The organism is Paenirhodobacter ferrireducens (genome assembly GCF_004022265.1).
GTDB classification, from domain to species: domain Bacteria; phylum Pseudomonadota; class Alphaproteobacteria; order Rhodobacterales; family Rhodobacteraceae; genus Rhodobacter; species Rhodobacter ferrireducens.
Genome location: NZ_SAVB01000009.1, coordinates 1 through 56,178, shown reverse-complemented (window position 1 = coordinate 56,178; position 56,178 = coordinate 1). Strand labels below are relative to the sequence as shown.

Below are 56,178 nucleotides of genomic sequence, written 5' to 3'. Positions count from 1 at the left end.
CGGCGCTGAGCTTGCCGTCGCCGTTCGCATCGAGCGCGGCGGCCGCGGCCTTGCGGCCCGACTGGATCTCGTCGAGGCTGATCTTGCCATCACCATTCGCGTCGAACTGCGTCAGGTCGATGCGCGGCCAGGCCCCGCCCAGCGGCGCGTCATCGGCCATCATCGGCCCGCCCTGCCCGATCGGACCATAGCCCTGCCCCATCATCGGGCCCTGACCGGGGCCGCCATTGCCCATCATCGGGCCATTGCCGTTACCCGGCCCCATCGGCCCCTGCCCGACCGGGCCGGTGCCGTCCTGCACCCGGGCCTGCGGCACGGGCGATTGCTGCGCCATGACCGGCACCGCGGCACCAAGCGCCACACCGGCGAGAAGCCCGGCCAGGATCGTCGTCTTGAACATCGGTTTCATCTCTCTCTCCTGCTTTCGCACGCGACCCTCTCTCCCGGCCGCCGATATCAGACAAACGCCACAGCCCCGCGGTTCCGTCGCTGCTCGCGCATCCGTGACCACGCCCGCCCCGACGGGGCACCGACATTCGCGCTTCCCCGGCCGCCGCTTTCAGCCGATAACGGAGAAAATGCGGAGGGGAGGACGCGCGATGGAGACCTTTGTCGAGGGAGACGACCGGCCGCTCGGCCGTGCGATCGCGCGGGGGCTGCTGTGCCGCTGCCCGGCCTGCGGGCAGGGGCGGCTGCTGTCGGGATACCTGACGGTGCGCCCCGCCTGCCCCGCCTGCGGCGAGGATTTCACCGCACAGCGCGCCGATGACGGGCCGGCCTATCTGACGATCCTGATCGTCGGGCATCTGATGGCGCCGATGATCCTTTGGGTCTTCATCGCCTTCCGGCCACAGCCGCTGGTGATGATCGCGATCTTCGCCAGCGGCTGCGTGGCTCTGTCGCTCGCGCTTTTGCCGCGGATGAAGGGGATGATGGTCGCGATCCAGTGGTCGCGGCGGATGCACGGGTTCGGAGAGGGAGAGTTGCGCCATGACTGAGGCGGCACCGCACCAGACGATCGACAAGAGCGCGATGCGCGATGCGGCAACGGTGCTCGTCGTGCGCCGCGACGCACCGGGCGGTCCCGCGGTGCTGATGGGGATGCGCGGCGCCGGGGCGGCCTTCATGCCGTCGAAATACGTCTTCCCGGGCGGCGCGCTCGACCGCGGCGATGCCTCCATCCCGCTGGCCCGGCCGTTGCCCGAGACCTCGGCACGCCGGCTGGCGCTGAATGCCCCGGCGGACATCGGCCCGGCCCTCGCCGTCGCCGCGATCCGCGAGCTGTGGGAGGAAACTGGCCTCGTCCTCGGCACGCCGGGGCGCTGGAGCGGCGATGTGCCCGCCGACTGGCAGGGCTTTGCCGAGACCGGACACCTGCCCTCGGCCGCCGCGCTGAGCTTCGTCTTCCGCGCGATCACCCCGCCCGGCAGGCCGCGCCGCTTCGACGCGCGCTTCTTCCTCGTCGATGCGGCGCAGATCGCCTCGGACCCCGACGATTTCTCGCGCGCCTGCGACGAGCTGAGCCATCTGCACTGGGTGCCGATGGCCGAGGCGCGGCAGCTGAACCTGCCCTTCATCACCGAGGTCGTTCTGGCCGAGGTGCAGGCGCATCTGACCGAGACCGCGGGCGGTCGGGCGCCGCTTGCGGTGCCGTTCTTCGACAACCGCGGGCCGCGCTCGGTCTTTGCCCGGCTCGACTAGCGGCCCGTCAGCACCAGAAGCAGCAGCGAGCCGATGACGAGGGCGATCCCCGCGCCCTCGCGCGCGCTCAGCCGCTCGCGGAAGACCAGCGCCGAGACGAGCAGGGTGAAGACGATCTCGACCTGACCGAAGGCGCGGACATAGGCGGCGTTTTGCAACGCGAAGGCGGTGAACCAGCCGGCCGAGCCCGCCACCCCCGTCACCCCGACCCAGATCGTGCGGTGCCAGGCACCGACCACGCGGCCCAGCTCTCCGGGTTCGCGCAGCCGCAGATAGAGCGCCATGCCAAGCGCCTGCACCGTGGTGACACAGGCGAGCGTGACGACGGCGCGGGCAAAGGCCCCCGCCGGCATCAGCTCGAGCGTCGCGCCGCGGTAGAAGATCGAGCTGAGCCCGAACAGCCCGCCCGCGAGGATGCCATAGACCGTGGCGCGCGGCGAGAACCCGCCCTTCGGCGCCCGCGACAGCAGCAGCACGCCGCCAAGGCCGATGGCGATGGCAAGCCAGCCCGGCGCGCTCACCCCCTCACCGAGGATCAGCGCCGAGAACAGCGCGACCTGCACCGTCTCGGTCTTGGTGAAGGCGACGCCGACGGCGAAGTTGCGCAGCTGGAACAGTGCCACGGTCAGGAAGGTGCCCGCCACCTGCGCCGCACCGCCAAGCGCGACGAAGGCGGCGAAACGGCCGCCCGGCAGTGGCACCGGCCCGGTCAGCGCGAGCGTCAGCGCCGCCGCGGTGACCGCGATCGGCGCCCCGAAAAGAAAGCGCGAGAAAGTCGCGCCGCCGGTCGACAGCCCGCCCCCCGCCAGCCGCTTTTGCAGCATGAAACGCGCCGTCTGCACCGCCGCCGCGGCAAGCGTCACCCAGATCCAGAGCATCAGCGGCCGATCCGCCGGGTGTCGTAGCTGTTGAAGTCGAGAACCTCATGCGCCGCGGTCATCAGATCGCCCCGCCCCGGCATCTCGCGCACCAGCACCTGGCCGAAGTGACCGGACGGCGTGCCCAGCACCGCGATGCGGTAATCCTGATCGACCCAGAGCACCCAGACCGGCTCCTTGCCGAAGGCCTCGGTCGGGGTGAAACGGGCGCCGGGCCCGGTCATCGCCAGCCGCCCCTCGAGCTGGCGCGGCTTCGTGCCCGAGCAGTCGACACCCGACAGCACATAGCCGGTGCCGGTCCAGGCCCAGTTCTGCTTCGCCCCGGCACAGCCGGCAACGCCGCTTTGCGCGACATGCCAGGTGCCGCCGAACCGCGCCGGATCGAAGATCACGGCGGAAGAGATCCAGCCCTTCGGATCGCGCAGCGACACGGGTTCGGGGGCAGGTTTCGCCGCACAGGCGGCAAGGGCCAGCATCGCGGCCCAGATCAGTTGACGCATTCGGTCACACGCATTCCCACGGAGGTGATAATCTCGTTGCAGCCGGTGAGAGGGATCACCGGCGCGCAGGTCTGGGAGCGTGCAAGGCACGCCCCCTGGCAGTCAGAGGCAGTGCGGCAGGCCTTGCCGTTGTCGCGGGTGCGGGTCGCGCAGAGCTGCGCATCGCCACGGGTGATCCAGTCGCCGCCGCGCTTGACGCAGGCCGCCCGTTCCAGCGCGACCTTGGCTTCGCCCACCGGCGGCAGCGGCGCCGCGGCGCGCTCGCCCCCGGGTTTGCAGGCAGCAAGCAGCGCCAGCGCCAGCGCCGCCAGTTCAGAACGGCATCGGATGCGCATGATGCACCCTTTCGATTGCCGTCAGCACCTCGGCCGGCAGCACCATCCCCGCCGCATCAAGCGACTTGTCGAGCTGTTCGACCGAGGTCGCGCCGAGGATCGGCACCACCGGGAAGGGCCGGCCCATCACCCAGGCGATCGCCATCGTCACCGGGTCAAGCCCCGCCTCGCGCGCGATGTCGACGTAGAGATCGGCAATGTCGAAGGCGCGCGCGTTCGAGCGCCCGCCGAGCTCGCGCACGATCGACCGGCGCGAGCCCGCCGGCACGGCGCCACCCGAGTATTTGCCGCTCAGCATCCCGACCGCGAGCGGCGAATAGGCGAGCAGCGTCACCGCCTCGTGCACGCCGACCTCGGCCATGTCGAGATCGTAAAGCCGGCACATCAGCGAATATTCGTTCTGGATCGTGGCGACGCGCGGCCCGTGGCCCTCGCCCGCCAGCCGCAGCCATTCGGTGGTGCCCCAGGCGCTTTCGTTCGACAGGCCGAAATGGCGGATCTTGCCTTCCGTCACCAGCGCCTGAAGCGTTTCGAGACAGGCGATCATGTCGGCCTCGATCACCGCCTTCGAGGGCTGTTTCGCGGCGTTGAAGCCCCAGTTCTGGCGGAAGTGATAGCTGCCGCGGTTCGGCCAGTGGAACTGGTAGACGTCGATGTAATCGGTGTGCAGGCGGCGCAGGCTGCCCTCGATCGCGGTGCGGATCGAGGCGGGGGTGATCGGGTCGCCGTCGCGCACCGCCTTCAGCCCGATGCCCGAGACCTTGCTTGCCAGCACAACCTCGTCACGCCGGCCGGTCTTCGCGAACCAGCTGCCGATGATTTCCTCGGTGCGGCCGACGGTCTCGGCGCTGACCGGGTTGACCGGATACATCTCGGCGGTGTCGATGAAGGTCACGCCACGGTCGAGCGCGCGGTCGATCTGGGCGTGGCCCTCGGCCTCGGTGTTCTGCGTGCCCCAGGTCATCGAGCCCAGGCAGATTTCCGACACCATCACCCCGGTGCGGCCCAGTTCCAGCTTGCGCATCTTGTTCTCCTGCTTGCCCTCGTTCGCGGGCGCGACCGTGCCACACTGCGCCTGCAGAGGAAAGGGCCTCACAAAAGCGTGGCCGGGATCAGTCCGCGCAGCGCGTTGCCAAGGAACAGCCCCTCGCTCAGGTCGTCGGGGCGCAGCGTCGCCTCGCGCGCCCGGCCCTCGGCCAGCAGCTCGGCGCGCAGCACACCGGGCAGACAGCCCGCGGCCAAGGGCGGGGTCAACAGCACCTCGCCGCGCGCGACAAAGAGATTGGTGATCGTGCCCTCGGCCAGCTCGCCGCGCTCGTTGAGGAAGATCAACTCGTCCACCCCCTCGGGCAACGCGGCGCGCGCTGTGTCATAAAGCGCCCGCTCGGTCGTCTTCAGCCGCAGCCAGGGCGAGGCGCTGTCGACCCGCGCCGGCGCAATCGCCACGCGCCAGAGCGGTTTCGCGGCCGGCAGGGGCGCCTGCGTCAGCTCCGCCCGACCGTCGAGCCCGACCGTCAGCCGCAGCCGCAGGGCCGCGGGCCCGGTCACGGCATCGAGCAGCGCCTCGGCCTCACCCGGCAGCCGCGCAATGCCAAGCGCCGCACAGCCGGCATCGAGCCGCGCCAGATGGCGGGCACGGCGCGCGGCGCCGGTCGCGGGCTCCCAGCGGAGCGTCTCGATCAGCCTCAGCCCGGCAGGGGCGCGTTCACGAAGGCCGCCTTGCACAGCGCTTCCTCCCATTCCTCGGGGCCGCGGCTGTCATGCACCACACCGCCGCCGACATTCAGCACCGCCTGCCCATCCCGCACCATCACGGTGCGGATCGCCACGTTGAACTCCATCGCCCCCGAGGGCGCGATCCAGCCGATCGCCCCGCAATAGGCGCCGCGCGGGCCGGTCTCGAGTTCGCGGATGATCTCCATCGCCCGGATCTTCGGCGCCCCGGTCACCGACCCGCATGGGAAGAGTGCCACGCAAATCCTTGCGAAATCGAGGTTTTCGACCAGATCCGCGGTGACGGTCGAGGTCATCTGATGCACCGTCGCATAGCTCTCGATCTCGAAGAGCCGCGGCACCTTCACCGTGCCGGGATGCGCGATCCGGCTCAGGTCGTTGCGCAGCAGATCGACGATCATCAGGTTCTCGGCCCGGTTCTTCTCCGAGCCGCGCAGCCATTCCGCCGCCGCCCGGTCGGCCTCGGGCGTCGGCCCGCGCGCCACCGTGCCCTTCATCGGCCGCACCTCTGCCCGGCCCTGCGCATCGACGGCGAAGAAGAGCTCGGGCGAGCGCGAGAGCAGCGCGAAATCTTCCGCCTCGACCAGACAGCCATGGCCCACCGGCTGCGAGGCCTGCAGCCGGGCATAGAGCGCGCGCGGATCGGTGGCGCAGGGCGCGTGCAGCGGGAAGGTCAGGTTGATCTGATAGACGTCGCCCGCCGAGATATACGCCTGCACCCGTTCGAAGGCCGCGGCATAGGCCTCGGGGGCAATCGCGGGGGCGAAGGCCGGCACCTCGACCGCGGGCTCGACCGCCGGACGCGGGCGCCCGGGCGCGTCATAGGCGCCGACGAGCAGCAGCGGCAAGGGGCGGCGTTCGGGCAGCAGGGGGGCGAGCCGCCCGGTCAGGCAATAGCCCAGCTCATAGCTGAACACGCCCGCCAGCCACAGCCCGTCCGCCCGCGCCCGCTCGATCGCCTCGAAGGCCGCGGCAAGCTCCTCGGGCGTCTCGGCCCGGATCACCCGGTGCGGCGCGGCAAAGCGCGCGCCAGCCCCGCCCGGCCCCCGATCGAATTCGAAACTCAGTTCCCCGGCCACCGGCCCCTCACGCGCTTGGTCGCGCGAGATATGCGGGGGCCGGCGCGCAAGTGCAACGCCTCAACCGACGGAAAAGTGCCATTCCCCGTCACCGAGCGCCGGGCTCGCGTGATCGAGCGCCAGCGGCGAGCGCGAGAAGACGATCGGCGTGCGCAGACCGGCGATGCCCTCGGGCGCGATCTGCATGGCCCGCGCCGTCACCTGCGGCTCGGCCAGCGCCTCGGAGACGTCGTTGATCGGCCCGCCGGGCACGCCCGCCGCCTCCATCGCCGCGATCAGCTCGGCCTTCGGGCGCAGCGCGGTGCGCGCGGCGATGCGGGCGCAGATCTCGTCACGGTGCACGACGCGGGCCGGGTTGGTGGCGAAGTCGGGATCGTCGCATTCGCTCATCCCCAGAATGCCGCACAACGCGCGGAACTGCCGGTCGTTGCCGCAGGCGATGATGAAATGCCCGTCTGCCGAGGGGAAGACCGAATAGGGCACGATCGAGGGGTGGGCATTGCCCAGCCGGTGCGGCACCACGCCGCCGAGCAGGTAATTCATCGCCTGGTTCGCCAGCACGCCGACGCCGACATCGAGCAGCGACAGATCGACATGCTGGCCCTTGCCCGAGCGCTCCCGCTCGGCCAGCGCCGCCTGCACGCCGATCACGCCATAGAGCCCGGTGAAGATGTCGATCCAGGCGACGCCCACCTTCTGCGGCTCGCCGCCCTTCGCGCCGGTCAGGTCCATGATCCCGCACATGCCCTGCACGAGGAAGTCATAGCCCGGCTGTTTTGCCCGCGGCCCGGTCTGGCCGAAGCCGGTGACCGAGGCATAGACGAGGCGCGGGTTCAGCGCCGCGCAGCTGTCGTAATCGAGGCCGAATTTCGCCAGCCCACCGACCTTGAAGTTCTCGAGCAGAACATCAGCTTCGGCGATCAAGCCCTTGACCTTCTTCAGGTCTTCCGGGTTCGAGAAGTCGCAGGTGACCGAACGCTTGCCGCGGTTCGCGGCGTGGTAATAGGCCGCCACCGTCTCGGTCGTGCCATCGGGGCGCGGGCGCTCGACGAAGGGCGGTCCCCAGCGGCGGGTGTCGTCGCCCTCGGGCGCCTCGACCTTGATCACCTCGGCACCGAGGTCCGACAGCACCTGCCCGATCCACGGCCCGGCAAGGATCCGCGCCAGCTCCACCACCTTGAGGCCCCGCAGCGGCGCCTCTGCCCGCATCTCCATTCCGCTCTCCCGTCTCCGTCGCGATGCCGTCGCGGCACCCCGCCCCTACCTAGCGCCGCCGGGCCCGGGGTTCGACCGCTCTTTCCGCGGCATATCATGTGTAAAACGCATGGATCGCCGCGGCAACGCCCCGCCCCGCCCCCTGATCGCGACAGGACTGGACCATCGCCCGGCCAAGGCCCATTCTCGCGCGCGTAAGCCGTGGGCGGGTCAGGACACCTGCCACGGCCGGAAGAAGGACGTGGATGATGGATGATTTCGACAAGGCTCTCGACGGGTTCGAGAAGGTCAGCGCGCCGCCGATCGGCGATGCGGAGCTGACGGCGCGGCTTTCGGGGCTGCAGGCGCGGCTGCGCGCCGAGGGGGTGAAGGCCGCCTGGCTCGATGCCTCGTCCTCGCTGCGCTATTATACCGGGCTGTCGATCGGGCTGTCGGAACGCGTGCATGGCGCGCTGATCCCGGCCGAGGGCGCGCCGATCTATGTCAGCCCGCAGTTCGAGGTGCCGAAGCTCGAGACGATGCTGCGCATCGGCGGCGAGATCCTGCCCTGGGAGGAACACGAAGACCCCTGCGCGATGATCGGCGCCCGGCTGGGTCAGCTGGCCGCCCCCGGTGCGGGGCTGGCGCTCGACCCGGCGACGCCCTTCCGCTTTGCCGGCCGGCTGACCGCGGCGATGGCGGGTGCGGTGGTGCCGGCCGAGACCATGATTGCGGCACAGCGGCAGGTGAAATCGGCGGCCGAAATCGCCATCATCCAGACCGCGATGGACGCGAGCTGGCGGCTGCAGAAGACCGTGCACGACCTGCTGCGCCCGGGCCTCACCACCACCGAGCTGTGCGATTTCGTCGATGAGGCGCACCGCCGGATGGGGCTCGCGCCGCTCTTCGTCGCGGTGCAGTTCGGCGAGGCGACGGCCTATCCGCATGGCGTGCCCTATCCGCAGGTGCTGAAGGAGGGTGACATGGTTCTGGTCGACCTCGGCGGCATCCTGAACGACGGCTATCGCTCGGACATCACCCGCACCTATGTCTTCGGCACGCCCACGCCCCGCCAGCGCGCGATCTGGGACGCCGAGCGGCGCGCCCATGCCGCGGCCTTCGCGGCGGCGAAGCTCGGCACGCCCTGCGAGGCGGTCGACGCCGCCGCCCGGGCCTCGCTCGCCGCGGATGGCTATGGCCCCGATTACACCGTCCCGGGCCTGCCGCACCGCACCGGCCACGGGCTCGGCATCGACATTCACGAAGACCCGTTCATCGTGCGCGGCAACACCACGCCGCTGGTCCCGGGGATGGTGTTCTCGATCGAGCCGATGCTGTGCGTCTATGGCGAATGCGGCGTGCGGCTCGAGGACATCGTGCATATGGGCGAAGATGGCCCGCACTGGTTCTGCCCGCCGGCCATGACCCTCGACGCGCCGTTCTGAATCGGCTTTACTGACGTCGGGTTGCCCATTGCACCGGCAACGCGATATTGTGATTTTCGAACGAGCGGTCAAATTTGCGACACTGGCAGAATCCCCGCAACGCCTTGAAAAAACTGCCGGATCACAACGGCATGTCGAATCACTAGCAACAGTGAGTGAAAGGAAGCACCCATGAAACTCCTCTCCCGCAGCCTTCTGGCCGCCTCGGCGCTTGCGCTGATGTCGGCGGCCCCGGCGCTGGCGAAGACCTTCGTCTACTGCTCGGAAGCCTCGCCCGAGGGCTTCGACCCGGCGCCCTACACCGCCGGCACCACCTTCGACGCCTCGGCGCACCCGGTCTACAACGGCCTGGTCGAGTTCAAGTCCGGCACCACCGAGGTCGTGCCCGCGCTCGCCGAGAGCTGGGACGTTTCGGAAGACGGCACCGTCTACACCTTCCACCTGCGCAAGGGCGTGAAGTGGCAGTCGAACGACGTCTTCACGCCCACCCGCGAGCTGACCGCCGATGACGTCGTCTTCTCCTTCGTCCGTCAGGGCGATGCGACGAACCCGTGGCACGAATACATCCCCGGCATCACCTACGAGTATTACACCTCGATGGAGATGCCCGATCTGGTGAAATCGGTCGAGAAGGTCGATGACCTGACCGTCAAGGTCACCCTGACCCACCCCGAGGCGCCCTTCATCGCCAACCTCGCGATGCCCTTCATGCGCATCGTGTCGCAGGAATACGCCGACACCCTGGCCAAGGCCGGCACCAAGGAAGACTTCAACAACAAGCCGATCGGCACCGGCCCGTTCAAGTTCGTCGCCTATCAGAAGGACGCGGTGATCCGCTTCCAGAAGAACCCCGACTACTGGGGCGAGGCGCCGAAGATCGACGACCTCGTCTTCGCGATCACGCCCGACGCCTCGGTGCGCCTGCAGAAGCTGAAGGCGAACGAATGCCAGCTGATGCCGTTCCCGGCGCCGGCCGACCTCGCCACGATCAAGGCCGACCCGAACCTCAAGCTTGACGAGCTGCCGGGCCTGAACGTTGCCTATCTCGCCTACAACACCACCGTTGCCCCCTTCGACAAGGTCGAAGTGCGCAAGGCGCTGAACATGGCGATCAACAAGCAGGCGATCATCGACGCCGTGTTCCAGGGGGCCGGCCAGGTCGCGAAGAACCCGATCCCGCCGACCATGTGGTCGTACAACGACGCGGTGACGGATGATGCCTACGATCCGGAAGCGGCGAAGAAGATGCTCGCCGACGCCGGCGTCAAGGATCTGTCGATGAAGATCTGGGCGATGCCGGTGCAGCGTCCCTACATGCCGAACGCGCGCCGCACCGCCGAGCTGATGCAGGCGGACCTCGCCAAGGTCGGCGTCAAGGCCGAGATCGTCTCCTACGAATGGGGCGAATACCTGAAGAAGTCGATGGAAGAGGGCCGCGACGGCGCCGTCATCCTCGGCTGGACCGGCGACAACGGCGACCCGGACAACTTCCTGTCGGTGCTGCTGTCCTGCGCCGGCGCCAAGACCGGCGGCTCGAACCGCGCCTTCTGGTGCAACGAGGAGTTCTCGGATCTTCTGACCCAGGCCAAGAAGACCTCGGACGTGGCCGAGCGCACCAAGCTCTATGAGCAGGCGCAGGTCATCTTCAAGGATCAGGCGCCGTGGGACACGCTCGCGCACTCGACCCAGTTCGTGCCGATGCGCAAGAACGTGACCGGCTTCACGATGAGCCCGCTGGGCGACTTCACCTTCGAAAACGTCGACATCACCGAGTGATCCTCGGCTGACAACACAGGCGGGCGCGCAGGGGTCACACCCCTTGCGCGCCCGTCGAGGATATAATGCATGATACGCTTCCTTCTCACCAAGCTGCTGTATCTGGTCCCGACCTTCCTCGGGATCACGATCGTCGCTTTCGGTTTCGTCCGGGTGCTGCCCGGTGACCCGGTCCTGCTGATGGCCGGTGAGCGCGGGCTGAGCCCCGAACGCCACGCCGAACTTGCCCACCAGCTCGGCTTCGACAAGCCCGTCTGGGCGCAATATTTCGACTTCCTGACGCGGCTTCTGCATGGCGACCTCGGCAATTCGCTGGTGACGAAGAAGCCGGTTCTGGGCGAGTTCCTGACCCTCTTCCCCGCCACCGTCGAGCTGGGCCTCGTGGCGATCATCATCGCGACCCTCGTCGGCGTGCCGGTGGGCGTTCTGGCCGCGATCAAGCGCGGCTCCTGGTTCGACCAGGTGTCGATGACGGCCGCCCTCGTCGGCTTCTCGATGCCGATCTTCTGGTGGGGTCTGCTGCTCATCATCCTGTTCTCGGGTATCCTGCAATGGACGCCGGTCTCGGGGCGGATCTCGCTGATGTTCTTCTTCCCGCAGGTCACGGGCTTCATGCTGATCGACAGCCTGCTGTCGGGGCAGAAGGGCGCGTTCCTGTCGGCGCTCAGTCACCTGATCCTGCCCTCGGTGGTGCTGGCCACGATCCCGCTTGCGGTGATCGCGCGGCAGACCCGCTCGGCGATGCTCGAGGTGATGGGCGAGGATTACGTGCGCACCGCGAAGGCGAAGGGCATGCCCTATTCGCGTGTGGTGATGGTGCATGCGCTGCGCAACGCGATGATCCCGGTGATCACCACGATCGGGCTGCAGGTGGGCGTGCTGCTTGCCGGCGCGATCCTGACCGAGACGATCTTCTCCTGGCCCGGCATCGGCAAGTGGATGATCGATTCAATCTCACGCCGTGACTATCCGGTGGTGCAGTCGGGCCTCTTGATGATCGCCGCCATCGTGATGCTGGTGAACCTGCTCGTCGACCTGACCTATGGCCTGATCAACCCGAGGATCCGCCACAAATGACCGAGACCGCCACCAACACCCCGACCGTGAAGCTGAGCGACGCCGCGATCCGGCGCCGGATGCTTGCGGATTTCTGGTTCCACTTCAAACAGAACAAGGGCGCGGTCGCGGGGATGATCGTCTTCGTGCTGCTCGTCGTCGCCGCGGTCTTCGCCGCGGTGATCGCGCCGCATGACCCGACGCAGCAATACCGCGATGCGCTTCTGGTGCCCCCCCTGTGGCAGGAGGGCGGCCGCGCCGACTTCCTGCTCGGCACCGATGCGGTCGGCCGCGACATGCTCTCGCGGCTGATCTACGGCGCACAGTATTCGCTCTTCATCGGCATCGTCGTGGTCTCGATCGCGCTCGTCGGCGGCATCGTGATCGGCATGGTCGCGGGCTTCTTCGGCGGCTGGGTCGATACCGTCATCATGCGGGTGATGGACGTGATCCTCGCCTTCCCCTCGCTGCTGCTGGCACTGGTGCTGGTCGCGATCCTCGGGCCGGGGCTGCTGAACGCGATGATCGCCATCGCGATCGTCTATCAGCCGCATTTCGCCCGCCTCACCCGTGCCGCGGTGATGGGCGAGAAGGAACGCGAATATGTCACCGCCGCGCGCGTCGCGGGCGCCGGCAACATGCGGCTGATGTTCAAGACCATCCTGCCGAACTGCCTTGCGCCGCTGATCGTTCAGGCGACCCTGAGCTTCTCCTCGGCGGTGCTCGACGCGGCCGCCCTCGGCTTCCTCGGCATGGGCGCGCAGCCGCCCGCCTCGGAATGGGGCACGATGCTCGCCGAGGCGCGCGAGTTCATCCTGCGCGCCTGGTGGGTCGTCACCTTCCCGGGTCTCGCGATCCTGATCTCGGTGCTCGCGATCAACCTGATGGGCGACGGTCTGCGCGACGCGCTCGACCCGAAACTGAAGAAGAGCTGAGGTCCCCATGGCACTCTTGACCATCCGCAACCTCACTGTCCGCTTCGCCACCTCGACCGGCAGCTTCACCGCCGTCGACGGCATCGACGTGCGCGTCGATGCCCGCGAGGTGCTGGCGATCGTCGGCGAATCCGGCTCGGGCAAGTCGGTCTCGATGCTGGCGATGATGGGGCTCCTGCCCGACACCGCCACCGTCACCGCCGACGAGATGACCTTCGACGGCCACGACCTCTTGCACATGACCCCGGCCGAGCGCCGCCAGGTCATCGGCCGCGAGATCACGATGATCTTCCAGGAGCCGATCGCGTCGCTCAACCCCGCCTTCAGCGTCGGCTTCCAGATCGAGGAGGTGCTGCGCCTCAATCTCGGGATGAAGCGGCGCGAGGCGCATGAGCGCGCGCTCGAGCTGTTCCGTGCCGTCGGCATCCCGGAACCCGAGGTGAAGATCCACGCCTATCCGCACCAGATGTCGGGGGGCCAATGCCAGCGCGTGATGATCGCGATGGCGATCGCCACCAACCCGCGGCTCCTGATCGCCGACGAGCCGACCACCGCGCTCGACGTGACGATCCAGAAGCAGATCCTCGACCTCCTGATGAAACTGCAGGAGGATTACGGCATGGCGCTGATCCTCATCACCCATGACATGGGGGTGGTGGCGGAAACCGCCGACCGGGTCGTGGTGCAGTACAAGGGCCGGAAGATGGAGGAGGCCGACGTGCTCACCCTCTTCGAGGCGCCGCAAAGCGCCTATACCCGGGCGCTGCTCTCGGCGCTGCCCGAGAACGCCACGGGCGACCGGCTGCCCACGGTGTCGGACTTCTTCGGTGCGGAGGGCGTGCAATGACCGAGATCGTCGTCGAGGGCGTGGCCCTCACCCAGGACTACCTGATCCCGGGCGGCATGTTCGGCAAGGCCCGGACGTTGCGCGCGGTGAAGGGCGCCTCCTTCGCGGTGGAAAAGGGCAAGACCCTCGCCATCGTGGGCGAGTCGGGATCCGGCAAGTCGACGCTCGCCCGCATCATCGCGCTCATCGACCACCAGTCGGGCGGCGCGCTGAAGATCGCCGGTGAGGAGGTCGACATCGCGCGGCGCAAGCCCGATCACGCGCTGCGCTCGAAAGTGCAGATGGTGTTCCAGAACCCCTATGGCAGCCTCAACCCGCGCCAGAAGATCGGCGATGTGCTGATGGAGCCCTTGCTGCTGAACACCACGCTGCCCGCGGCCGAGCGGCGCGCCCGCGCCGAGGCGATGCTGGTCAAGGTCGGCCTCGCGCCCGAGCATTTCAATCGCTACCCGCACATGTTTTCGGGCGGGCAGCGGCAGCGCATCGCGATCGCGCGGGCGCTGATGCTGAACCCGGCGCTTCTGGTGCTCGACGAGCCGGTCTCGGCGCTCGACCTGTCGGTGCAGGCACAGGTGCTGAACCTGCTCGCCGACCTGCAGGAAGAATTCGGCCTGACCTATGTGTTCATCAGCCACGACCTCTCGGTGGTGCGCTACATCGCCGACGACGTGATGGTGATGCACAAGGGCGAGGTGGTGGAACAGGGCACGCGCGACGAGATCTTCTCGAACCCGCGCCACCCCTACACCCAGCAGCTCTTCGCCGCGACGCCGGTCACCGACATCGCCGCGATCCGCGCCCGGGTCGAGCGCCGCAAGGCGCTGCTCGCCGCACGCTGAGGGCTGCGGCCAGGGTTGAACCCCGAAGGGGGCCGGGCAGCGATGCCCGGCCCCTGCCCGTTCCGGTCCCGACCACATCGCTTGCCATCAAAATAGTTTGCAATGCAAATCATTTTGAGGCACAGGCAGCCGATGCGCATCGAGCCCGATTCCCCCCGCCTCCGCTTCGGATATCTCTTCGTCTCGCTCGGCCGCGCCTGGCGGCGCGTCGTCGACCTGCACCTGGCCGAGGCCGGGCTCAGCGACGCCACCTGGGCGCCGCTCGTCAACCTTGCCCGGCACGGCGACGACATCAGCCAGACCGAGCTGGCCGCGCGCGTGGGGCTTGACGGCTCGAGCCTCGTGCGGCTGATCGACCTGCTCGCCGAGCGCGGTTTCGTCGAGCGTCAGGTCGACCCCGCCGACCGCCGCGCCCGCCGGCTGCTGCTGACCGAGGCCGGCCGCGCCGAGGTCGAGCGTATCCTCGCCGAGCTTGGCCGGATCGAGACCGAGCTGCTCGCCGATGTCGAGGAGGCCGAGATCGGCCGGATGCTCGAGGCGATGGAACGGATCAAGGCCCGCACCGAGGCCATGCTCGACCGGGAGACCTCGAAATGACCGCCACCCTCGAACGCTATGGCTTCGATGCCGCCCGCATGGCCTTTGCCGGGCGCACCGCGGTCGCCGCCTGCATCGCCTTCGTCATCGGCTGGGCGCTCGGGCTCGAACATCCGCAATGGTCGGCGATGGCGGTCTGGGCCGCCGCGCAACCGACCCGCGGGCAGCTGCTTGAAAAGGGCTTCTTCCGCGTCGCCGGCACGATCAGCGGCACGCTCGCCGGCATCGCGCTGGTGCTGGCGATGGAGATCCACCCGGCGCTTCTGGTCCTGGGGCTTGCGCTCTGGGTCGGGCTGTGCACCGCGATCGGCAACCTGCAGCGCGGCTTTGTCGCCTATGGCACGGTGCTTGCGGGCTATACCGCGGCGATGGTGTCGCTGCTCGATGCCGCGCACCCCGATCAGGTGCTGCACCTTGGCGCGGACCGCTTCGCGACGGTGCTGACGGGTGTCGTCACCGCGATGGTGGTGGGCGCCTTCTTCGCGCCGCCGGCCGCACGCGGCGCGCTGCGCGCGCGCCTCGCCGCGCTGGTCGCCGACCTGCTCGAGGCCGCGGCGACGCCCGCAAGCGACGAGCGCGCGCCGGCCCTTCTGGCCGAGATGTCGGCGATCGAGGACGGGCTCGACCCGCATGGCGCGGGCTCGTTCCGCTCGCGGCGCGACGTGCGGGCGGTGCGGGCGGTGCTGATCGCGGCGATGGCGCTGCTCTTGTGGCGGCGCACCGCCGAAACTCTGCCCGCCGCCGTCGCGGCCGAGCTGATGCGCGCGGCGCAGTTGCTGCGCGCCGATGCCCCCGAGGCCGCGGCCGAGGCGCTGACCCGCGCCTGCGCCGGCCGACCCGACCTGGCCGAGACCCTCGCGCCCCTCGCCGCCGCCCTGCACGGCTGGCTGCGCCCCGAGACCCCGCCGACCGAGACCGCCCTGCCCGTCGTGCTGCACCGCGACTGGATCGGCGCGCGCGAGGCCGGGCTGCGCGCCTTTGGCGGGCTGTTGCTCTTCGGCGCGATCTGGCAGCTCACCGGCTGGAGCGCCGGCGCCTACATGCTGCTTGGCCTGTCGGTGATGCTGTCGCTGTTCTCGAGCTTCGAGAACCCCTCCGCTCAGATGCGCAACGTCTTCTATGGCCAGATCCTCGGCGTGATCGGCGCGCTTGCCTGCCGCTGGCTCGCCTGGCCGCTCGCCGGCAGCGAGCTGCAGATGATCCTGTCGACCCTGCCCTTCATCCTGATCGGGCCGCTCTTCGTCGGCCATCGCCGCACCGTGGGGGCAAGCTTCGACTACAACATGGTTCTGATGCTGATGCTGCAACCGCACTGGCCACTGAGCGGCAGCCTCAACGCCTCGCTGGCGGCGGGGCTTGCGGTTCTGGCCGGGCCGGTGGTGGCGATGGTGGCCTATCGCTTCGTCTATCCGACCAGCCTGCGGCGCCGGCAGGAGACGCTGATCGCGATGATGCGGCGCGACCTTGGCGATCTGGCCGCCGATCCGCAGGCGCTCGGCCACCGGCAGGTGTGGCGGGCGCGGCTCTATCACCGGGTGCTGCGGCTGGTGCGGCTATCGGGGCGCTCGGCCCGGGCAAGCGGCGAGGCGATGGAGATCGGCCTCGCGCTTCTGGGCCTCGGTCAGGCGACGATGCGCGCGCATGAGATCGGGGCCTCGGGCGTGCCCGCGGCACGGGCCGCGCGGGCGGTGCTGGCACGACTGGCACGGTTCCCGGCCGATCCCGGGCACAGCAGCGCGGCGCTGGCCCGGCTTGGCGCGCGGCTGAGCGGGGCGGATGCCGCGCTTTTCGCCGAGGCGGCGGCGCAGATCACCGCCCCCGCCGTCACCGGCCGCGCGGCCTGAGCCTCAGCCGTCGCAGCCGGGCGCGACCCAGAGCCGGATCGGCGCGCCTTCGGTGGTGCCGATCTCGCGGCAGGTGCCCTCGGCGCAAAGCGTCCAGCCGCCGAGCGTGGCGCCCGAGGCGGCGAGGAAGACCTCGCGCTGCAGCGGCAATTTCGGGAAATAGTGCCAGCCGTCGGGTTCGAGGATCGCATCGGGCGGCGCTTCCATGCCCGCCCCGGCGCTCGTCACCCGGGCCTCGACCGGGCGCAACCCGGCGCCCGTGACCTCCCAGCGTTCCCACCAGGTGGTGTGCTGGACCGAATGGGTCCAGCTCAGGGTGAAGGTGCCGACGGCAAGGGCAAGCGCCTTGCCGCCGGCGAGGATGCACAGCGTCATGCCGCAGCGGGGGCAGCCTTGCGCCCGCGCAGCCAGAGCAGCACCGCCACCAGCACCGTGATGCCGAACCCGATCTCGTCCGAGATCGGCAGCGCCACGATCAGCGACACGCCGCCGGCGAACGCGAGCGCCCGCTCGTACCAGCGCAGCGGCATGTGCAGATAGCCCACCACCGCAAGGCCCCAGAGCGCGATCGCGATCACCGTCTTCGCCACGACATAGACGACCTCGACCGGATAGCCGAGCATCTGCGCCATCGCGCCACCGTCCTGCAGCATCAGCGAGGGGGTGAAGACTGCCATGAACGGCACGATGAAGCCCGCCGCCGCCATGCGGATCGCCTGCAGTGAAATCTTCAGCCCCGAGGACTTGGCGATCGGCCCGGCGGCAAAGCAGGCCAGCGCCACGGGCGGCGTCAGGTCGGCCATGATGCCGAAGTAGAAGACGAACATGTGGCTGACGATCAGCGGCACGCCGAGTTCCAGCAGCGCCGGCCCCGCAAGCGACGAGGTGATGATGTAGTTCGGGATCGTCGGGATGCCCATGCCGAGGACCAGGCAGGTGAGCATCGTCAGCACCAGCGACAGGAACAGGTTGTTGTGCCCGATCTGGATGATCGCCCCGATGAAGGTGGAGGCGATGCCGGTCAGCGTCAGCGTGCCGATGACGATGCCGACGATGGCGCAGGCCATGCCGACGGGCAGCGCATTGCGCGCGCCCTGCGCCAGTGCGTCGCGCACGATGGCAAGCGTGTGCCGCGCGCCCTTGAACGGGATCGTCACAATGACGAGCGCCGCGATCACCGCGAAGAGCGCCTTCACCCCGAACTCGAGGAAGGAGGCACAGCCGAGGCCGAGCGCCAGCCAGAACACCACGCGGAAGGCGGTGGGCCCGATCAGCGCGGCCAGCGGCGTGCCGAGGATCAGCACGACGACCAGGCCAAGGCCCATGGTGCCCGCGAAGATCGGCGTATAGCCGGCGAACAGCAGGTAGACGAGCGCGGCAAGCGGCAGCACCAGCGGCCATTGCTCCTTCACCGCGGTCCAGGGGTTCGGCAGTTCGGCCTTCGACATGCCCTTGAGGCCCATCCGGCCGGCTTCCAGGTAGACCATCCAGAACACCACACCGAAATAGAGCATCGCCGGAATGATCGCCGCCTTGACGATATCCGCATAGGGCACGTTCAGCGTCTCGGCCATGATGAAGGCGACGGCGCCCATCACCGGCGGCATGATCTGCCCGCCCATCGAGGCCGTGGCCTCGACACCGCCGGCAAAGGCCGAGCGGAAGCCGAATTTCTTCATCAGCGGGATGGTGAACTGGCCCGAGGCCACGACGTTCGCCACGCCCGAGCCCGAGATCGTGCCCATCAGCGCCGAGGACAGCACCGCGACCTGCGCCGGGCCGCCGCGCAGATGGCCCACGAGGCCAAGCGCGAAGTCGTTGAACAGGTTCAGCATCCCCGCCCGTTCGAGGAAGGCCGCGAAGACGACGAAGATGAAGATGTAGGAGCTGCTGACATAGATCGGCGTGCCATAGATCCCTTCGGTGCCGAAGGAGAAGTTCTCGACCAGCTGGGCGAAGTCATAGCCGCGGGTCTGGAACACGCCCGGCGCATATTCGCCGAAGGCGGCATAGGCGAGGAACAGCGAGGCGATGATTGCCAGCGGCCAGCCCATCAGCTGCCGCGAGGCGATGAAGACGACGACGATCAGCACCGTGCCGGTGACAAGGTCGGCGGTCGTCAGGTAGCCGGTGCGCTGGATGATGTCGGTGTAGAAGATCCAGTTGTAGATCCCGGTCGCGAAGCCCGCGAGGCCGACGATCCAGTACCAGATCTTGCCGAGCTTCGTCTTCATCACCAGGTTCGAGATGAGGACGCAGCCCAGAAGCACGAGGAAGCCGACGTGCAGCGCCCGCAGGATCTGGCTCGGCAGGGTGCCATAGGCGGCAACGAAAAGCTGGAACAGCGAGAAGACGAAGGCGATCCAGAACGCGATCTTGCCGCTCAGCCCCTCGCCGAAGCCGGGCGGCAGCCCCTCGAGCGCCTCTTCGTGCTCGGGCTGGGCAGTGTCATGGATGGATTGGGATGCGGACATCAGGGGTCTCCGGCTGGGCAAGGGGAAAGCGGGCGCCAAAGGCGCCCGAAGGTCCGGGCGGCCGCGCCGCCCGGGGGTCCGGTCCTGCCCGGTTTACTTGATCAGACCGACTTCGCGGTAATAGCGCTCGGCACCCGGATGCAGCGGGATCGAGAGGCCGTCGACCGCGTGCTCCAGCTTGATGTTCTTCGCCGCCGAATGCGCCGCCTCGAGCTTCGGCAGGTTCTCGAACAGCAGCTTGGTCATCTGATAGGCGGTCTCGTCGCTGACGCCCGCGCGGGTGACAAGAACGTTGCCCACGGCCGCGGTCGGGATGTCCTCGGTCTGGCCCTGATAGGTGCCCGCCGGGATCACCGCCGGCACGTAGGGGGCGCCGATCTTCTCGACGACTTCCTTCGGGATCGCGACGATGGTGATGTCATGGGTCGAGGCGAGGTCCTTGATGAAGGCCACGCCGAGGCCCGAGGATTGCAGCGTCGCCTGCAGCTGGCGGTTCTTGATCAACTCGGCCGATTCCGCATAGGGCAGGTATTCGACCTTGCCGAGGTCATCATAGCTCATCCCCGCCGCCTTGAAGATCTCGCGCGCGTTGAGCTCGGTGCCCGAGGCCGGCGCGCCGACCGAGAGCGTCTTGCCCTTCAGGTCATAGATCGTCTTGATGCCCGAATCCTTCTCGGCGACGATCTGGATGTAGTTCGGATAGATCGCGGCGAGCGCGCGCAGGTCGGTCAGCGGCTTCGGGAAGCCCGCCTCGGCATTGCCTTCCCAGCCCGCCTTGACCGAGTCGCCAAGCGCGAAGGCCAGCTCCGCCTTCTTCGCGCCAAGCAGGTTCAGGTTCTCGACCGAGGCCTTGGTCGCCTGCACCTGGGTGCGCGCGCCCGAGATGTTCTCGCCGTAGATCTCCGACAGCGCCACGCCGAGCGGATAATAGACACCCGAGGTGCCGCCGGTGGCGATGTTGATGAATTCCGCCTGCGCCGCCGGCGCGATCAGCGCGGCTGCCGTCATCGCGGCGGAAAAGACCTTGGCCTTGAAACCGATCATGCGATTTCCTCCCCTTGCATTGGCTTCGATGGGCGAAAGCCTGACCGAGCCCAACCGTCGCGCAAAGAAATTTCGCGCGACTGCAACGAATTCATTACGATCCTGCAGAAACTTGATTTCACGTCACTTTTTCGGGACAGAAATGTGATCTGCGCCCCCGAAACGGGCGGATTTTCGCCAAGCCACACCCTGCGGGCGGATTTTCGCCCGGATCAATCCGCCCGCAATCCGTATTTCGCAATCTTTTCGTTCAGCGTCCGGCGCGGGATGCCCAGCATTTCCGCCGCCTCCGAAGAGCGTCCGTCATGCAGCCGCAGCGCCTCGGCGATCGCCTCCGCCTCGAAGCGCGCGACGCGTTCGGGCAGCGTGCCGGTCTCGGGGATCGGCGCGGCGACCGGCAGGCGCAGGCCCAGCACATGGCGCTCGGCCGCCGCCTTCAGCTCGGCCGCGTTGCCCGGCCAGTCCTGCCCCTCGAGAAGCCGCAGATCGGCATCAAGCAGCACCGGCACCGGCCGGCCGAAGCGCTCGGCCGCATCCTCGACGAAACGGGTGAAAAGGAGCGCGATATCCTCGCGCCGCTCGCGCAGCGGCGGCACGGCGAGGTCGATCGCCGTCAGCCGGTGGTAAAGGTCGGCGCGGAAGCGGCCGGCGGCGATCTCGGCCCCCATCTCGGCATGGGTCGCGGCGATCACCCGGATATCGACGGGGCGCGGCGCGTTCGAGCCGATGCGCTCGATCGTGCGCTCCTGCAGCACGCGCAGCAGGCGCGCCTGCAAGGCCGGGCTGAGCCGCTCGATGCCGTCGAAGAAGACGGTGCCGCCGTTCGCATGCTCGAGCTTGCCGACCCGCACCGCGGTGGTGCCGGCGACGAAGCCGCGCTCGTGGCCCAGAAGCTCGGCCTCGAAGGCCTGTTCGGGGCGCGGCGCACAATCGATCACCACGAAGGGGCGGCGGGCGCGGCGGCCGAAGTCATGCATCGCCCGCGCGATCTCCTCCTTGCCCACCCCCGGCTCGCCGCGGATCAGCAGATCGACCGGCAGATCGGCGAGCACCCGCACCGCCTCGCGGCACGCCGCCATCGCCGGCGACACGCCCGCGAGCCGCGATTCCAGCCGCACCGAGGCGATCTCGGACCAGCGCGCCGCACGCACCTCGCGCCGCATCCGGCGCAGCTCGACGGCGCGGTCGATCGCCGCCACCAGATGCTCGGCGACATAGGGTTTCTCGATGAAATCATGCGCGCCCTCGCGCATCACCTCGACCGCGACCGGCACGTCGCCATGGCCCGACAGCAGGATTACCGGCAGGTCGGGGTCAGCCGCGCGCAGGTGGCGCAGCACATCGCGCCCCTCGATCCCGGGCATGCGCAGGTCGGTCACCACGCAGTCGGTCGCCGCCGGGTCGATCGCGGCCAGCGCCTTGTGCGGGTCGGTGAAGGTGGCGACGGCAAAGCCCGAGGCCTCGAGCCAGTCGGCCGCCGCCTCGCACAGCCGCGGCTCGTCGTCGATGAAGGCGATGGTGCCGCGTGTCATGGCTGTCCTCCGTCCCGGGGCGCGAAGAGCGGCAGCTCGAGCACGGTGAGCGTGCCGCCGCCCGGCCGCGCCCGAAAGCTGAACCCCGCCCCCATGTGATCGAGGATCGTGCGCACGATGGCAAGGCCAAGGCCCAGCCCCTCGCCGGTGACGCGGGTGGTGAAGAAGGGCTCGAAGACCTTGTCGCGCAGCTCCTCGGGGATGCCGGGGCCGCGGTCGGCAAGGATCAGGGTCAGCCGCCCCCCCCCCACCTCGGCGCTCAGGGTGACGGGGGCGGTGCCCCCTGCCCCCGCCGTCGCCTCGGCCGCGTTCAGCACGAGATTGGTCAGCACCTGCTGCAACTGGCCGGGGTTGCCGGCGACGGGCGGCAGATCGGCGGGCAGATCCGCCATGACCGGGACGGCCAGTTCGCGCAGCCGCGGCGCCAGCACCTCGAGCGCGGTGTCGAGCGCCGCCGCCACGCTCACAGGCGCGGCGGGCTCGGGCCGGGTGCGGGCGCCGAAACGCTTGAGACTGCGCACCATCTCCTGCATCCGCCGCAACAGCCCGCGCGCCGAGGCGAGGCTTTTCTCGGCCTTCGCCTGCGCGCCGGCCGCCAGATGCAGCTCGGCCGCAGCAAGGGTGTTGTCGAGCGCCGAGAGCGGCTGGCTCACCTCATGCACGATGGTCGAGGACATCCGCCCGAGAACCGCCAGTTTTGCCGCATGCACAAGGCTTTCATGGGTGCGGCGCAACTCCTCCTCGGCGCGGCGGCGCTCCTCGACCTCGCGCGCGAGGTCCTCGGTGCGCTCGGCCACCCGACGCTCCAGCACATCGGCCTGCTCGAGCCGCATCCGCACGATCTGTCGGCGCTGGCGCCAGAAGAGCCCGGCGCCCGACAGCAGCGCCCCGCCAAGCGCCGTCATCGCCGCGACCAGCCATGCGGTGGCGGTCGCCGGCGCCTCGGGCGCGGCCGCCAGCACCTGCCAGCCGTCGGGCTCGAGGCCCAGCCCCGCCAGCCGCAGCCGCTCGCCCCCCGCGACAAGCCGCCCGCCCTCGACCAGCGGCGCGCTCGTCGCCACGCCGAGCCCCTCATAGCGGCGCTCGGCCACAAGCTGCGCCACCGCCGCATCGGAGAGTTGATGCAGCGGCCGATAGCGCCAGTCGCGCCGCCCGGCGAGGAAGACGATGCCCAGCCCATCGGCCAGCCCCACCGCCTCGTTCGCCCGCACCCAGGTCGCCTCGAGCGAGGTCATCTCGATCTTCACCACGGCCACCCCCAGCGGATGCGCCTCAGAGCCGATCCGCACGGACAGGAAATAGCCTGGCTTGCCGGTGGTCACGCCGACCGCGTAATAGCGCCCCTCGCCACGCGTCAGCGCCTCGCGGAAATAGGGGCGGAAGGCATAGACCTGGCCCAGAAAACTGTCGGGCGTGTTCCAGTTCGAGGTGGCGACCGTGCGCCCCGAGGTATCCAGCAGGAACAGCTCGTCGACATGCGACAGGTCGCGCACGGTCTGCAGATAGGCGTTCGCCTCGTCCGCCGCCCGCGCGTCGCCGCGATCGAGCAGCCGCAGGATGCGCGCGTCCTGCCCGACGACCGAGGGCAGATACCGATAGCGCTCGATCTCGGAGACGACGGCATAGCGCGTCACCGTCAGCCGGTCGGCCAGCTCCTGATCGAGCGCCGCCAGCGCCGTCTCGCGGGTGGCGACGAAAGCGCCGCCCGAGGCGGCCAGCGTCACCACCACCGCGGCGGCGATCAGGGCGTGCTGTGTTTCTCCGGCCGGTCTGCGGATCACGGGGCGGGCTCCTTCGCTCTGGCCCGAGCTTTGCCCGCTTGCCGCCCGGGGTGCAAGCCGGGGCCCGTCGTGCAGCGGCACAGGGCCTGCGTTCCGGCATCCGGGTGGGTCGCGCCATAAATCATAGATAATATAATCGAACGATTTTTTTTGAACATCCATTCAGGAAACAAACACGTTTTCGTTGCTGCCGTGCGCTTGCATCGCTGCACACCCCGCCTCCAATCGGAAAAATCATAGATAATTTTCAGAATGAATAGGAATACCGCGCCACGTTATCAATAATCATCGCCACAACCCCGCAAGGAGGATGCGCATGAGCCTTAAGACTCGCCCCGCCGCTGAGATCTACCACCAGCCGCTGATGGACCTTCTGTTCGAGGCGCAAACCGTGCACCGCGCCCATTTCGACCCGAACCGCGTGCAATGCTCGATGCTCGTCTCGATCAAGACCGGCGGCTGCCCCGAGGATTGCTCCTATTGTTCGCAATCGGCACGCAACGGCTCAGAACTCTCGGCCTCGAAGCTGATGGAGGTCGAGCGGGTGCTGGCCGAGGCGCGCCGGGCGAAGGCCGCGGGCGCCACGCGCTATTGCATGGGCGCCGCCTGGCGCTCGCCGAAGGAGCGCGACATGCCCGCGGTCGAGGCGATGATCCGCGGCGTCAAGGCGCTCGGGCTCGAGACCTGCATGACGCTCGGCATGCTGTCGGGCGACCAGGCGGTGCGGCTGCGCGGCGCGGGGCTCGATTACTACAACCACAACATCGACACCTCGGAACGGTTCTACCCCGAAATCATCACCACCCGCAGTTTCCGCGACCGGCTCGACACGCTCGAGGCGGTGCGGACGGCGGGGATCTCGGTGTGCTCGGGCGGCATCCTGGGGCTCGGAGAGACCGCCGCGGACCGGATCTCGATGCTCGAGACGCTCGCCAACCTGCCCGAACCGCCGCAATCGGTGCCGGTCAACATGCTGATGCCGATGGAGGGCACGCCCCTGGCCGAAGCGCCGCGGCTCGACCCGATCGAGCTGGTGCGCACCATCGCCACCGCCCGCATCCTGATGCCGCGGTCCTATGTCCGGCTGTCGGCCGGGCGCAGCGAGATGAGCGACGAGCTGCAGGCGATGTGCGTCTTCGCCGGCGCGAATTCGATCTTCGTGGGCGAGCGGCTGCTCACTGCCGGCAACCCCGGCGAGGACCGTGACGCGGCGCTTTTCGCCAAGCTCGGCCTGGCCGCCGAGACCGGCCCCGAGGTCGAGGTCGAGGCGGCGCCCGACGGCAGCTGCGGCACCGGCTGCTGCGGCGGATGCGCGGCATGAGCGCCTTTCCCCGCCACGCCGCGGCGCTGCGCGCGCTGGCCGCACGTGGCCGCGGGCGGGTGCTGGCGCCGGCGCGGGGGCTCGATTTCGCCTCGAACGACTATCTGGGCCTTGCGGGCTCTCCCCTGCTGCGCGACGCGGCCGCCGCGGCGCTGGCCCGCGGCGTGGCGATCGGCGCCGGCGGCTCGCGTCTGTTGCGCGGCAACGACCCCGAGCACGAGGCGCTCGAGGCCGAGGCCGCGGCCTTCTTCGGCGCCGAGGCGGCGCTCTTCATGGGCGGCGGTTTTCAGGCGAACCAGGCGATCTTTGCCACGCTGCCGATGCAGGGGGATCTCGTCCTCCACGATGCGCTGGTGCATGCGAGCGCGCATGAGGGGATGCGCCTTGGCCGCGCCGAGCCCCGTGCCTTCGCCCATAACGACGTGACCGATGCCGCCGACCGGATCGCCGGCTGGCGGCGCGCGGGTGGCACCGGCCGGGTCTGGATCGCGGTCGAGAGCGTCTATTCGATGGAGGGCGACCTTGCGCCGCTTGCCGATCTTGCCGCCCTCGCCCGCGCCCATGACGCGGTGCTGGTGGTCGACGAGGCGCATGCGACCGGGGTCTTCGGCCCGCATGGCGCGGGGCTTGCGCATGGGCTGACCGACGTTGCGCTTGTGACGCTGCACACCGGCGGCAAGGGGCTTGGCGCCGCGGGCGCGCTGATCTGCGCCGAGCGGGTGCTGATCGAGACGCTGGTGAACCGTGCCCGGCCCTTCATCTTTGCCACCGCCCCCGCGCCGCTGACGGCGGCGATCCTGCGCGCGGCGCTGCGCGGGCTGGTCGAACATCCCGAATTGCAGGCGGCGGCGCAGGCGCGCATTGCCCATGCGAGGGCCGAGGCCGCGCGACTGTGCGGCCTACCCCCCGCCGCCAGCCAGATCCTGCCGGTGATCGAGGGCGAGGACGGCCGCGCCCTCGCCCGCGCCGCGGCCTTGCAGGCGCGCGGCTTCGACGTCCGCGCGATCCGCCCGCCGACTGTGCCACGCGGCACCGCGCGGCTGCGCCTCTCGCTCACCGGAGCGGTGGGCCCCGCCGAGATCACCGCCCTGTTCGAAACCCTCGCCCAGCTCAGGAGCACGCCATGAGCCGCCCCGAAACCGTCGTCGTCACCGGCACCGACACCGACATCGGCAAGACCGTGTTCAGCGCGGGTCTCACCGCCGCGCTGCAGGCAAGCTATTGGAAACCCGTGCAATCGGGCCTTGAGGGCCCGACCGACAGCGACACCGTTGCACGCCTCTCGGGCCGGCCCGTGCTGCCCGAGGCCTATCGGCTGCGCCTGCCCGCCTCGCCGCATCTGTCGGCCGCGCGCGAAGGGGTTCAGATCGACCCTGTCCGCCTTGCCCTGCCCGAGGTGCCGGGACCGCTGGTGGTCGAGGGCGCGGGTGGGCTGCTGGTGCCACTGACCCGCCGCATCCTCTTCCTCGACGTCATCGCCGGCTGGGGCGTGCCGGTGATCCTCGCCGCGCGCACCGCCCTTGGCACGATCAACCACACGCTCTTGTCGCTCGAGGCACTGCGGGCGCGCGGCGTGCGCGTCGCGGGCGTGGTGTTCCTGGGCAAGGAGGTCGCCGACACCCAGTCGGTGATCTGCGAGATCGGCCGGGTCGCGACGCTCGGCCGCCTGCCGCGGCTCGACCCGCTCACGCCCACCACCCTCGCCGCGGCCTTCGCCGGGCTCGATCTCTCGCCGCTGCACGAGGTGTGGTGATGGACCCGCTGGCGATCGACCGCACCCATCTGTGGCACCCCTACACCTCGATAGCCGCGCCGCAACCCGTGCACCGGGTGCGCGAAGCCGAGGGGATCTGGCTCACCCTCGACGACGGCACGCGGATGATCGACGCGATGTCGTCATGGTGGTGCGCGGCGCATGGCCACCGCCACCCGCGGCTGGTCGCGGCGCTCGAGGCGCAGCTGCACAGCCTGCCGCATGTGATGTTCGGCGGGCTGACACATGACGCGGCGATCGGGCTGGCGGCGCGGCTGGTGGCGCTGCTGCCGCCGGGGCTCGACCGGATCTTCTGCTGCGACAGCGGCTCGGTCTCGGTCGAGGTGGCGCTGAAGATGGCGGTGCAGGCACAGCACGCGCGCGGTGCCCGTGGCCGCAGCCGCTTTGCCACGGTGCGCGGCGGCTATCACGGCGACACCTGGTCGGCGATGAGCCTGTGCGACCCGGTCACCGGCATGCACGGCCATTTCGGTGCAGCGCTGGCGGTGCAGCATTTCACCCCCGCGCCGCCCGTGGCCTTCGGCGCCGACTGGCCCGAGGACCCGGCCGAAAACGGGCTTGGCGCGGTGGCCGCGCTCTTCGAGGAAAAGGGGCCCGAGATCGCCGGCTTCATCCTCGAACCCGTGGTGCAGGGCGCGGGCGGGATGCGGTTCTACCACCCCGCCTTCCTGCGCGGGCTGCGCGCGCTGTGCGACCGGCATGGGGTGATCCTGATCTTCGACGAGATCGCCACCGGCTTTGGCCGCACCGGGCGGATGTTCGCGATGGAGCACGCCGGGGTCACGCCCGACATCCTGTGTCTGGGCAAGGCGCTGACCGGCGGCATGATGAGCCTGGCCGTCACCGTCGCGTCCACCGCACTCGCGGCCGAGATCTCGGCCGGCGATCCCGGAGTGCTGATGCACGGGCCGACCTTCATGGCGAACCCGCTCGCCTGTGCGGCGGCCTGCGCGAGCCTCGATCTGCTGGCCGAGGCCGACTGGCAGGGCGCCGTTGCGCGGATCGGGGCACAGCTGGCAGACGAGCTTGCCCCTGCCCGCGACCTGCCGGGGGTGGCCGATGTCCGCACCCTTGGCGCGATCGGGGTGATCGAGATGCGCGCGCCGCTCGACAGCGCGCGGGTGCACGGATTTTGCCGTAAGGCCGGGGTCTGGCTGCGCCCCTTCGGGCGGCTTCTCTACACCATGCCGCCCTTCGTCACCGGCCCCGAGGACGTCTCGCGCATCACCGCCGCGATGGTTGCCATCGCGCGGGAGGCGACATGAGGGCCGAGTGGCTGAGCCGCGCGGGCCGGGGCGAGCTGCTGCTGGTCCTTGGCGGATGGGCGGTCGGGGCCGAGCCGTTTCGTCACCTCGAAACCGTGGCCGACGTGCTGGTGCTGAGCGATTATCGCGCCCTCGACTGGCGCGACGCGGTGACGGCGGGTTATGACCGCGTCACCCTCGTCGCCTATTCCTTCGGCGTCGCGGCGGCGGGCGCGGTGCTCGCGCAACTGACCCGCCAGCCTGCACAACTCCACGCCGTCTGCGGCTCGCCCTTCCCCTGCGACGCGCGCCGCGGCATCGCGCCCGGGGTGCTGCGCGCCACGGCCGCGGGGCTGTCGGAGGCAAGCCTTGCCCGCTTTGCCCGCCGTGCCGGCGCACCCGTTCCCGCCCCCGACATCGCCGCGCTGCGCGACGAGCTGCGTGCCGTCGCCGCCCGCCCGCCCGCGCCGGTGCCCAGCTTCGACCGGATCACCCTTGCCCGCCGCGACCGGATCTTTGCCCCCGAGGCGCTGACGCTCGCCTGGGCGGATCAGGCCGATCGGCTGCGCTGGACAGAAACCGGGCACAACCCCTTCGCCGGCTGGCGACACTGGACGGAGGCACTGGCATGAGCGCCCTCACCCCGCGCGTCGCGCACCGCTTTGCGCGCGGCGCGGGCAGCTATCACGGTGCCGCCGTGGCACAGTGCGAGATCGCCGCCCGGCTGTTCGCCGCGCTGCGCGCCGCGGCCGGACCGAAACGGTTTTCGCGCATTCTCGAGGCCGGCTGCGGCACGGGCCATCTGAGCCGACACCTGAGCACGCTCGACCCCGAACAGCTCTGGCTCAACGACCTGAGCACGACGCCCCCCGCCCTGCCCCGCGCCGTGGCGCTGCCCGGCGACATCGCGCAGATCGCGCTGCCCGGGCGGCTCGACCTCGTCGCCTCCTCCTCGATGATCCAGTGGCTCGAGGACCCGGGCGCGGTCATCGCGCGGCTCGCCGGGGCGGTGGCGCCGGGCGGGTTCCTCGCGCTCTCGGGCTTCGGCCCCGATCATTTTCCCGAACTGCGCGCGCTCGGCAGCTGCGCGGGGGCGCCGTCGTGTCTGAGCGGCGCCGGGCTGGCAGCCCTTCTGCCCGCGGGCTGGCAGGTCGCGGGCGCGGGCGACTGGCCGATCACGCTGAAGTTCGACAGCGCGCTTGCGGTGTTGCAGCATCTGCGCGCGACCGGGGTGAATGCGCGGGCGGGGCAGATCCGCTCGCGCGGGGCGTTGCTGCGGTTCCTGCACGCCTACGAGGACCGCTTTGCCGCGACCGAGGGCGTGCCACTGACCTATGCCGCAAGCTGGCTGGTCGCCCGCCGCGCGTCTTAGCTCATCCGCGACAGGTGACGTTCCAGCACCGCGCCCGCGGCCTTCGGGTCGCGCCGCCGGATCGCCGCCATGATCGCGTGATGGTCGGGGTCGATGCGCGGCCGCCAGCGTTCCTTGTAATGCACCAGCTGATAGCGCGCGGCGAGCAGTTGCAGGTTCGCCACCTCCTCCTGCAGCCGCGGCATGCCGCAGCCGGCATAGGTCGCGCTGTGAAAGGCCCGGTTCGCCTCTTCCCAGTCGAAGATGTTCTGCGCCGCATCGCAGAGGCGCCGCGCGGCCTCGGCCTCGGCGATCTGCACCGGGCTCAGATGCGGCACCGAATGGCGCAGCGCCAGCGGCTCGAGCACACCGCGCATCGCGCGCAGCTCGCGCTGCGCGGCGGGGTCGAGCGGCGCAACGCGCACGCCGCGATTGGGCTCGCTCACCGCCAGCCCCTTGCCGATCAGCCGCAGGAAGGCCTCGCGCACCGGAACGTGGCTGGTGCCGAACTCCTCGGCGATATGGTCCTGACGCAGCCGCTCGCCGGCGATCAGCTCGCCGCGGATGATGCGGAAGATCAGCTCCTCGGCGATGCGGCCGGATGTGGGCTGGCGTGTCTCGGTCATCGGTGGTCCCGGCGCTGTGCCCCGTCGCCGGGGCTCAGGGGCATTTAGACCGGCCCGCGCCCCGATGCCAACCGCCTACCAGCGCGCAAACCCCGCGCCATGCAGCGCCGCCTCGGCCAGAAGCGCGCAGAAATGCAGGAAGAGATAGGAGAGCGACATCCGGAACAGCCGCTTCTCGGCGGCCTGGCCATCGGCCTCGGCGGCGGCCTCGGGGCGGCGGAAGACCCGCCAGGCGCCGGCGAGGAAGCGCAGGTTCAGCCCCACCGCCACGGTCAGATAGACCGGCCCGCCGATCGACGTCAGCCCGAGCGCGAGCGAGGCCGGGATCAGCAGCAGGGTATAGCCGAGGATGTGATTGCGCGTGACGCGCCGGCCATGCGTCTCGGTCAGCATCGGAATCCCGGCGCGGCCGTAGTCCGACTTGACGAAGAGCGCCAGCGCCCAGAAATGCGGCGGCGTCCACATGAAGACCAGCGCGAACATCAGGAGGCTTTCAAGCGACACGCCCCCCGTCGCCACCGCCCAGCCGATCATCGGCGGGAAGGCCCCGGCGGCGCCACCGATCACGATGTTCTGCGGCGTCGAGCGCTTCAGCCAGATCGAATAGATCACCACGTAGAAGAAGATGGTGAAGGCCAGCAGCGCCGCGGCGATGCCATTCGCCACCACCGCCAGAAGCCCGACCGACAGCACCGACAGCGCCAGCCCGATCGCCAGCGCCTCGCCCGCGGCCACCCGGCCCGCGGGGATCGGCCGGCCGGCGGTGCGCTTCATCTTGGCGTCGATGTCGGCGTCCCACCACATGTTCAGCGCGCCCGAAGCGCCGCCGCCCACCGCGATGCAGGCAATCGCCATCGCGGCGCGCAGCGGATCGAGGTGACCCGGCGCGACCAGCATGCCGACGAGCGCGGTGAACACGACAAGCGACATCACCCGCGGCTTCAGCAGCACGATGTAATCCCCCGCGCGCGGGCCCTGCTGCCCCTCGGCGCGCGCCGGATCGGCGATCTGCTGCGTCCTCATGTCCTCTTGCCCCTGCTGGTCCCGCAACGGACGGGAGTCGGAGCTTGATATGACACGGCGGCGCACCGGGGCAAGGCGCAGGGGCATCGGCGGGGCTTTGCTCACGCAAGCGTGCGCAGTTGCGCGATCCGACTCGGAGCGGCCCGGTTTTGGGCCCCAGGCGCACAAAACCCGGGCATCCCCCCGTTTCCGCCGGACGTGACCGCTCACGCCCGGTCACGAATGCGCGAGAATTTTTCTCAATATTGGGGTTTCAAGACCGTGCGACAGAATGTCGCGGCGCATAATGTCGCATCGCACCCTAGCCCGGTAGCGCAAACGCGCCCGGTCTGCCCGCCTCCCCGCCCGCAGCCGGGCCCGGACAAGCTCAAGAGGCAAGACTTGCTCAGATCACCGAAACTCCTGCTGGCGACGGCTGGCGCATTCGCGCTTTCCGGCTGTCAGTTCGACGTTCTGTCGCCCCAGGGCTGGGTCGCAGGACAAGAGCGCAACCTTCTGGTCATCGCGACGCTGCTGATGCTGATCGTGATCGTGCCGGTGCTGTTCATGGCGGTCTACTTCCCGCTGCGATATCGCGCCGACCGCCCCGACAGCACCGATTACGATCCCAGCTTCACCCATTCGAACAAGCTCGAGGTGGTGGTCTGGGGCGTGCCGATCCTGATCATCCTCGCGCTTGGCGCGGTGACCTGGATCTACACCCACCGGCTCGACCCCTATCGCGACCTCAGCGCGCTGAACGCCGGCACCCCGGTCGAGGTCGAGGCGGTCTCGCTCGACTGGAAATGGCTGTTCATCTATCCCGAGCTCGGCGTCGCCTCGGTGAACGAGCTCGCCATTCCCGCCGGCCGCCCGGTCAACTTCCGGCTCAGCTCATCGACGGTGATGAACACGCTCTCGATCCCCGCGCTTGGCGGCATGGTCTATGCCATGGCCGGGATGGAGACCCAGCTGCACCTGATCGCCGACAATCCCGGCACCTTCGCCGGCCGTTCGGCGCATTACTCGGGCCCGGGCTTCTCGCAGATGACCTTCGACACCCGCGCGATGAGCGACGAGGACTTCAATGCCTGGGTGGCCGCCGCGAAAGCGAGCCCCGAGGCGCTGACCCGCGACACCTATCTGGCGCTCGAACGGCCGACCATCGGCGAGCCGGTGCGGCATTACGGCTCGGTCGAGGACGGGCTGTTCTCCCGCATCGTCGGGCTCTGCGTCGAGGACGGCAAGGTCTGCGTCGGCGACATGATGATGCAGGACAAGATGGGCGGCGGCGGGCTGAACGGCATCGCGAACGCACCCGCCTACGACTATGACCGCGCCCGCGCGATCGACGGTTTCGGCAATCCGCTCAACCTGCCCGCACCCGAACCGAAGGCCTTCCACGAGGCCTTCCTGACCAACCCCGACCTGATCTGCGGCACCGGCCGCACGGAGGCTGCGATCCATGTCAACTGAAGTTGCAAACGCCGGCGAGGTGATCTCCCCGATCTTCGGGCGGCTGACCCTCGACTGGATTCCCTATCACGAGCCGATCCTGATCGGCACCTTCGCGGGCGTCGCGCTCGGCGGCCTCGCCGTCCTGGCGCTGATGACCTATTTCCGGCTGTGGATGCCGCTGTGGCGCGACTGGGTCACCTCGGTCGACCACAAGAAGATCGGCATCATGTACATGGTGCTCGGCTTCATCATGATGGTGCGCGGCTTTGCCGATGCGCTGATGATGCGCGCGCAGCAGGCGATGGCCGCGGGCGGCGCGACGGGCTATCTGCCGCCGCACCACTTCGACCAGGTCTTCACCGCGCATGGCGTGATCATGATCTTCTTCGTCGCCATGGCCTTCGTGACCGGGGTGATGAACTATGTGATGCCGGCGCAGATCGGCGCGCGCGACGTGGCCTTCCCGTTCCTGAACAACTTCTCGTTCTGGATGACGGTGGCGGGCGCGCTTCTCGTGAACATCTCGCTCTTCGTGGGCGAGTTCGGGCGCGTCGGCTGGCTGGCCTTCCCGCCGCTCTCGGGCGCGGCCTATTCGACCGGGCCGGGCATGGACTATTACCTGTGGTCGCTGCAGATCGCGGGCGTGGGCACGACGCTCTCCGGCATCAACCTGATCGCCACCATCCTGAAGATGCGCGCGCCGGGGATGAAGCTGATGGACATGTCGGTCTTCACCTGGACGACGCTGTGCACCAACGTGCTGATCGTCGCGGCCTTCCCGGTGCTGACCGCCTCGCTCGCGCTGCTGACCCTCGACCGCTATCTCGGCACGCATTTCTTCACCAATGACTTTGGTGGCAATGCGATGATGTACATCAACCTGATCTGGATCTGGGGCCACCCGGAAGTCTACATCCTGATCATCCCCTGCTTCGGCATCTTCTCGGAGATCGTCGCGACCTTCTCGGGCAAGCCGCTCTTCGGCTACAAGGCGATGGTCTATGCGACCGCCTGCATCATGGTGCTGAGCTTCGTCGTCTGGCTGCACCACTTCTTCACCATGGGCTCGGGCGCGAACGTCAACACCTTCTTCGGCATCACCACGATGATCATCTCGGTGCCGACGGGGGTGAAGATCTTCAACTGGCTGTTCACCATGTACAAGGGCCAGGTCCGGCTCGAAGTGCCGATGCTGTGGACGATCGGCTTCCTCGTGACCTTCACCATCGGCGGCATGACGGGCGTCCTGCTGGCGGTTCCGCCGGTCGACTTCCAGCTTCACAACACGCTGTTCCTGATCGCGCACTTCCACAACGTGATCATCGGCGGCGTGGTCTTCGCGGTCTATGCCGCGGTCAGCTACTGGTGGCCCAAGGCCTTCGGCTTCAAGCTTGACGACCGGCTCGGCAAGGCGACCTTCTGGTTCTGGTTCATCGGCTTCTGGTTCGCCTTCATGCCGCTTTATGCGCTTGGCCTGATGGGCGTGACGCGGCGGATGAACTCCTATGCCGATGCCGCCTGGCAGCCCTACTTCATCGTCGCGGCCTTCGGCGCGCTGCTGATCCTGTGCGGCATCATCTGCACCTTCGCGAACTTCGGCTACTCGATCCTGAACCGCAAGAAGCTCGCCTGCGGGAACGACCCGTGGAACGGCCGCACGCTCGAATGGGCGATGCAGTCGCCGCCCGCGCCCTACAATTTCCCGCAGGAAATCCATGTGCGCGGCCGTGACGAGTTCTGGCGGATGAAGCAGGAAGGCTTTACCTGGGCGGAAAGCTATGCGCCGATCCACATGCCGAAGAACACCGCGACCGGCTTTCTGCTGGCGGCCTTCGCCCTCGCCTTCGGCTTCGCGATGGTGTGGTACATCTGGTGGCTGGCCGGCCTTGCCTTCCTCGCGATGATCGCGATCGGCATCGGCCATACCTTCAACTACAACCGCGACTACTTCATCCCGGCGACCACGGTTACCGCGACCGAAGCGAAAGGAGCGACGGCATGACCCCGTTCGACGCCACCCGGGCCGGGGCGATCCCCGGCCTCGCCGCCGCGCAGGCCCATGACCATGACCACGGCGCCGGCCATTCCAGCCCGACCGCGATCGGGTTCTGGATCTACCTGATGAGCGACTGCATCATCTTCGGCTGCCTGTTCGCGACCTATGCGGTGCTCGGCGGCAACTATGCCGGCGGGCCCGGCCCGAAGGACCTGTTCGAGCCCGGCTTCGTCGCAGTGGAAACCGCGCTGCTGCTGATCTCCTCGGTCACCTTCGGCCTTGCGATGCTGAAGGCCGAGGCCGGCGCGCGGGGCGCCACCATGGCCTGGCTGGTGGTCACCGCGCTCTTCGGCGCGGGCTTCATCGGCATGGAAGTCTACGAGTTCCGCCACCTCGTGCATATCGGCGCGGGGCCGGACCGCTCGGCCTTCCTGTCGGCCTTCTTCGCGCTTGTCGGCACCCACGGTCTGCACGTCACCGCGGGCCTGATCTGGCTGGTCACCCTGCTCGTTCAGGTCGGCCAGCGCGGTCTGGTGCCGGCGAACATGCAGCGCCTCTCGACGCTCAGCATGTTCTGGCACTTCCTCGACCTCGTCTGGATCGGGGTCTTCTCCTTCGTCTATCTGGTGAGGCTGATCTGATGAGCGCACATACGCAACACGGCAGCCACGGCAGCATGGGCACGCTGATGACGGGCTTCGCCCTCGCCGCGCTGCTCACCATCGTTCCCTTCGCGCTGGTGATGGGAGAGGTGCAGATCAGCCGCATCACGATGATCGGCCTGATCATGGGACTCGCCGCGGTGCAGATCCTCGTGCATCTGGTGTTCTTCCTGCATGTGAACCGCTCGGCCGAGGGGGGCTGGACGCTCGCCGCCTCGATCTTCTCGGTGATCATCCTCGTCATCGTGCTCGCGGGCTCGCTCTGGGTCATGCACAACATGAACGAGAACATGATGCCGATGCCCGACATGGATCACATGATGAACCTGCAGTCGCAGCAGGGCTGAGCCCCGCCTGCGTGATGCACCCCGACGGGGCCGGTCTTCCGGCCCCGTTTGCATGAGGAGAAAGACGATGTCCCGCCCCCGCCGCCCTGCCCGCCTGATCCTGACCGCCCTTCTCGCCGCCCTCGGCATCGCCGGCTTCTCGGCGCTCGGCGTGTGGCAGATCGAGCGCCTGCACTGGAAGCTCGACCTGATCGCCCGTGTCGATGCCCGCATCCATGCCGATCCGGTGCCCGCCCCCGGCCCCGCCGACTGGCCCGGGATCAGCGCCGAAAGCGCCGAGTATCGCCGTGTGGCCCTCTCGGGCCAGTTCCTCGCCGACAAGACCGTGCTGATCTACACCCCCTCCGATTACGGCCCGGCCGACTGGGTGCTGACCCCGCTCGCGCGCGACGACGGCACGGTGGTGATGGTCAACTGCGGCGTCGTGCCCGACGACATCGCCCGCGCCGGCGGGGTCACCACGCCCGAGGGGCCGGTGACGGTGACCGGCCTGCTGCGGATCTCGGAAGATCGCGGCTGGCTGTTCTCGCGCGAGAACGATCCGGCCGCGCGCAAATGGTATCGCCGCGACATCGGCTCGATCACCGCGACGCTGGGCCTGAGCCCCGCCGCGCCCTATTTCGTCGATGCCGAGCTCGGCGATCCCGCCGCCTGGCCGCGCGGCGGGCAGACCGTGGTGGCCTTCCGCAACGCCCATCTGAGCTATGCGCTGACCTGGTTCGCGCTCGCCGCGGTGGTGGCGCTTGGCGCCGGGCTCGTCTTCCGGCACGAACTGCGCGGCCGCGGCTGAGCCCTTCCCCGTCGCGCCGCGCGCGGCTATCCTGCCCGCATGAGTGACACCCCGATCCCCGGTTACCCGCTGCGCCCGGGCCGCGTCCACGAGGTCTGCGGCCCCGGCGCCCCCGCCTTCGCCGCGATCTGCGCCGCCCCGGGCACGGGGCCGGTGCTGTGGATCCGCGAGGCCCATACCCGCGAGGCGCTGACCCCGCAGGGCCTGCTGCCCTTCCTCGATCCCGCCCGCCTGCTGATCGCCCAGACCCGCACCCCGGCCGACAGCCTTGCCGTGGCCGAAGAGGCGCTGAAGGACGGTACCGTGCCGCTGGTCGTGCTGGCCGTCACCCGCCCGCTCGATCTGCGCGAGGGGCGGCGGCTGCAGCTCGCCGCGGGCGCGGGCGGCGCCACCGGGCTGTGCCTGATCCCCGAGGGCATGGGCAGCAACGCCGCCGAGACGCGCTGGCGCGCCACGCCCCGCCTTGCGCCGCAACCGGGGCCGGACTCGACTCCGTTCCGCTGGGAAAGTATAAAGAACAAATCAGGAACAACGGGGGCCTGGGATGTTCTGTGGGAGCCGGCGACGCATCGTCTGCGTGTGGTTTCCCCGTCTCGCGAGTGACGGGGCGCTGCGCGCGCGCCCACTCGAGGGACCCTTCGCGCTGACCCTGCGCCAGGGCAACGCGGAGCGGCTGCATTGCCTGAACCGCGCGGCCGAGGCGGCGGGGCTGTTTCGCGGCATGGCACTGGCCGAGGCGCGGGTGTTCTGCGCCGCGCTGCAGACCCGCCCGGCCGATCTGCACCGCGAGGCGCAGCTGCTGGCGGCGCTGCGCCGCTGGGCCACGCGCTACAGCCCCTGGGTCGGGCTCGAGGGCGAGGACGGGCTTGCCCTCGACATCACCGGCGCGGCGCATCTCTTCGGCGGCGAGGCGGGTCTGCTTGCCGATCTGCGCGCGCGACTGTCGCGAGCGGGGTTCACCGCCTGCCTCGGCCTCGCCTCGAGCCGCGGCGCGGCCTGGGCGCTGGCCCATCACGGCGAGGGGGTGGCGCCGCCTGGCGAAGACCTTGCCGCGATCGCCGGGCTGCCGGTCGCGGCGCTGCGGCTCGCGCCCGAGACGGTGACGGCGCTGCAACGGCTTGGCCTGCGCCACGTCGGCGATCTCGCCCGCACCCCGCGCGCCCCTCTCGCCCGCCGCTTCGGTGCCGCACTGCTCGACCGGCTCGATGCCGCGACCGGCGCCGCGCCCGAGCCCCTCACCCCGGGCGCCGAACCGCCCCGCTTCGCGCTGCGCCTGACCCTGCCCGACCCGATCGGCCTTGTGGCCGACGTGCAGGCCGGCACCGCGCGGCTGCTCGCGGCGCTGTGCGCGCGGCTCGCTGCGCAACAGACCGGGGCGCGGGTGCTGCGCCTGACCCTGCGCCGCGTCGACCGCGACACGCAGGAGGTCGAGCTGCGCCTTGCCGCCGCGCTGCGCGACCCGGCGCGGATCTTGCCGCTTTTCACCCGCGGGATCGAGGCGGTGGACGCGGGCTTCGGCATCGACCAGCTGCGGCTCGAGGCGGTGCAGGTCGAACCCCTTCCTGCACAGCAGCTCGGCACGACCACCGCCCCGGGCGACCCGGCCCGGCTTGGCGATCTGCTCAGCCGGATCGGCACCCGGATCGGGCTCGAGAACATCCTGCGCCTGCTGCCAGCCGACAGCCATGTGCCCGAACGCGGCTTCCTCACCGCACCGGCCGCCTTCTCGCGCCCCGCGAGCGGCTGGAACGCCCCGCGCCCGCGCCCGCTCGTCCTGTTCCCGCCCGAACCCGTCACCGCGGCGGGCAGCACCCCGCCGCGCACCTTCCGCTGGCGCCGGATGGCGCTCAGCACCGCCCGCGCCGAGGGGCCGGAACGGCTTGCGCCGGAATGGTGGTTCGACGATCCCGCCTGGCGCAGCGGGCTGCGCGACTATTGGCGGATCGAGACGCGGCAGGGCCGCCGGCTGTGGCTGTTTCACACCCCGCAGGCGCCGGGCTGGTGGGTGCAGGGCGAATTCGCATGACCTCCCCGCCCCCGCCCGGGCTGCCCGCCTCCCGACCGGCCGACACGCCCGCGGCCACCGCCCTGCCCCCAGGCTTTCTCCTTGCCGAAAATACCTCGGGGGAGGCGCCGGCAGGCGCCGGGGGCAGCGCCCCCCCGGCCTATGCCGAGCTTTGCATCACCTCGAACTTCACCTTCCTCACCGGCGCCTCCCACCCCGAGGAGCTGGTGGTCCGCGCGGCCGAGCTCGGGCTCGGCGCGATCGCGATCACCGACCGCAACTCGGTCGCGGGCGTGGTGCGGGCCTGGACCGCGCTGAAGGTGCTGCGCGAGCAGGCACAGGCGGCGGTGCGCTCGGCGCGGCAGGTCGACCCCTCCTCGCGGCAGGAGCTGTCGCCCGCCACGCCCTGCCCTGCCACACCCCCCGTCACCCTGCCGCGGCTGATCGCCGGGGCGCGGCTCGTGCTGACCGATTGCCCGGTCGAATGGCTTGCCCTGTCGATCGACCGCGCCGGCTGGAGCGGGCTGACGCAGCTTCTGACCCTCGGCCGGCGGCGGGCACCGAAGGGCCAATGTGCGCTCGGGCTCGACGACCTTCTTGCCCGTGGCGCGGGGCTCGTGCTGATCGCGCTGCCGCCCGCCGACACGGCCGCCGCGCTTGCCCCCCTCGCCCGGGTGCAGCGCCGCTTCCCGGGGCAGGTCTTCACCGGCGCCGCGCCGCGCTATGACGGCTCCGATCAGACGTGGTTCGATGCCTGCGCGGCGCTGGCGCTCGCCGCCTCGGCGCCGATGGTGGCCGTGGGCGATGTGCTGATGCACCGCGCCGCGCGCCGCCCGCTTGCCGATGTGCTCACCTGCCTGCGCGAGGGCTGCACCATCGACACGATCGGCACCCGCGCCCTGCCCAATGCCGAGCGCCGGCTGAAGGGCGCGCCCGACATGGCGCGGCTGTTCCGTCGCCACCCCGCCGCACTGCGCCGCACGCTCGAGATCGCGGCGCGCTGCGCCTTCGATCTGGGCGAGCTCAGCTATCAATACCCCGACGAGGTCGAGAACGGCGAGCCGCCGCAGGCCCGGCTCGAGCGGCTGACCCGCGAAGGCCTGGCCCGGCGCTGCCCCGACGGCATCCCCGAGCGCTACCACGCCCTTGCCCGCAAGGAACTCGCTCTGGTCGGCGAGCTCGGCTATGCGCCCTATTTCCTCACCGTCCACGACATCGTCGCCTTCGCCCGCTCCCGCGCGATCCTGTGTCAGGGCCGCGGCTCGGCGGCGAATTCGATCATCTGCTGGGCGCTTGGCATCACCGATGTCAGCCCCGAGATGATCGGCATGGTGTTCGAACGCTTCATCTCGCGCCACCGCGGCGAGCCGCCCGACATCGACGTCGATTTCGAGCATGAGCGGCGCGAGGAGGTGATCCAGTGGATCTATGCCCGCTATGGCCGCGAGCGTGCGGGCCTGTGCGCCACCGTCATCCATTTCCGCACCCGTGCCGCGATCCGCGAGGTGGGCAAGGTGATGGGGCTTTCGGCCGATGTCACGGCGGCGCTCTCGGGCCAGATCTGGGGCAGCTCGAACGCCGGGCCCGACCCCGCCCGGCTGCGCGAGATCGGGCTGAACCCCGACGACCGGCGCCTCGCCCGCACCGTCGCGCTGATCGCCGAGATCATCGGCTTTCCGCGCCACCTGAGCCAGCATGTCGGCGGCTTCGTCATCACCCGCGACCGGCTCGACGCGCTGTGCCCGATCGAGAATGCCGCGATGGAGGGGCGCACGGTGATCGAATGGGACAAGGACGACATCGACGCACTCGGCATCCTGAAGGTCGACGTGCTCAGCCTCGGCATGCTCAGCTGCCTGCGCAAGGCCTTCGCGCTGCTCGCCGGGACCGGCGGCCCCACACTCACCCTTGCCAGCGTGCCGCAGGAGGACGGCGCCACCTACCGGATGCTGTCGCGCGCCGATGCCGTGGGGGTGTTCCAGGTCGAAAGCCGGGCACAGATGAACTTCCTGCCGCGGATGCGCCCCGCCACCTTCTACGATCTGGTGATCGAGGTGGCGATCGTCCGCCCCGGCCCGATCCAGGGTGGCATGGTCAAGCCCTATATCCGCCGCCGTCAGGGGCTCGAGGCGCCCGAACCCTTCGGCCCGGCGCTGGCCGCGGTCACCGCAAAGACCCTCGGCGTGCCGCTGTTTCAGGAACAGGCGATGCAGATCGCGGTGGTCGGCGCCGGCTATACCGCCGAGGAGGCCGACCAGCTGCGCCGCTCGCTCGCCTCATTCCGCCGCATGGGCACGATCGGCGCCCATCACGCCCGCTTCGTCGGCGGGATGGAGGCGAACGGCTATCCGCGCGAGGTGGCCGAGGCCTGTTTCGCGCAGATCGAGGGCTTTGCCGATTACGGTTTCCCCGAAAGCCACGCCGCCGCCTTCGCGATGCTGACCTATGTCTCGGCCTGGCTGAAATGCCACCACCCGGCAATCTTCGCCTGCGCACTGCTGAACAGCCAGCCGATGGGCTTTTACGCCCCCGCCCAGATCGTGCGCGACCTGCGCGAGCACGGGGTCGAGGTGCGGCCGGTCTGCGTCAACCACTCGGGCTGGGACAACAGCCTCGAGCGGCGCGGTGACGGCCGGCTGGCGCTGCGGCTCGGCTTCCGGCAGATCCGCGGCTTTCGCGCAGAAGAGGCCGAGTGGATCGTCGCCGCCCGCGGCAATGGCTATCCCGACCCCGAAAGCCTGTGGCTACGTGCCGGCACCCGCGCCCCCGCGCTCGAGCGTCTGGCCGAGGCCGACGCCTTCGCCGGCATGGGGCTCACCCGGCGCGATGCGCTCTGGGCGGTGCGGGCGATCCGGGCGCCGGCGCCGCTGCCGCTCTTTGCCGATCCGCTCGATGGCGAGGGCGGGGTCGAGCCCGCGGTCGAGCTGCCGCCGATGCATCTGGGCGAGGAGGTGGTCGAGGATTACGTCGCGCTGCGCCTGACCTTGCGCGCCCATCCGATGGAGCTGTTGCGGCCCGGGATCGCGGGTCTGATCCCGGCGGCAGATCTTGCCACCGCGCCGCCGCAGCGGGTTTCGGTGTGCGGCCTCGTCATCACCCGGCAGCGGCCCGGCACCGCCTCGGGGGTGATCTTCCTCACCCTAGAGGACGAGACCGGCACCGCGAATGTGGTGGTCTGGCGCGCGGTCTATGCCCGCTTTCGCCGCGCGGTGATCGGCGGGCGGCTGCTGCGGGTGACCGGCCGGCTCGAGCGCGAGGGGATCGTCGTGCACCTGATCGCCGAGACGATCGAGGACCTGTCGCCGCGGCTTTCCGCGCTTGGCCATCCGCTCGACACGGTGGTCGGGCTGACCCGGCCCGAGGCGGACGATGCCCCCCGCCCCGCCCGCGTGCCGCCGCGCGCCCGCCACCCGCGCGAGCAGGCGAAACGGCTGTTTCCAAGCCGCGACTTCCATTGAGCCCCGGGCCGAGTCGCGCCCCGCCCCCGTGCCGGAACTGCCGCTTTTTTGCCCGCCGGTCGGAAATTGCGTCGCGCAGACGGGCAAGGCGCCCCCGCCCGCGCCGCACTGCCGCGCGTGGCGGGTGAAATCCTTGACCCATGCCGCCCCGCTTGGCGTCATGGGACCAGAGTTGGCGACTAGGGTTCCGGCAGAGATGCGTCTGGTCCGAGAGCTGCCACCGGCGGGGGAGACATCCCCGTTCGGCGCACGGCGGGATAAAAACCCGGGAGACCTCGTCCAGCCAAGGGATTGGCGGAACGATGGTCCGTTCGTCCCTTCATGTATGCAGTTTGAACGTGAAAGGAACGACCCATGACGACCCGCCGCGCCACCCTTCTCGGCTCGCTCGCAACCCTGGCCGCCTTCGCCGTCTCGCCCGCCTTTGCCGCTCCGAAGACCGATTTCAAGGTCGCCTGGTCGATCTATGCCGGCTGGATGCCCTGGGGCTATGCCGCCGACCATGGCATCGTGAAGAAATGGGCCGACAAATACGGCCTGACGATCGAGGTCACGCAGTTCAACGACTATGTCGAGTCGATGAACCAGTACACCGCCGGCGCCTATGACGCGGTGACGCTGACCAACATGGACGGGCTCTCGATCCCGGCCGCAGGCGGCGTCGACACCACCGCGGTGGTGATCGGCGATTTCTCGAACGGCAATGACGCGGTGATCCTGAAGGGCAAGGACAGCCTTGCCGACATCAAGGGCCAGAGCGTCAACCTCGTCGAATTCTCGGTCTCGGAATACCTGCTGGTGCGCGGGCTCGAAAGCGCCGGCATGACCGAGAAGGACGTCAAGGTGGTCAACACCGCCGATCCGGACATGGTCGGCGCCTTCCAGACACCGGACGTGACCGCGATGGTCACCTGGAACCCGATGGTGTCGGAAATCGCCAAGCTGCCCGATGCCCATGTCGTCTTCGACAGCTCGAAGATCCCGGGCGAGATCATCGACATGATGGTGGCGAACACCGAAGTGCTGACGGAGAACCCCGATTTCGGCAAGGCCCTTGCCGGGATCTGGTATGACACCGTGACGCTGATGCAGGCCGACACGGCCGAGGGCGCCGCCGCGCGCGCCGCCATGGGCGCGGCCTCGGGCACCGATCAGGCCGGATTCGAGGAACAGCTTGCCGCCACGCGTCTCTTCGACAAGCCCGCCGATGGCGTCGCCTTCGTCACCTCGGCCGAGCTGCCGACCACGATGGACCATGTGCGCACCTTCCTCTTCGACAAGGGGCTTCTCGGCACCGGCGCGACCTCGGCCGATGCGATCGGCATCGAGATGCCCGGCGGCGCCGTGCTGGGCGACAGCGCGAACGTCCAGTTCCGCTACACCGACGCGTTCATGAAACTCGCCCGGGACGGCAAGCTGTAAGCGGGCCCGGCGATGCGGCTCATCAATGTCAGACCGCGACGGGGGACGGCAATCCTCCTCGCCTGCCTGCCCTTCGTGGTGCTGGCGCTTGCCTATCTGGTGGGTTCGGCGGTGCGGCTGGCGGAAAACCCGAGCGACAAGCTGCTGCCGGCGCTGTCGACGATCGTGCAGACGGTGAAGCTCTACGCCTTCACCGCCGATCGCCGCACCGGGCTCTACCTGCTGTGGTCGGACAGCGCGGCAAGCCTTGGCCGGCTGTTCGCCGGCATCGGCATCGCCACGGCGCTCGCGCTGGTGCTGGGCCTGCTGAACGGCATCCTGCCCGTGGTGCGCGCGGTGCTTGCCCCCTTCGTCGCCGTCGTCTCGATGGTGCCGCCGCTCGCGCTCCTGCCGATCCTGTTCATCGTGCTGGGTCTGGGCGAGGTGTCGAAGGTCACGCTGATCGTGATCGGCGTCGCGCCGATCCTGATCCGCGACCTCGCGCTCTCGGCGCAGGCGCTGCCGCGCGAACAGATCATCAAGGCCGAGACGCTCTCGGCCTCGACCTGGCTCATCGCGATCCGGGTGGTGCTGCCGCAGGTGCTGCCGCGGCTCATCGACAGCCTGCGGCTGCAGATCGGCCCGGCCTTCCTGTTCCTGATCGCGGCCGAGGCGATCTCGGCCGACTCGGGGCTGGGCTACCGGATCTTTCTGGTCCGCCGCTATCTCTCGATGGACGTGATCTTCCCCTATGTGGCGTGGATCACCCTGCTCGCGGTGGCGATGGACCTGGGCCTGACCGCCCTGCGCCGGCGGGTCTTCCCCTGGTCGGAGCTGGAGCGCGGCAGATGAGCGGCATCGAGATCCGGAACCTGTGGAAGGAATACGGCGATCAGGTCGTGCTGCAAAACGTCGATCTGACGATTGCGCCGCGCGCCTTCATCGCCCTCGTCGGCCCCTCGGGCTGCGGCAAGACCACCTTCCTGCGCATGCTGTTGGGGCAAGAGACGCCGACGCGCGGCACCATCACCCTTGATGGCGCACCGCTGCCGCACGAGCCCGACCCCGATCGTGGCGTGGTGTTTCAGCGCTATTCGGTCTTTCCGCACATGACGGTGCTGGGCAATGTCATGGCCGGGCCCGAGCTGCGGGCAAGCCGCTTCCTCGGCCGCACCTTCGGCGCGCGCCGCCGCGCCATCGCTGACGAAGCGCGCGCGATGCTGGCCGAGGTCGGGCTTGCCGGCAGCGAGGACAAGTATCCCGCCCAGCTTTCGGGCGGCATGCAGCAGCGCCTTGCCCTTGCGCAGGCGCTGATGATGAAGCCGAAGGTGCTGCTTCTGGACGAGCCCTTCGGCGCGCTCGATCCGGGCATCCGCTCCGACATCCACCGGCTGATGAAGCGGCTGTGGAACGAGGTGCCGATGACCGTGGTGATGGTGACGCATGACCTCAAGGAGGCCTTCACTCTCGCCACCCGGATCATCGCCTTCGAGCGCACCCGCGACCGTCCCGAGGAACGGCTGCGCTATGGCGCGACGATCACCAAAGACATCCTGATCTGGCCGCCGCGCAGTGCCGGCAAGACCACGATCTGGGACGCAGATCTCCTGCCCGGTCGGGACGACCCGACCATTCCGGGGCCCATCGCCGGGACGACCTGGCCCAAGGAGGAACCCGATGCTGACGCATATCCCCCGCTCCGCTGACGCCATCGCCGCCGACCGCGCGCGCTATGAGGAGCACCAGCGCAAGGGGCTGAACGCCGCGCCGAAGGCGCTTCCGGCACCAAGCCCCCGCCCCGCCCCCGCGCCGGCGGGCGTGATCTGGGCCGAGACCGTGCCGGGCGGGTGGTATTACACCTGCCGGCTCGCCCGCGGCCAGAGCCTGCGGCTCGAGGCGGGCGGGCTGGGCGGCTCGGTCAGCCTTGCCGCCTGGTCCGCCGCCGACAGCTCGGAACGGCAGAACCTGCCCGACACCTGCAAGCTGCAATGGACGACCGACCTGAAGAAGGGCCGCGTGGTGTTTTCCGACATGGGGCGGGTGCTGTTCTCGATCACCGAGGATTCGGCGGGCGCCAATGATGCGCTGAGCGGCGGGATGCCGGCGCGCGCGCCCTTCACCCCCGCCTTCCGCTCGACGCGCGAGAACATGATCCTCGCCACCGCCAAGCTCGGCCTCGACAAGCGCGACCTGCCCGCCCTTTTGACCTTCTTCGCGCCGGTGCGCGTCGACGGCGAGGGGCAGTTCTTCTGGAACCCGGCGCTCCTGAACGGCGACGACTGGGTCGAGCTGCGCGCCGAGCAGGACCTGCTGATCGCGCTGTCGAACACCCGCCACCCGCTTGACCCGACGACGGGTCCGGAGGTTCCCTCCGTCCGCGCGACGCGCCTTGCCGCGCGTCCGATCGCCCGGGACGACCTGTGCCGCACCGCCACCGCCGAAGCCGTCCGCGGCTTCGAGAACACCGCACGCGCCTGAGGTCCCCTCCATGGAACAGATCCACGACATCCCCGCGAACCGCCCCTGGTCGGGCCTCGTCAAACAGGGCCAGACCATCCGCATCATCGACAGCTATGGCCAGCAGGCGATCGACACCCTCCTGTACAACGCCGCCGACACCGCCGAACGCTATTCGAGTCAGGACACGATGCGGGTGCAAAACGGCGCCTATATCGAGAAGGGCACGCAGCTGATCTCGTCCGAGGGCAATGTGATGGCGACGATCATAGCCGCGACCTCGGGCCGGCACGACACCAATGCCGGCTGCTGCTCGCGCGAGAGCAACACCGTGCGCTTCGGCCACGAGACCTCGTATCTGCATGCCTGCCGCGAGAATTTCATTCTGGAATTCTCGAAATACGGGATGACCAAGCGCGACATCGTGCCGAACCTGAACTTCTTCATGAACGTGCCGATCAGCCAGAACGGCGCGATGACCATCGACGACGGCATCAGCCACCCGGGCGATTACATCGAGATGGAGGCGGCGATGGACCTGCTCGTCTTCATCTCGAACTGCCCGCAGATCAACAACCCCTGCAACGGCTTCGACCCGACGCCGATCCAGGTCGTGATCCGGGGGTAAGCCGATGTTCCAGAAGGTTCTTGTGGCGAACCGCGGCGAGATCGCGGTGCGCATCATCCGCACGCTGAAGACGATGGGGATCGCCTCGGTCGCGGTCTATTCCGACGCCGACCGCTTCGCCCCCCATGTCGCCCTTGCCGACGAGGCGGTGCGGCTTGGGCCGGCGCCGGCGGCCGAAAGCTATCTGCAGATCGAGGCCGTGGTGCAGGCCTGCCGCGACACCGGCGCCGAGGCGGTGCATCCGGGCTATGGGTTTCTGAGCGAGAACACCCGCTTTGCCGCGGCGCTGGCGGCGGCGGGGGTGGCCTTCATCGGCCCGCGGCCCGAGCAGATCGAGGCCTTCGGACTCAAGCATACCGCGCGCGAGATCGCCGCGCGGGCGGGCGTGCCGCTGCTGCCGGGCACCGGGCTTCTGCCCGATGCCGCAGCCGCCGCGACCGAGGCCGCCCGCATCGGCTATCCGGTGATGCTGAAGTCGACCGCCGGCGGCGGCGGCATCGGCATGAGCCTGTGCGCCGACGAGCCCGCGCTGCGCGCGGCCTTCGCCAGCGTCGAGCGCACCGCACAGGCCAGTTTCGGCGACGCCCGCGTCTATCTCGAACGCTTCGTCGCCGACGCCCGCCATGTCGAGGTGCAGATCTTCGGCAATGGCCACGGCCGGGCGGTGGCGCTTGGCGAGCGTGACTGCTCGCTGCAGCGGCGCAACCAGAAGGTGCTTGAAGAAACCCCCGCCCCGGGCCTGCGCCCCGAGGTCCGCGCCCGGCTGCACCGCGCCGCCGAGGAACTCTGCGCCGAGGTCGGCTATGCCTCGGCCGGCACCGTCGAGTTCATCTACGACCCGGCGCGCGAGGAATTCTATTTCCTCGAGGTCAACACCCGCCTGCAGGTCGAACACCCGGTGACCGAGGCGGTGCTGGGCATCGACCTGGTCGAGTGGATGGTGCGTCAGGCGGCGGGCGAGGACCCGATCCCGGCCACCCTGCCCGCCCCGCAAGGCGCCGCGATCGAGGCCCGGCTTTACGCCGAGATGCCGCATGCGGGCTTTCGCCCCTCGGCCGGGCGGCTGACCGAAGTGCGTTTCCCCGAAGACGCCCGTGTCGATGGCTGGATCGCCACCGGAACCGAGGTGACGCCCTTCTACGACCCGATGCTGGCGAAGATCATCGTGCATGGCGCGAGCCGCGCCGAGGCGATCGCGAAGCTCGGCGCGGCGCTCGCCGCCACCCATGTCTCGGGGATCGAGACCAACCTCGACTATCTGCGCGCGATTGCGGGATCGGATCTTTTCGCCTCGGGCAAGGTGGCGACGACGGCGCTTGCGGGCTTTGCCTTCGCCGCCGAGGGGATCGAGGTGCTGGCGCCGGGCGCACAAAGCTCGGTGCAGGAGCTGCCGGGGCGGCTCGGGCTGTGGGGCGTGGGCGTGCCGCCCTCGGGGCCGATGGACCCGCGCGCGCATCGCAATGCGAACCGCCTGCTCGGCCAGCCCCCCGACACCACGACGCTCGAGATGACGGTGGCCGGCCCGACGCTGCGCTTCCTGCGCGCCGCCCGGGTGGCGATTGCCGGGGCGCGGATGGCCCTGACCCTTGACGGCGTGGCGGTCGAGGGCCCGGTGCTCGAGGTGCCCGCTGGCGCGACGCTGGCGATCGGCCGGGTCGCGGGGCCGGGCCAGCGCGCCTATCTCGCGGTTGCGGGCGGGTTCAAGGTGCCAAAGGTGCTCGGCTCGCGCGCGACCTTCGCACTCGGCCATTTCGGCGGCCATGCGACCGGCACGCTGAAGACCGGCGACGTGCTGCATGTCGGCCGCGTGGCACAGGACGCCCCGACCGCGCCCGAGCCTGCCGAGCTGACCGAGGACTGGGAGCTGGAGCTTGTCTACGGCCCGCATGGCGCCCCCGACTTCTTCCGCGAGAGCGACATCGAGACCCTCTTCGCCACCGCCTACGAGGTGCATTTCAACTCCGACCGCACCGGCGTGCGGCTGATCGGCCCGGCGCCCGACTGGGCACGCACGGATGGTGGCGAGGCGGGGTTGCACCCCTCGAACCTGCACGACAACGCCTATGCCATCGGCGCGATCGACTTCACCGGCGACATGCCGATCATCCTCGGCCCCGACGGGCCGAGCCTTGGCGGTTTCGTCTGCCCGGGTGTGGTCAGCGCCGCCGACCGCTGGAAGCTTGGCCAGCTGAAGCCCGGCGACCGGGTGCGCTTCCGCCCCGCAGCGCGCCCCGCAGACCCGGTCGCGGGGCCGGCGATTGCCCGGCTCGGCTCGCCGCTGGTCGGTGCGCTGTCCGACGCCCCGGTGCCCGTCGCCTATCGCCGGCAGGGAGACGAGAACCTGCTCGTCGAATACGGGCCGATGAGCCTCGACATCGGGCTTCGGCTGCGGGTGCAGCTTCTGATGCAGGCGGTCGAAGCGGCTGGTCTGCCGGTGATCGACCTCACCCCCAGCATCCGCTCGCTGCAGCTGCACTACGACACAGCGAAGATCTCGCGCCCCGACCTGCTGCGCGAGCTTGCGGAGATCGAGGCGCGGCTGCCCGCGGCCGAAACGGTGAAGGTGCCGACCCGCACGGTCTGGCTGCCGCTCTCGTGGAACGACCCGCAGGCGGAACTTGCGATGCGCAAGTATCAGGAGCTGGTGCGGCCGAACGCGCCGTGGTGCCCCTCGAACATCGAGTTCATCCGCCGCATCAACGGGCTTGCGGACGAGGCCGCGGTGCAGCGCACGATCTTCGACGCGCGCTATCTGGTGATGGGGCTGGGCGATGTTTACCTGGGCGCGCCGGTGGCGACGCCGGTCGATCCGCGCCACCGGCTGGTGACGACGAAATACAACCCGGCCCGCACCTGGACACCCGAGAACGCGGTGGGCATCGGCGGCGCCTACATGTGCATCTATGGCATGGAGGGCCCGGGCGGCTATCAGCTTTTCGGCCGCACGATCCAGATGTGGAACACCTGGCGGCGCACCCCGGCCTTTGCCGACACGCCCTGGCTGCTGCGCCACTTCGATCAGGTCCGTTTCTTCCCGGTCAGCCACGCGGAACTCACCGAGGCGCGCAAGGCCTTCCCGCATGGCCGCTACGACCTGCGCATCGAGGAGGGCACCTTCGACTGGGCGGCCGAGAAGGCCGCGCAGGACAGCGCCGGCACCGCGGCCTTCAAGGCCCGCCAGCAGGCCGCCTTCGAGGCCGAGCGGGCGCGCTGGAAGGCCGAGGGGCTCGACCAGTTCGTCGCCGACGAGGGCGGCGTCTTCGAGCAGGCCGCGGTCCCCGAGGGCTGCGCCGGCGTCGAAAGCCCGGTGCCCGGCAACGTCTGGAAATACCTCGTCGCCCCCGGCACCCGCGTTGCCGCGGGCGATCCCGTCGCCATCGTCGAGTCGATGAAGATGGAGATCACCGTCCACAGCCCCGCCGCCGGCCGCCTGCGCGAGACCCGCGCCGCCCCCGGCCGCACCGTTCATGCCGGCGACGTGCTGGCCATTCTGGAGACCGACTGATGCAGCTCCCCGACATGATGACGATCGCGGCGCTTCGCGCGGCCTATGCCGCCGGCGCCACGCCCCTTGCGGTGATCGAGGAGGTGATCGCCCGGCGCGACGCGCTGACGGACCGCGCCGTCTTCATTTCCGAAACCCCGGCCGAGAGCCTGCGCGCCGAGGCGAAGCGGCTGGCCGAGCGCGGCCCTGAGGGGCTGCCGCTTTACGGCATCCCCTTCGCGGTGAAGGACAATATCGACGTCGCCGGGCTGCTGACCACGGCCGCCTGCCCGGCCTTCGGCACCTCGCCCGCGCGCGACGCGACGACCGTCGCGCGGCTGCGTGCGGCGGGCGCGATCGTGATCGGCAAGACCAACCTCGACCAGTTCGCGACCGGATTGAACGGCACCCGCTCGCCCTTCGGCGCGCCGCGCTGCGTGTTCGATGCCGACTATGTCTCGGGCGGCTCGTCCTCGGGCTCGGCGGTGGCGGTGGCCTCGGGGCTGTGTGCCTTCTCGCTCGGCTCCGACACCGCGGGTTCGGGCCGGGTGCCGGCGATGTTCAACAACCTCGTCGGGCTGAAGCCGAGCCCGGGGCTCGTCCCGAACACCGGCTGCGTGCCGGCCTGCCGCTCGGTCGATGTCATCACCGTCTTCGCCGGCACCGTCGACGAGGCGGCCGAGGTGCGCCGGCTGATCGAAGGCCTTGACCCCGCCGATCCGTTCTCGCGCGAGGCCCAGCCCGTCGCCCTGCCCGCCCGTCCGCGGATCGGCGTGCTGACCGCGGCCGAGCGCGAGTTCTATGGCAATGCCGAGGTCGCGGCCGCCTATGACGCCGCCTGCGCCCGCGCCGAGGCGCTTGGCGCGACGCTCGTCCCCTTCGACTATGCCCCCTTCCGCAAGGCGGCGGCGCTGCTTTACGACGGGCCCTGGGTCGCAGAACGTCTGGCCGCGGTCGAGGACTTCCTCGCCACCAACGCGGACGACTTCGAACCCACGGTGCGCAAGATCATCGAGGGCGCGAAGGGGCGCAGCGCGGTCGAGGCCTTCCGCGGTCGTTACCGGCTGAACGAGCTGCGCCAGCAGGTCGCGCCGACCTGGGAGGCGGTCGACATGCTGCTGCTGCCGACCTCGCCCACCCGCGCGACGGTGGCCGAGATGCTGGCCGACCCGATCCGGCGCAACAGCCAGTTCGGCCTTTACACCAACTTCGCGAACCTTCTGGGATACGCCGCGATCGCGGTGCCGGCGGGGTTCGGCGCCTCGGGCCTGCCCGTGGGGGTGCAGCTGGTGGGGCCCGCCTTCTCGGACGAGGCGCTGGTGCCTTTCGCGGGCGCGATGCACGCGGCCGCCGCCTGCGGCATGGGGCGCGACCGCACGGCGCCGGTGCCCGCGCCGGCCGAGCCGCGCCTGCCCGAGGGCTGGTGCACGCTCGCCGTCGTCGGCGCGCATCTGAGCGGTATGCCGCTGAACCGCGAGCTGACCGGCCCCGGCGGGCGCTGCCTGGGCACGGCACGCACCGCACCCGGCTATCGGCTCTATGCGCTGGCGGGCACGGTGCCGGCGAAACCGGGGATGGTCCTCGACCCGGCGTTTGCCGGCCCGGGCCTTGCGCTCGAGCTTTGGGCGCTGTCGCCCGCCGCCTTCGGCGCCTTCGTCGCCGCGATCCCGGCGCCGCTTGGTGTCGGTAAGGTCACGCTCGACGACGGCCGGCAGGTGACGGGCTTCCTGTGCGAGGGCCATGCGCTCGCGGGCGCCGAGGAGATCACCGGCTTCGGCGGCTGGCGCGCCTATTGCGCGGCGAAGGCGGGCTGAGCCCGCCCCAGCCTCTTCAGCGCGCCGCGAAGATCCGGCCGAGCGTGTTGAGCAGAATCTGCGCGGCGAGGATCGCGGTGGTGCCGGTGTGGTCGTAATCCGGCGCCACCTCGACCAGATCGATGCCGACGATCGTGCCGCGCTTGGCCAGCCCCGCGACGATGTCGAGCACCTCGTCATACTGGAAGCCGCCATGGCTTGGCGTGCCGGTGCCCGGCGCGATCGAGGGGTCGAAGCCGTCGATGTCGAGCGTCAGGTAATAGCGCCGCCCCGCCGGGATCCGCTCGAGCACCGCCTCGATGCCGAGCCGGCGCACCATCCGCACCGAGAGGATGTCCGAGCCCATCGCCTGCGCCGCCTCATAGCCCTCCTTCGCGGTCGACGAGACATTGCGGATGCCGATCTGCGTCATCCCCTCGACCCAAGGCTTCTCGGCCGCGCGGCGCATCGGGTTGCCGTGGCCGACCCGCACGCCATGCCGCTCGTCGACGAAATCGAGATGGGCGTCGATCTGCACCACATGTACCGGTGCCTCGTCGGAAAAGGCGTTGATGCAGGGGATGTTGATCGAGTGGTCGCCGCCCAGCACCACCGGCAGCGCGCCCGCGCGCAGGATCGCGCGCACGCCCGCCTCGATATTCGCGTGGCTGGCCGCGGTGTCGGTGTGGATGATGTCGGCATCCCCGATGTCGACGATGCGCACGCCATCGAGATAGGTCGTGTCATCGTCGAAATCATAGGCCCCGGCATGGCCGAAGGCGAAGAGCGTCGAGGCCTCGCGGATGCCGCGCGGGCCGAACCGGGTGCCGGCGCGCCATTGCGTGCCGCAGTCGAAGGGCGCGCCCATCACCGCCACATCGGCGTCGATCCGGTTCCAGTCCGGCTCGTAGGGCGATTTCGCGAAGGTGGAGATGCCGACGAAGGGCAGATTCAGCCGGCCGCTCTCGTAACCATGTGCCATCGGGGGTCCTTTCCGCAGGGCTTTGGGCCAAGGGATGACACGGGGCATTGCGTCAAGAAATACAGAACATATGATCTTCACATCAGAAAGGTTGATGTGAATGAAGATCGCCAACACCGATCTGCGCGCCCTTGCCGTGTTCCGCGCGGTGGTCGAGCACGAGGGTTTCGCCGGCGCGCAGATCGCGCTTGGCCTGTCGCAATCGGCGATCAGCTTTCACGTCAAGGCGCTCGAAGAGCGGCTTGGCTTCGCGCTGTGCCGGCGCGGCCGCGGCGGTTTTGCCCTGACCGAGCGCGGCGCGCTGGTCCATGCCCGCTCGGACGCGCTGTTCCTCTCGCTCGACGCCTTCGAGAGCGAGGTCGGCCGGCTGCGCGACCGGATCACCGGCACGCTGCGGATCGGGATGATCGACAACACGGTGACCGACAGCGGATTGCCATTGCCGCAGGTGATCGGCCGGATCGGCGCGCGGGCCCCCGAGGCGCGGCTCGACATCGCCATGGCCGATCCCGAGACGCTGGTGGCGCGGCTGGCCGGCGGTGCGCTCGATCTGGCGATCCTGCCCGAGACACGGCTTGCCGAGGGGCTGCGGCTGAGCCCGCTGCACGAGGAGCGCCACCTGCTCTATTGCGGCCGCGGCCATCCGCTGTTCCCGCGCGCGGCCGAGGTCACCGAGACCGCCGAGATCGCGCGCTGGCCCTTCGTCGGCCGACCTTACGCGAACCAGCGCGAGCTTGGCCCCTTCCCGGGGGCGGTGATGCCGGCCAGTGCCGCGAACATGGAGGCGCAGGCGATGTTCCTGCTTTCGGGGGGCTACATCGGCTACCTGCCCGCCCATTACGCGAAGGCCCATGTCGCGGCGGGCGACCTGCGCGTCCTTGGCACGGGCTTCCCCCTGAGCTCGCGGCTGCTGCTGGCGACGCGGGCCGGGATGCGGGCGACGCCGCTTCAGGATCTGTTCCTGCGCGAGCTGGTCGCCGCCATCGCAGCCCGGGCGGACGCGGGCTAAGCGCCACATTTCCTTCAGAAAACCATCGTTCACGTTTTGCGTGATCGTCATCCGGCACCGCTAGCTCCTGCCTCACCAATCACAGGAGACACGGATGTCCTTCAAAATCGCCCTGCTGGCGACCTGCACTGCCCTTGCCACCCCCACCCTTGCCGAAGAGGTCTTCCCGGCGACGCTTGCGGGCCATGCGTTCCTGCCGGCGCTGTCGCTCGTCGCGCCGCCCGCCGATGCGCCGCGCGATCTGTGGATCTCGGGCAAGTTCACCGGCCCCGCCCGCAACGAGGCGCCGATGAGCGTGATGGGCAATGTCGGCAAGACCTATGGCGGCCACGAGACCGGCATCGCCCTGCCCTTCATCGGCCAGCCGGTGCAGGGGATGTCGGGCTTTGCGATGACCCGCGCCGAGGATGGCAGCTGGTTCGCGCTGACCGATAACGGCTTTGGGTCCAAGGTGAACAGCCCCGACGCGATGCTGTTCTTCCACCGCATGGCGCCCGATTTCGCCACCGGCACGGTGACCCGCAAGGAAACCATCTTCCTGCACGACCCCGACCACAAGGTGCCGTTCCGCATCGCCAACGAGGGCACCGACAGCCGCTATCTGACCGGCGCCGATTTCGACCCGGAAAGCATCCAGTTCGTCGACGGCACCTTCTGGATCGGCGAAGAGTTCGGCCCCTATCTGCTGCATGTGGCGCGCGACGGCGCGATCCTCGACGTGATCCCGACGCGGCTCGACGGTGCAGTTCTGGCCGGCCCCGACACCCCCGGCGTCAAGGTTCCGGCCGAGGCGGGCAAGGATTATCAGGTGCAGCGCTCGGGCGGGTACGAGGGCATGGCGCTGCAGCCCGGCACCAACCTGCTTTGGGCGATGCTGGAAAAGCCGCTGCTGGTGGCCGGCGGCGGCACCGAGGGTGACTTCCTGCGGGTGATGACCTTCGATCCGGCGAAGAAGGACTGGACCGGTGACAGCTTCAAGTTCCGCCTCTCCGAAGGCGCGACGGCGATCGGCGATTTCAACTTCATCGACGCCACCCATGCGCTGGTGATCGAGCGCGACAACGGCGAGGGCGATGCGGCCAAGGCCTGTGCCGCGGGCGCGACCGACACCTCGGCCTGCTACCCGATCCCGGCGAAGGTGAAGAACATCGTTCTGCTCGACACCGCCTCGATCGACGCCGAGGGCTACATCCGCCGCATCGGCCATATCGACCTGCTGAACATCGCCGATCCCGAGGGCAAGGCGCTCGCCGGGATGAAGCCCGCCTCGGGGCCCTTCACCTTCCCGTTCTTCACCATCGAGGACGTGGCGCGGGTGGACGAGACTCACATCCTGGTGGCGAATGACAACAACCTGCCGTTCTCGGGCGGGCGCGAGGTCGGCACGGCGGCGAACAACGAGTTCATCCTGCTCTCGGTGCCGGAACTGCTCTCGGCGAAGTAAGCCCCGTCACACGCAACAGGCCGGCGGCCCACGGGGCGCCGGCCACCTCCCCCGCCCGATCCCCTGTCACCGCGCCCGCCGAGGTGCTAGAGCGGTGAGGACAGACGGAAGGGGAGCGGTCATGCCCACAGACGACACCATCGTGCCCCTCGGGGCGGCCTATTTCCCGGTGCCCGCGGGCAGCCCGACGCGCTCCTATGCCTTCCTGCTCGTGCCCGGCTTCACCCTTCTCGCCTTCAGCTCGGCGGTCGAGCCTCTGCGCATCGCCAACCAGCTCTCGCAGCAGCCGCTCTACCGCTGGCAGCTGATGTCTGAAAGCGGCGCGCCGGTCTCAAGCTCGTCGGGGATCTCGGTCTGCGTCGATGCCCCGATCGGACCGATGGACCGCGCCACCCGCGCCTTCGTCTGCGCCGGCAACCCGCCCTCGGCCGCGGCCGCGCCGAAGGTGGTGGGCGCGATCCAGCGCCACGCCCGCTTCGGCGGCGCCGTCGGCGGGATCTGCACCGGCGCCGTGGCACTCGCCGCAGCTGGCCTGCTCGAGGACCACGCCTTCACCCTGCACTGGGAAAACCAGCCCACCTTCCGCGAGGATTTCCCCGCGCTCTGCCCCTCGGCCAACCGCTTCGAGATCTCGGGGCCGGTGATGACCTGCGGCGGCGGGGCGGCGGCGACCGACATGATGCTGTCGCTCATTGCCGAGGACCACGGGGCAGAGTTTTCCGCGATGGTCTCCGAGATGTGCCTGCGCAAGGTGATGGTCGGCATCGAGAAGGAACAGCGCAGCTCGCTCTCGGTGCTGATCCGCTCGCGCAATCCGGGCCTGCTGAACATCGTCACGCTGATGAATGCCCATATCGAGGACCCGCTGACGCTTGACGACCTGTCGCGCGTGGCGGGCTATTCGCGGCGCCATATCGAGCGGATGTTCCTCTCCGTGCTGGGCGAGACCCCGGGCGAGTTCTATCGCGGGATTCGTCTCGACCACGGGCGAACGCTGCTGTCGACCACCGACATGGGGCTGCTCGAGGTGGCACTCGCCTGCGGCTTCGGCTCGGTCGCGCATTTCTCGAAGAGCTTCAAGACGCGTTTCGGTACCGCCCCGACAAAGTTCAACCGCACCATCCGCGCCGCGCGCAAGACACGCTGAGACGGCATCCCGAACAGGACAAGGCCCCGGGCGGGGCCGGGATGGCATCCGGTGCAAATGCAGATCAACGCCGGATGGCTCTGATGCTGTAACCGCCCCCCGACGGCATCTGTGTGCCAAGGTGGGTTTGCGAGGATCCACAAAGGAGAGCGGTCATGTCGGAGATTATCACGGTCGGGCTCGATCTGGCGAAGAATGTGTTTCAGGT

50 protein-coding genes and 1 riboswitch (1 of these 51 only partly in view) are annotated in these 56,178 nt (G+C 69.6%); of the genes, 34 read left to right on the top strand and 16 right to left on the bottom strand.

Going from position 1 to position 56,178, the window contains the following annotated elements:
• On the bottom strand, positions 1 to 409 hold the 5' portion of the coding sequence (locus EOW65_RS08635) for an EF-hand domain-containing protein (RefSeq protein ID WP_128148559.1). The gene continues 398 nt to the left of window position 1, outside the view; the window shows 409 of its 807 coding nt (coding positions 1–409); its start codon is at positions 407 to 409; its stop codon lies off the left edge, out of view.
• Between the two features lie 169 nt (positions 410 to 578).
• On the opposite strand from EOW65_RS08635, the gene EOW65_RS08630 reads away from it, so the two are divergent.
• Together EOW65_RS08630 and EOW65_RS08625 are read left to right on the top strand one after the other, a co-directional pair.
• A complete protein-coding gene (locus EOW65_RS08630) occupies positions 579 to 998 on the top strand; it encodes a DUF983 domain-containing protein (RefSeq protein WP_128148558.1) in 420 nt (139 codons plus the stop codon).
• The gene (locus EOW65_RS08625; RefSeq protein ID WP_128148557.1) at positions 991 to 1,701 is read left to right on the top strand and encodes an NUDIX hydrolase; all 711 of its coding nucleotides are present in this window, start codon (positions 991 to 993) and stop codon (positions 1,699 to 1,701) included. Before EOW65_RS08630 ends, EOW65_RS08625 begins: the two co-directional genes overlap by 8 nt.
• On the opposite strand, the gene EOW65_RS08620 is transcribed toward EOW65_RS08625, so the two are convergent.
• From EOW65_RS08620 to EOW65_RS08590, 7 genes are all read right to left on the bottom strand, one after another.
• Positions 1,698 to 2,579, bottom strand: coding sequence for a DMT family transporter (locus EOW65_RS08620; RefSeq protein ID WP_128148556.1), 882 nt, complete (start codon positions 2,577 to 2,579; stop codon positions 1,698 to 1,700). The two genes, EOW65_RS08625 and EOW65_RS08620, sit on opposite strands and share 4 nt — an antisense overlap.
• Positions 2,579 to 3,079, bottom strand: a complete 501-nt coding sequence (locus EOW65_RS08615; protein ID WP_128148555.1) for a lipocalin/fatty acid-binding family protein — start codon at positions 3,077 to 3,079, stop codon at positions 2,579 to 2,581. The genes EOW65_RS08620 and EOW65_RS08615 overlap by 1 nt, the downstream gene beginning before the upstream one ends.
• Entirely contained in the window at positions 3,067 to 3,414 is a 348-nt protein-coding gene (locus EOW65_RS08610) for a hypothetical protein (RefSeq protein WP_128148554.1), read from the bottom strand. The genes EOW65_RS08615 and EOW65_RS08610 overlap by 13 nt, the downstream gene beginning before the upstream one ends.
• Positions 3,392 to 4,438 carry an aldo/keto reductase gene (locus EOW65_RS08605; protein WP_128148553.1) on the bottom strand — a complete coding sequence of 349 codons (1,047 nt, stop codon included), beginning with the start codon at positions 4,436 to 4,438 and terminating at the stop codon, positions 3,392 to 3,394. The genes EOW65_RS08610 and EOW65_RS08605 overlap by 23 nt, the downstream gene beginning before the upstream one ends.
• 68 nt (positions 4,439 to 4,506) lie before the next feature.
• Positions 4,507 to 5,139, bottom strand: coding sequence for an aminotransferase class IV (locus EOW65_RS08600; protein ID WP_240664591.1), 633 nt, complete (start codon positions 5,137 to 5,139; stop codon positions 4,507 to 4,509).
• On the bottom strand, positions 5,100 to 6,227 hold the full coding sequence (locus tag EOW65_RS08595; protein WP_240664590.1) for an aminodeoxychorismate synthase component I: 1,128 nt from the start codon (positions 6,225 to 6,227) through the stop codon (positions 5,100 to 5,102). Before EOW65_RS08595 ends, EOW65_RS08600 begins: the two co-directional genes overlap by 40 nt.
• Positions 6,228 to 6,287: 60 nt before the next feature.
• Positions 6,288 to 7,436, bottom strand: coding sequence for a CaiB/BaiF CoA transferase family protein (locus tag EOW65_RS08590; protein WP_128148723.1), 1,149 nt, complete (start codon positions 7,434 to 7,436; stop codon positions 6,288 to 6,290).
• Positions 7,437 to 7,690: 254 nt separating this feature from the next.
• Here EOW65_RS08590 and EOW65_RS08585 point away from each other — a divergent pair, with 254 nt between their 5' ends.
• The 8 genes from EOW65_RS08585 (at position 7,691) to EOW65_RS08550 (ending at position 16,760) form a co-directional block, all read left to right on the top strand.
• Entirely contained in the window at positions 7,691 to 8,866 is a 1,176-nt protein-coding gene (locus EOW65_RS08585; RefSeq protein ID WP_128148551.1) for a M24 family metallopeptidase, read from the top strand.
• Positions 8,867 to 9,037: 171 nt separating this feature from the next.
• Entirely contained in the window at positions 9,038 to 10,642 is a 1,605-nt protein-coding gene (locus EOW65_RS08580) for an ABC transporter substrate-binding protein (RefSeq protein ID WP_128148550.1), read from the top strand.
• A 69-nt stretch (positions 10,643 to 10,711) separates the two neighbouring features.
• The gene (locus EOW65_RS08575) at positions 10,712 to 11,719 is read left to right on the top strand and encodes an ABC transporter permease subunit (protein ID WP_128148549.1); all 1,008 of its coding nucleotides are present in this window, start codon (positions 10,712 to 10,714) and stop codon (positions 11,717 to 11,719) included.
• Between the two features lie 59 nt (positions 11,720 to 11,778).
• Positions 11,779 to 12,633: an ABC transporter permease subunit gene (locus EOW65_RS08570; RefSeq protein ID WP_394342742.1), complete on the top strand. Its 855-nt coding sequence runs from the start codon at positions 11,779 to 11,781 to the stop codon at positions 12,631 to 12,633.
• 7 nt (positions 12,634 to 12,640) lie between these two features.
• Entirely contained in the window at positions 12,641 to 13,480 is an 840-nt protein-coding gene (locus EOW65_RS08565; protein ID WP_128148547.1) for an ABC transporter ATP-binding protein, read from the top strand.
• Positions 13,477 to 14,319 (top strand): dipeptide ABC transporter ATP-binding protein, encoded by an 843-nt coding sequence (locus tag EOW65_RS08560; protein WP_128148546.1) that lies wholly within the window; start codon positions 13,477 to 13,479, stop codon positions 14,317 to 14,319. The genes EOW65_RS08565 and EOW65_RS08560 overlap by 4 nt, the downstream gene beginning before the upstream one ends.
• A gap of 132 nt (positions 14,320 to 14,451) precedes the next feature.
• Positions 14,452 to 14,916: a MarR family winged helix-turn-helix transcriptional regulator gene (locus EOW65_RS08555; RefSeq protein ID WP_128148545.1), complete on the top strand. Its 465-nt coding sequence runs from the start codon at positions 14,452 to 14,454 to the stop codon at positions 14,914 to 14,916.
• On the top strand, positions 14,913 to 16,760 hold the full coding sequence (locus EOW65_RS08550) for an FUSC family protein (RefSeq protein ID WP_128148544.1): 1,848 nt from the start codon (positions 14,913 to 14,915) through the stop codon (positions 16,758 to 16,760). Before EOW65_RS08555 ends, EOW65_RS08550 begins: the two co-directional genes overlap by 4 nt.
• A 3-nt stretch (positions 16,761 to 16,763) precedes the next feature.
• On the opposite strand, the gene EOW65_RS08545 is transcribed toward EOW65_RS08550, so the two are convergent.
• The 5 genes from EOW65_RS08545 to EOW65_RS08525 form a co-directional block, all read right to left on the bottom strand.
• On the bottom strand, positions 16,764 to 17,135 hold the full coding sequence (locus tag EOW65_RS08545) for a DUF1850 domain-containing protein (RefSeq protein ID WP_128148543.1): 372 nt from the start codon (positions 17,133 to 17,135) through the stop codon (positions 16,764 to 16,766).
• Positions 17,132 to 19,234 carry a TRAP transporter permease gene (locus EOW65_RS08540; protein WP_128148542.1) on the bottom strand — a complete coding sequence of 701 codons (2,103 nt, stop codon included), beginning with the start codon at positions 19,232 to 19,234 and terminating at the stop codon, positions 17,132 to 17,134. The genes EOW65_RS08545 and EOW65_RS08540 overlap by 4 nt, the downstream gene beginning before the upstream one ends.
• Positions 19,235 to 19,327: 93 nt before the next feature.
• Positions 19,328 to 20,278: a TAXI family TRAP transporter solute-binding subunit gene (locus tag EOW65_RS08535; protein WP_128148541.1), complete on the bottom strand. Its 951-nt coding sequence runs from the start codon at positions 20,276 to 20,278 to the stop codon at positions 19,328 to 19,330.
• A 212-nt stretch (positions 20,279 to 20,490) separates the two neighbouring features.
• Positions 20,491 to 21,810 (bottom strand): sigma-54-dependent transcriptional regulator, encoded by a 1,320-nt coding sequence (locus EOW65_RS08530; protein ID WP_128148540.1) that lies wholly within the window; start codon positions 21,808 to 21,810, stop codon positions 20,491 to 20,493.
• Positions 21,807 to 23,591: an ATP-binding protein gene (locus EOW65_RS08525; RefSeq protein ID WP_240664588.1), complete on the bottom strand. Its 1,785-nt coding sequence runs from the start codon at positions 23,589 to 23,591 to the stop codon at positions 21,807 to 21,809. Before EOW65_RS08525 ends, EOW65_RS08530 begins: the two co-directional genes overlap by 4 nt.
• Positions 23,592 to 23,907: 316 nt before the next feature.
• Between EOW65_RS08525 and bioB the strand changes: the two genes are divergently transcribed.
• Genes bioB through EOW65_RS08495 form a run of 6 tightly spaced genes read left to right on the top strand, consistent with a single transcriptional unit; the run spans position 23,908 to position 29,302 of the window.
• Entirely contained in the window at positions 23,908 to 24,912 is a 1,005-nt protein-coding gene (bioB, locus tag EOW65_RS08520) for a biotin synthase BioB (RefSeq protein ID WP_128148538.1), read from the top strand.
• A complete protein-coding gene (locus EOW65_RS08515) occupies positions 24,909 to 26,039 on the top strand; it encodes an aminotransferase class I/II-fold pyridoxal phosphate-dependent enzyme (RefSeq protein WP_394342739.1) in 1,131 nt (376 codons plus the stop codon). Before bioB ends, EOW65_RS08515 begins: the two co-directional genes overlap by 4 nt.
• Complete coding sequence (gene bioD / locus EOW65_RS08510) at positions 26,036 to 26,665, top strand: dethiobiotin synthase (protein ID WP_128148536.1); 630 nt, start codon at positions 26,036 to 26,038, stop codon at positions 26,663 to 26,665. Before EOW65_RS08515 ends, bioD begins: the two co-directional genes overlap by 4 nt.
• The gene (gene bioA / locus EOW65_RS08505; protein ID WP_128148535.1) at positions 26,665 to 27,951 is read left to right on the top strand and encodes an adenosylmethionine--8-amino-7-oxononanoate transaminase; all 1,287 of its coding nucleotides are present in this window, start codon (positions 26,665 to 26,667) and stop codon (positions 27,949 to 27,951) included. The genes bioD and bioA overlap by 1 nt, the downstream gene beginning before the upstream one ends.
• Entirely contained in the window at positions 27,948 to 28,562 is a 615-nt protein-coding gene (locus EOW65_RS08500; RefSeq protein WP_128148534.1) for a pimeloyl-ACP methyl esterase BioG family protein, read from the top strand. Before bioA ends, EOW65_RS08500 begins: the two co-directional genes overlap by 4 nt.
• Positions 28,559 to 29,302: a methyltransferase domain-containing protein gene (locus EOW65_RS08495; protein WP_128148533.1), complete on the top strand. Its 744-nt coding sequence runs from the start codon at positions 28,559 to 28,561 to the stop codon at positions 29,300 to 29,302. The genes EOW65_RS08500 and EOW65_RS08495 overlap by 4 nt, the downstream gene beginning before the upstream one ends.
• Here EOW65_RS08495 and EOW65_RS08490 read toward each other — a convergent pair.
• Both EOW65_RS08490 and cyoE read right to left on the bottom strand, forming a co-directional pair.
• Positions 29,299 to 29,907, bottom strand: coding sequence for a GntR family transcriptional regulator (locus tag EOW65_RS08490; RefSeq protein WP_128148532.1), 609 nt, complete (start codon positions 29,905 to 29,907; stop codon positions 29,299 to 29,301). The two genes, EOW65_RS08495 and EOW65_RS08490, sit on opposite strands and share 4 nt — an antisense overlap.
• A gap of 75 nt (positions 29,908 to 29,982) precedes the next feature.
• Positions 29,983 to 30,930, bottom strand: coding sequence for a heme o synthase (gene cyoE / locus EOW65_RS08485; RefSeq protein WP_128148531.1), 948 nt, complete (start codon positions 30,928 to 30,930; stop codon positions 29,983 to 29,985).
• 381 nt (positions 30,931 to 31,311) lie between these two features.
• Between cyoE and cyoA the strand changes: the two genes are divergently transcribed.
• From cyoA to atzF, 15 genes are all read left to right on the top strand, one after another.
• Positions 31,312 to 32,385: a ubiquinol oxidase subunit II gene (gene cyoA / locus EOW65_RS08480; protein ID WP_240664586.1), complete on the top strand. Its 1,074-nt coding sequence runs from the start codon at positions 31,312 to 31,314 to the stop codon at positions 32,383 to 32,385.
• A complete protein-coding gene (gene cyoB, locus EOW65_RS08475; RefSeq protein ID WP_128148529.1) occupies positions 32,375 to 34,369 on the top strand; it encodes a cytochrome o ubiquinol oxidase subunit I in 1,995 nt (664 codons plus the stop codon). The genes cyoA and cyoB overlap by 11 nt, the downstream gene beginning before the upstream one ends.
• On the top strand, positions 34,366 to 35,004 hold the full coding sequence (gene cyoC / locus EOW65_RS08470; protein ID WP_113900637.1) for a cytochrome o ubiquinol oxidase subunit III: 639 nt from the start codon (positions 34,366 to 34,368) through the stop codon (positions 35,002 to 35,004). The genes cyoB and cyoC overlap by 4 nt, the downstream gene beginning before the upstream one ends.
• Positions 35,004 to 35,372 carry a cytochrome o ubiquinol oxidase subunit IV gene (gene cyoD, locus EOW65_RS08465; RefSeq protein WP_128148528.1) on the top strand — a complete coding sequence of 123 codons (369 nt, stop codon included), beginning with the start codon at positions 35,004 to 35,006 and terminating at the stop codon, positions 35,370 to 35,372. The genes cyoC and cyoD overlap by 1 nt, the downstream gene beginning before the upstream one ends.
• 67 nt (positions 35,373 to 35,439) lie before the next feature.
• Positions 35,440 to 36,162 (top strand): SURF1 family protein, encoded by a 723-nt coding sequence (locus tag EOW65_RS08460; RefSeq protein WP_128148527.1) that lies wholly within the window; start codon positions 35,440 to 35,442, stop codon positions 36,160 to 36,162.
• 39 nt (positions 36,163 to 36,201) lie between these two features.
• A complete protein-coding gene (locus tag EOW65_RS08455; RefSeq protein ID WP_128148526.1) occupies positions 36,202 to 36,765 on the top strand; it encodes a hypothetical protein in 564 nt (187 codons plus the stop codon).
• Positions 36,707 to 38,188: a Y-family DNA polymerase gene (locus tag EOW65_RS08450; protein ID WP_128148525.1), complete on the top strand. Its 1,482-nt coding sequence runs from the start codon at positions 36,707 to 36,709 to the stop codon at positions 38,186 to 38,188. Before EOW65_RS08455 ends, EOW65_RS08450 begins: the two co-directional genes overlap by 59 nt.
• Complete coding sequence (locus EOW65_RS08445; protein ID WP_128148524.1) at positions 38,185 to 41,625, top strand: error-prone DNA polymerase; 3,441 nt, start codon at positions 38,185 to 38,187, stop codon at positions 41,623 to 41,625. The genes EOW65_RS08450 and EOW65_RS08445 overlap by 4 nt, the downstream gene beginning before the upstream one ends.
• A 168-nt stretch (positions 41,626 to 41,793) precedes the next feature.
• Positions 41,794 to 41,899, top strand: a riboswitch (guanidine-I (ykkC/yxkD leader).
• A gap of 80 nt (positions 41,900 to 41,979) precedes the next feature.
• On the top strand, positions 41,980 to 43,047 hold the full coding sequence (locus EOW65_RS08440; protein ID WP_128148523.1) for a putative urea ABC transporter substrate-binding protein: 1,068 nt from the start codon (positions 41,980 to 41,982) through the stop codon (positions 43,045 to 43,047).
• 12 nt (positions 43,048 to 43,059) lie between these two features.
• Positions 43,060 to 43,878 (top strand): ABC transporter permease, encoded by an 819-nt coding sequence (locus tag EOW65_RS08435; protein WP_128148522.1) that lies wholly within the window; start codon positions 43,060 to 43,062, stop codon positions 43,876 to 43,878.
• On the top strand, positions 43,875 to 44,732 hold the full coding sequence (locus EOW65_RS08430) for an ABC transporter ATP-binding protein (protein WP_128148521.1): 858 nt from the start codon (positions 43,875 to 43,877) through the stop codon (positions 44,730 to 44,732). The genes EOW65_RS08435 and EOW65_RS08430 overlap by 4 nt, the downstream gene beginning before the upstream one ends.
• Positions 44,704 to 45,504, top strand: a complete 801-nt coding sequence (locus tag EOW65_RS08425; RefSeq protein ID WP_206364038.1) for an urea amidolyase associated protein UAAP1 — start codon at positions 44,704 to 44,706, stop codon at positions 45,502 to 45,504. Before EOW65_RS08430 ends, EOW65_RS08425 begins: the two co-directional genes overlap by 29 nt.
• Positions 45,505 to 45,514: 10 nt before the next feature.
• Positions 45,515 to 46,111 carry an urea amidolyase associated protein UAAP2 gene (locus tag EOW65_RS08420; RefSeq protein ID WP_128148520.1) on the top strand — a complete coding sequence of 199 codons (597 nt, stop codon included), beginning with the start codon at positions 45,515 to 45,517 and terminating at the stop codon, positions 46,109 to 46,111.
• Positions 46,112 to 46,115: 4 nt separating this feature from the next.
• Positions 46,116 to 49,616 (top strand): 5-oxoprolinase/urea amidolyase family protein, encoded by a 3,501-nt coding sequence (locus EOW65_RS08415; protein WP_128148519.1) that lies wholly within the window; start codon positions 46,116 to 46,118, stop codon positions 49,614 to 49,616.
• Complete coding sequence (gene atzF / locus EOW65_RS08410; RefSeq protein ID WP_128148518.1) at positions 49,616 to 51,409, top strand: allophanate hydrolase; 1,794 nt, start codon at positions 49,616 to 49,618, stop codon at positions 51,407 to 51,409. The genes EOW65_RS08415 and atzF overlap by 1 nt, the downstream gene beginning before the upstream one ends.
• Before the next feature lie 16 nt (positions 51,410 to 51,425).
• Here the strand turns inward: atzF and speB are convergent, their stop codons facing one another.
• The gene (speB, locus tag EOW65_RS08405; protein WP_128148517.1) at positions 51,426 to 52,370 is read right to left on the bottom strand and encodes an agmatinase; all 945 of its coding nucleotides are present in this window, start codon (positions 52,368 to 52,370) and stop codon (positions 51,426 to 51,428) included.
• 100 nt (positions 52,371 to 52,470) lie between these two features.
• On the opposite strand from speB, the gene EOW65_RS08400 reads away from it, so the two are divergent.
• The 3 genes from EOW65_RS08400 to EOW65_RS08390 all read left to right on the top strand — a co-directional run bounded on the left by EOW65_RS08400 (position 52,471) and on the right by EOW65_RS08390 (position 55,970).
• The gene (locus EOW65_RS08400) at positions 52,471 to 53,379 is read left to right on the top strand and encodes a LysR family transcriptional regulator (protein WP_128148516.1); all 909 of its coding nucleotides are present in this window, start codon (positions 52,471 to 52,473) and stop codon (positions 53,377 to 53,379) included.
• A gap of 94 nt (positions 53,380 to 53,473) precedes the next feature.
• Positions 53,474 to 54,823, top strand: a complete 1,350-nt coding sequence (locus EOW65_RS08395; protein ID WP_128148515.1) for an esterase-like activity of phytase family protein — start codon at positions 53,474 to 53,476, stop codon at positions 54,821 to 54,823.
• 121 nt (positions 54,824 to 54,944) lie between these two features.
• The gene (locus tag EOW65_RS08390; protein ID WP_128148514.1) at positions 54,945 to 55,970 is read left to right on the top strand and encodes a GlxA family transcriptional regulator; all 1,026 of its coding nucleotides are present in this window, start codon (positions 54,945 to 54,947) and stop codon (positions 55,968 to 55,970) included.
• Positions 55,971 to 56,178 lie beyond the last annotated feature (208 nt).

Excerpts from the sequence above, each read along its gene's own strand:
- EOW65_RS08630 (WP_128148558.1), top strand. The coding sequence starts at position 579 with ATGCGGAGGGGAGGACGCGCGATGGAGACCTTTGTCGAGGGAGACGAC.
- EOW65_RS08625 (WP_128148557.1), top strand. The coding sequence starts at position 991 with ATGACTGAGGCGGCACCGCACCAGACGATCGACAAGAGCGCGATGCGC.
- EOW65_RS08620 (WP_128148556.1), bottom strand. The coding sequence starts at position 2,579 with ATGCTCTGGATCTGGGTGACGCTTGCCGCGGCGGCGGTGCAGACGGCG.
- EOW65_RS08615 (WP_128148555.1), bottom strand. The coding sequence starts at position 3,079 with ATGCGTCAACTGATCTGGGCCGCGATGCTGGCCCTTGCCGCCTGTGCG.
- EOW65_RS08610 (WP_128148554.1), bottom strand. The coding sequence starts at position 3,414 with ATGCGCATCCGATGCCGTTCTGAACTGGCGGCGCTGGCGCTGGCGCTG.
- EOW65_RS08605 (WP_128148553.1), bottom strand. The coding sequence starts at position 4,438 with ATGCGCAAGCTGGAACTGGGCCGCACCGGGGTGATGGTGTCGGAAATC.
- EOW65_RS08590 (WP_128148723.1), bottom strand. The coding sequence starts at position 7,436 with ATGCGGGCAGAGGCGCCGCTGCGGGGCCTCAAGGTGGTGGAGCTGGCG.
- EOW65_RS08585 (WP_128148551.1), top strand. The coding sequence starts at position 7,691 with ATGGATGATTTCGACAAGGCTCTCGACGGGTTCGAGAAGGTCAGCGCG.
- EOW65_RS08580 (WP_128148550.1), top strand. The coding sequence starts at position 9,038 with ATGAAACTCCTCTCCCGCAGCCTTCTGGCCGCCTCGGCGCTTGCGCTG.
- EOW65_RS08575 (WP_128148549.1), top strand. The coding sequence starts at position 10,712 with ATGATACGCTTCCTTCTCACCAAGCTGCTGTATCTGGTCCCGACCTTC.
- EOW65_RS08570 (WP_394342742.1), top strand. The coding sequence starts at position 11,779 with ATGCTTGCGGATTTCTGGTTCCACTTCAAACAGAACAAGGGCGCGGTC.
- EOW65_RS08565 (WP_128148547.1), top strand. The coding sequence starts at position 12,641 with ATGGCACTCTTGACCATCCGCAACCTCACTGTCCGCTTCGCCACCTCG.
- EOW65_RS08560 (WP_128148546.1), top strand. The coding sequence starts at position 13,477 with ATGACCGAGATCGTCGTCGAGGGCGTGGCCCTCACCCAGGACTACCTG.
- EOW65_RS08555 (WP_128148545.1), top strand. The coding sequence starts at position 14,452 with ATGCGCATCGAGCCCGATTCCCCCCGCCTCCGCTTCGGATATCTCTTC.
- EOW65_RS08550 (WP_128148544.1), top strand. The coding sequence starts at position 14,913 with ATGACCGCCACCCTCGAACGCTATGGCTTCGATGCCGCCCGCATGGCC.
- EOW65_RS08545 (WP_128148543.1), bottom strand. The coding sequence starts at position 17,135 with ATGACGCTGTGCATCCTCGCCGGCGGCAAGGCGCTTGCCCTTGCCGTC.
- EOW65_RS08540 (WP_128148542.1), bottom strand. The coding sequence starts at position 19,234 with ATGTCCGCATCCCAATCCATCCATGACACTGCCCAGCCCGAGCACGAA.
- EOW65_RS08535 (WP_128148541.1), bottom strand. The coding sequence starts at position 20,278 with ATGATCGGTTTCAAGGCCAAGGTCTTTTCCGCCGCGATGACGGCAGCC.
- EOW65_RS08530 (WP_128148540.1), bottom strand. The coding sequence starts at position 21,810 with ATGACACGCGGCACCATCGCCTTCATCGACGACGAGCCGCGGCTGTGC.
- bioB (WP_128148538.1), top strand. The coding sequence starts at position 23,908 with ATGAGCCTTAAGACTCGCCCCGCCGCTGAGATCTACCACCAGCCGCTG.
- EOW65_RS08515 (WP_394342739.1), top strand. The coding sequence starts at position 24,909 with ATGAGCGCCTTTCCCCGCCACGCCGCGGCGCTGCGCGCGCTGGCCGCA.
- bioD (WP_128148536.1), top strand. The coding sequence starts at position 26,036 with ATGAGCCGCCCCGAAACCGTCGTCGTCACCGGCACCGACACCGACATC.
- bioA (WP_128148535.1), top strand. The coding sequence starts at position 26,665 with ATGGACCCGCTGGCGATCGACCGCACCCATCTGTGGCACCCCTACACC.
- EOW65_RS08500 (WP_128148534.1), top strand. The coding sequence starts at position 27,948 with ATGAGGGCCGAGTGGCTGAGCCGCGCGGGCCGGGGCGAGCTGCTGCTG.
- EOW65_RS08495 (WP_128148533.1), top strand. The coding sequence starts at position 28,559 with ATGAGCGCCCTCACCCCGCGCGTCGCGCACCGCTTTGCGCGCGGCGCG.
- EOW65_RS08490 (WP_128148532.1), bottom strand. The coding sequence starts at position 29,907 with ATGACCGAGACACGCCAGCCCACATCCGGCCGCATCGCCGAGGAGCTG.
- cyoE (WP_128148531.1), bottom strand. The coding sequence starts at position 30,930 with ATGAGGACGCAGCAGATCGCCGATCCGGCGCGCGCCGAGGGGCAGCAG.
- cyoB (WP_128148529.1), top strand. The coding sequence starts at position 32,375 with ATGTCAACTGAAGTTGCAAACGCCGGCGAGGTGATCTCCCCGATCTTC.
- cyoC (WP_113900637.1), top strand. The coding sequence starts at position 34,366 with ATGACCCCGTTCGACGCCACCCGGGCCGGGGCGATCCCCGGCCTCGCC.
- cyoD (WP_128148528.1), top strand. The coding sequence starts at position 35,004 with ATGAGCGCACATACGCAACACGGCAGCCACGGCAGCATGGGCACGCTG.
- EOW65_RS08460 (WP_128148527.1), top strand. The coding sequence starts at position 35,440 with ATGTCCCGCCCCCGCCGCCCTGCCCGCCTGATCCTGACCGCCCTTCTC.
- EOW65_RS08455 (WP_128148526.1), top strand. The coding sequence starts at position 36,202 with ATGAGTGACACCCCGATCCCCGGTTACCCGCTGCGCCCGGGCCGCGTC.
- EOW65_RS08450 (WP_128148525.1), top strand. The coding sequence starts at position 36,707 with ATGTTCTGTGGGAGCCGGCGACGCATCGTCTGCGTGTGGTTTCCCCGT.
- EOW65_RS08445 (WP_128148524.1), top strand. The coding sequence starts at position 38,185 with ATGACCTCCCCGCCCCCGCCCGGGCTGCCCGCCTCCCGACCGGCCGAC.
- EOW65_RS08440 (WP_128148523.1), top strand. The coding sequence starts at position 41,980 with ATGACGACCCGCCGCGCCACCCTTCTCGGCTCGCTCGCAACCCTGGCC.
- EOW65_RS08435 (WP_128148522.1), top strand. The coding sequence starts at position 43,060 with ATGCGGCTCATCAATGTCAGACCGCGACGGGGGACGGCAATCCTCCTC.
- EOW65_RS08430 (WP_128148521.1), top strand. The coding sequence starts at position 43,875 with ATGAGCGGCATCGAGATCCGGAACCTGTGGAAGGAATACGGCGATCAG.
- EOW65_RS08425 (WP_206364038.1), top strand. The coding sequence starts at position 44,704 with ATGCTGACGCATATCCCCCGCTCCGCTGACGCCATCGCCGCCGACCGC.
- EOW65_RS08420 (WP_128148520.1), top strand. The coding sequence starts at position 45,515 with ATGGAACAGATCCACGACATCCCCGCGAACCGCCCCTGGTCGGGCCTC.
- EOW65_RS08415 (WP_128148519.1), top strand. The coding sequence starts at position 46,116 with ATGTTCCAGAAGGTTCTTGTGGCGAACCGCGGCGAGATCGCGGTGCGC.
- atzF (WP_128148518.1), top strand. The coding sequence starts at position 49,616 with ATGCAGCTCCCCGACATGATGACGATCGCGGCGCTTCGCGCGGCCTAT.
- speB (WP_128148517.1), bottom strand. The coding sequence starts at position 52,370 with ATGGCACATGGTTACGAGAGCGGCCGGCTGAATCTGCCCTTCGTCGGC.
- EOW65_RS08400 (WP_128148516.1), top strand. The coding sequence starts at position 52,471 with ATGAAGATCGCCAACACCGATCTGCGCGCCCTTGCCGTGTTCCGCGCG.
- EOW65_RS08395 (WP_128148515.1), top strand. The coding sequence starts at position 53,474 with ATGTCCTTCAAAATCGCCCTGCTGGCGACCTGCACTGCCCTTGCCACC.
- EOW65_RS08390 (WP_128148514.1), top strand. The coding sequence starts at position 54,945 with ATGCCCACAGACGACACCATCGTGCCCCTCGGGGCGGCCTATTTCCCG.